Here is a 55,059-nt window from a genome sequence, read left to right on the forward strand (position 1 = left end):
GCGCTGGCCGGCGTCTACGACCATTCCAATTTCCGCCACGACCTGGTCGGGCGGCTGCGCCGCACCACCGCGTTCGTCGCCGGCACCAGCTACGCACCGGCGGCCGCGGCCCAGGCACTGGTCGACCGGGTCCGGCGCATCCATGCAGGCGTCACCGGGACCTTGCCCGATGGCCGCGCGTATGCCGCCGACGATCCGGAACTGCTCACCTGGGTACACGTCACCGAGGCCTATGGTTTCCTCGAAGGCTGCCGCCGCTATTGCCGCGAGGTGCCGGCAGCCATCGCCGACCGCTATTACGCCGAATACCGGCGCGTGGCCGAGGCACTGGGCGCGCGCGCGGTGCCGGCCAGCCAGGCGCAGGTGCGCGCGTACTTCGCCGCGCGGCAGCCGCAGCTGCGCATGGATGCGCGTTCGCGCGAGGTGCTGGCGGTGCTCGAGGGCGTACGCCTGCCGGTGCCGTTGCCGGGGGCCTCGCGCGACCTGTTCCTGTCCGCGGGTGCGGCGCTGTTGCCCGACTGGGCACCGCCCCTGCTCGGGCGCCGCCGCGGCCAGCAGCTGCGCGCGGCGCTGGCCGCGCGCCTGCTGCGCGGGTCGGCGCCGTTGTTCCGCGTCGCGCTGGGCGATGGCATCGCCGCGCGCGCCTGCCGGCGCATGGGCCGCGACCCGCAGCTACTGCTGCACTGGCCGCCGTGACCCGGGAACATCAGGGTCAGGCGCGGATCGCCGCGCGCACGCGCTGGCGCAGGCGCCGTGCCGCGCCCGGCGGGCGGCGCGGCGTCACCAGACCTTGACCCGCTTGTCCGGGGCCAGGTACAGCGCCTGGCCTTGCTCCACCCCGAACGCCGGATACCACGCATCGAGATTGCGCACGGTCAGTGCGCGGAACTGGCCGGGCGCGTGCACGTTGGTCAACAGCGAGTTGCGCAGCGCCTGTTCGCGCATCTTGCTGCGCCAGGCCTGGGCGAAGCCGAGGAAGAAGCGCTGGTCCGGGGTGAAGCCCTCCAGGTCCTGCGCCGGCTTGCCCTGCCGCGCCAGGCGGTAGGCGTCGTACGCGGTCGCCAGCCCGGCCACGTCGGCGATGTTCTCGCCCAGGGTCAGGCGGCCATTGACGTGCACCCCCGGAAACGGCGCGTAACCGCTGAACTGCGCGGCCAGCGCGTCGCCGGCGGCGTTGAACTGCTTCAGGTCTTCGGCCGTCCACCAGTTGTGCAGCCTGCCGGTCTCGTCGAACAGCGCGCCGGCGTTGTCGAAGCCGTGGCTGATCTCATGGCCGATCACCGCGCCGATGGCGCCGTAGTTCACCGCGTCGTCGGCCGCGGGGTCGAAGAACGGCGGCTGCAGGATCGCGGCCGGGAACACCAGCCGGTTTTCCAGCGGCACGTTCATCGCGTTGATGGTCTGCGGCAGCATCGCCCATTCGCCGTGGTCCACCGGCTGGCCGAGCTTGGCGATGTTGCGCCGGTACTCGAACAGCGCCGCGCGCTGCGCGTTGCCCAGCGCGTCGTCGCGCTTCACTTCCAGCGCGCCGTAGTCGCGCCACTTGTCCGGGTAGCCCATGCCCACCTTGAGCCCGGCGACCTTGGCCTTGGCATGCGCCTTGGTTTCCGGCGACATCCACTGCAGCGCGTCGATGCGCCTGGCGAAGGCGGCGATGATGTTCCTGGCCATCTCGTCGGCGCGCGCCTTGGTGGCGGCGTCGAAATGACGCGCGACGTAGAGCTTGCCGACCGCCTCGCCAAGGGCGTTGTTGGTCTCGTCGACGGCGCGCTTCCAGCGCTCGCTCTGTTGCGGGGTGCCGCTCATCGCGGTGCCGTGGAAGGCGAAGTGCGCATCGGCGAATGCCTTGGGCAGGTACGGCGCGGCCTCGTCCAGGGCGCGGAACGCGAGGTATTCCTTCCATGTGTCCAGCGGTTCGCTGGTGACCAGCCTGGACAACCCGGCCACCGCCCGTGGCTGCCAGACGATGAAATCCTGCTGCGCCGACAGGCCGGCCGCGTCCAGGAACGCCGCCCAGTCCAGGCCCGGCGCCTTCGCCGCCAGCTCGGACTGCGTCCAGGCATTGGCGCCCTTTTCGACGTCGTTGGTTTCTTCCTGGGTGGCGTGCACGCGCGCGATCCGCGTTTCCAGCGCGACGATGCGCGCGGCCTTGGCCGCGGCGGCGCGGTCGCCGGACAGTTCCAGCAGCCGCGCGACGTAGCCCTCGTAGGCCTTGCGCAGCTCGGTCATGCGGCCGCCTTGCAGGTAGAAGTCGCGGTCGGGCATGCCCAGCCCGCCCTGCACCAGGTAGGGCACGTTGCGGTCCGGCTGCAGCAGGTCCACCGACACCCACAGGCCGAACAGGTGCGGGGTGTAGAAATGGGTGGCGTTGAGCAGGTCGACATCGGCGCGCAGGCTGGCGCCCAGTGCCCGCGCCAGCGCCTGGCGGTCGCCGATGCCGGCGATGGCCTGCAGCTGCGGCTGCAGCGGTGCCACGCCGCGCGCCTCGATGGTGGCCTCGTCCATGAACGCGGCGTAGTAGTCGCCGATCCTGCGCGCCTCGCCGTCGCTGGCGCGCGTGGCTTCTTCCAGGATCGCGCGGGTGTCGCCCAGGGTCTTCTCGTAGATGATGTTGAAGCTGCCGTAGCTGGAACGGTCGGCCGGGATCGTGGTGCGCTGCACCCACTGGCCATTGGCGAAATCGAAGAAGTTGTCGCCGGCGGCCACGCTGCGGTCCATGCCCGAGACGTCGAAGCCGAAACTGCCCAGTTGCGGCCGGGCGCTGGCAACCGGGGGGGCGGTGGCGGCAGCGTCGCCGGTGGGGGCCTTGCCGCCGCCGCAGCCGCCCAGTGACAGCGCGGCCCCGAGAGCGAGTGCGAGGATCGAACGTTGCAGGGCCATGGCGGTTCCGGAATCTGGGATGGAGTGCGCAGTCTAGTGCCGCACCCGCGCCCGCGCCTTGCCGATTGCGGTACTTCTGGCATGCCGACTCTTCCCGTCCGGGGCGTTTGTACTGCATGCTGTGGAACGGACATCGACAGCGACTTCCGGGGAGGACGGAAGTCGCGTTGCGTGCGTGCGGCGCGGCGCGAACCAGGCGGCCGGCCGCGTGCGGCCGGCGGTTTCCGATGGCGCAGGGGACAACGAGCGAGACCATGCACGCACAGCGAATGCCGACGCAGGGAAGATGCGGGTGCCCCGGGGCATGAGCCAGCCGTTGCGCCAGGTCGTCGTGTTCGGTGCCGTGATCGCGCTGTTGCTGGCGGCGACCCTGGCGATCATGTTGTGGAACGACCGCGGCAGCCGCCTGCAGGCGGCGCAGCGCCAGAGCATGGCCCTGGCGACCGGCAGCGACCGCCTGCTGCGGGCGGAACTGACCACGATGGAACGCGCACTGCGCGGCGCCGCCCGCGACGGCCGCGAATACTACCGGCAGGTGCCCGAGCAGGCGCCGGTGCTGCTCGCCGCCAGCGTGCGCGGCACGCTCGAACGCAATACCGACCTGGCCGCGATCACCGTGGTCGACGATGCCGGCATGCCGCTGGGCGAAGGCCGCGGCGATCCGACGCTCGCGCAATGGGTGGTGCCGGAGAACCGCGTGCTGGCCGGCGAGCTGTATGTCGGCGGGCTGGAGGCGCTGCCCGGCGGTGGCATGGTGCTGTTGACCGCGGTGCCGGTGCAGCCGGGCCAGTGGCTGCTGGCGCGCGTGCGGCTGGCGGTGTTCCAGCGCGTGGTCAGCGGCCTGGATACCGGCCGCAGTGGCGTGGTCTCGATCAGCAGCCGCCAGGGCGCGCTGCTGGCGCACAGCCTGGATCCGTCGGCGGTGGAGCGGCCGCTGCCGCGGCCGCTGCGGCAGCTGCCCGGGTCGGACCAGGTGCAGGCGCTGGGGGTGGCGACCAGTCCGCTGGACGGCGTGCGCCGCGTCGTCGCGGTGAGCGTGCCGCACGATTACCCGCTGATCCTGTTCGCCGGCCTGTCCTACGACGAGGTCATGGCGCCGTGGCGCACATATTTCCTCGTCGCCTGCGGCATCTACCTGCTGTACCTGTGCGGGTTCGCGTACCTGTACGCCAGCATGCGCCGCGGCGCGCTGCGCCAGGCGCGGCTGGCCGACGAGCTGCGTGCCGGCGCGGCGGAGCTGGCGCTGGCGCACCAGGTCGGCAAGGTGGGGACCTGGTCGATCGACCGCAAGGACGGCACCCTGCGCTGGTCGGCGCTGACCCGGCGGATGTTCGCGCTGCCGGTGCGGCAGGCGCGGCTGGAGGAGTTCTACGCGCACGTGCACGAGGAAGACCGGCCGTGGCTGCGCCAGCAGGTCCAGCAGGCGACCGAAGCCGGGCGCGCGGTCAACGCGCTGTTCCGCCTGGTGCTGCGCGACGGCTCGGTGCGCTGGCTGTCCGCGCGCGGCGAGCGCGTGCAGGGGCTGGGGCCGCACCCGCGCATGACCGGCGCGGTCACCGACATCACCGAGCGGGTCCGCAGCGAAGCCCGGGTGCAGCGCGCCGAACACCAGTTCCGGCTGGTGTTCGACCGCAACCCCGCCCCGTTCTGGATCTTCGACCTGGACACCCTGCAGTTCCTCGAGGTGAACCAGGCGGCGATCGACCAGTACGGGTACAGCCGCAGGGAATTCCTCGCCATGACCATCCTCGACATCCGCCCGGAGGAGGCCAGGGAGGAGATCCGGCGCACGCTGGAGGCGTCGCGCGACGGCAGTTCGCCGGCGCCGCGGGTGCGCATGCACCGGCGCCGCGACGGCAGCCTGTTCGAGGTGCTGGCGCATATGGCGCGGCTGGAATTCGACGGGCGCCCGGCGTGCCTGGTGCTCGCCGAGGATGTCAGTCAGCGGTTGGCCTATGAACGCGACCTGGCCTGGCGTGCCAGCCACCACCCCGGCACCGGGCTGCTGACGATCGAGGCGCTGGCCGAGCGCCTGGACGCCAGCGGCGCCGGCTACACCATCGTCCATGCGCAGCTGCGCGGACTGCAGATGGTGACCGATACCCTGGGCCGCGAAGCCGGCGACGAGGTCCTGCAGGCGATGGTGGCCCGGCTGGAAACGCTGGGCACGCGCTATGGCCTGCTGGCCTACCAGCCGGCGGAGGATTTCGTGCTGGCGGTGGCGCAGGAGCACGATCCCGCGCAGGCGCTGGAGGCGCTGCGCGCGGCGGTGTCCGAACCGGTGCGCGGCCGCGATTCCTTTCACCAGCTGGAACCGCGCATCGGCGTGGCCGGCAACCCCGGCGATGGCACCAGCGCCGACCTGGTGCTGGGCCGCGCCGCCCAGGCCGCGCACGCTGCCCGCGAGAACGGGGTGGTCGTACTGCGTTTCGACCATACCCTGGCACAGCGCCATGCCGACCGCCTGCAACTGGCCGGGCGCATCCACCTGGCCATCGAGCGCGACGAGTTCGAGCTGTACTTCCAGCCGATCCGGCATGCCGCCGACGGCTCGCCGGCGGTGCTCGAAGCGCTGCTGCGCTGGCCACAGCCCGACGGCAGTTTCATCCCGCCGTCGGATTTCATCCAGTTGTGCGAGGACACCGGGCAGATCATCGCGCTCGGCCGCTGGGTGATCCGCGCCGCGGCCCGCGCCAGCCGCGTGCTGGCTGACAACGGCTGGGCCGGGCTGCCGGTGGCGGTCAACGTGTCGGCGGTGCAGTTGTTCAACAGCGACCTGGTCGGCGAGTTCACCCAGGCCGCCGCCGAGCACGGGCTGCCGCCGGGTGCGCTGCAGATGGAGCTGACCGAGAGCAGCCTGATGCGCAACCCGGCGCAGGCGATGCAGGTGCTGGAGAGCCTGAGCGCCAATGGCATCGCGGTGGCGCTGGACGATTTTGGCACCGGGTTCTCCAGCATGTCCTACCTGCAGCACCTGGCGCTGGATTCGCTGAAGATCGATCGTGCGTTCGTTGCCGACGTGGAGCGCAACCCGCGCAACGCGGCCATCTGCCGCGCACTGTTGTCGCTGGGGCACAGCATGGGACTGGTGGTGATCGCCGAGGGCGTGGAGACCGAGGGCCAGCTCGACTGGCTGGTGGCGCACGGCTGCGACCAGGTGCAGGGCTACCTGCTGGGCCGGCCGATGCCGCTGCGCGAACTGCTGGCGCTGCTGGCGCTGGCGCCCGACTCAGCGTGAGCCAGGGGGGGCGGCGTCCGCGCCGAGCCGTTCCACCAGGTAGTCGATGAAACTGCGCACCTTCGGTGCTAGGTGGCTGCGGCTGGCATAGACCGCATGGATGCCGACCGGCGGCAGCCGCCAGTCGGCCAGTACCGGCACCAGGCGGCCGTCGGCCAGGGCCTGGCCGACGATGAAATCCGGCTGCGCGATGATGCCCATGCCGGCGATGGCGGCCTCGCGCAGTACCTCGCCGTTGTTGGCGCGCATGCGCGCGGCCACCGGCACGCTTACCTCGCCCTGCGGCCCCTGCAGTTGCCAGCTGTCGCCCCCGGCCCAGTAGCTGTAGGCCAGGCACGCGTGCCGCGACAGGTCGTCCGGGTGTTGCGGGGTGCCATGCCGCGCCAGGTAGGCCGGCGCGGCGCACAGCACGATGGCCGCTTCGGCCAGGCGCCGGGCGATCAGCGAAGGCGCCGGCTGGCGGGTGATGCGGATCGCCAGGTCGAAGCCTTCCTCGACCATGTCCACCTGGCGGTCGGACAGCGACAGGTCCAGTTCCACCTGCGGATGGCGCCCGGCATAGCCGGGCAGCAACGGCGCCAGGCGGGCGATGCCGTAGCTGACCGGCGCGTTGATCCGCAGCCGGCCCGAGGGCTGCAGCGCCTGCGCCCCGACCGAGGCCTCCAGCGCGTCGAACTCGGCCAGCAGCTGCACGCAGCGCTGGTAGTAGGCGGCGCCGGTGCTGGTCGGGCTGACCCGCCGCGTGGTGCGGTTGAGCAGGCGTGCGGACAGGCGCTTTTCCAGCGCGGCGACCTGCCGGGTGACGGCGGCGGTGGACAGGTCCAGGGCCTGCGCGGCGGCGCTGAAACCATTGCGCTCGACCACCGCGACGAACACCCGCATGGCATCGATGGTGTCCATTGTTTCCGCTTTGGCAATAAAACGTTGATGCCGAGGTTATTTGTTGCCGGGCGCGGCGGCAATAACCTGTGTGGCATCGCATCGCCCCCTTGGAGTTCCCCATGCCATCGACATCGCTGCCGTCCCTGTACATCTCGCACGGGTCGCCGATGACCGCGCTGCAGCCCGGTGCGGTGGGGCCGCGCCTGGCCGAGCTGGCTGCCGCGCTGCCGCGCCCGCGCGCCATCGTGATGGCCTCAGCGCACTGGCTGGGCCGCACGCCGACGGTATCGGCGGCGGAGCGGCCGCAGACCATCCACGATTTCGGCGGCTTTCCCGAGGCGCTCTACCAGCTGCAGTACCCGGCGCCCGGCGCGCCGGAGCTGGCGCAGGACGTGGCGACGCGACTGGCCGCGGCCGGGTTGTCGCCGCTGATCGATCCGCAGCGCGGGCTCGACCACGGCGCCTGGGTGCCGTTGCGCTTCCTCTACCCGCAGGCCGACATCCCGGTGCTGCAGCTGTCGATCCAGCCCGCGCTGGGGCCCGCGCACCAATGGGCGATGGGCCGCGCGCTGGCGCCGCTGCGCGCGGACGGGGTGCTGCTGGTCGGCTCGGGCAGCATCACCCACAACCTGCACGACTGGCACCACTACGCGCAGGGCGGGGAGGCGCCGTACGTGCGTCCGTTCATCCAGTGGGTGGAGCAGAAGCTGCACGCCGATGACGTGCCGGCGCTGCTGGACTACCGCCGCCAGGCGCCGTTCGCCGAACAGGCGCACCCCACCGACGAGCACCTGCTGCCGCTGCATTTCGCCATGGGCGCGGCCGGCACGGACCGGCTCGGTGCGCGCCGCATCGACGCCGGCATCGACATGGGCTTCCTGGCGATGGACATCTACCGCTTCGACGGCGCGGCATAGGTCCGGCGCTTCCTGCGCGGATACCCGCCGCCCCCATCGGCGGCGGCGCGTGCCTGTGATAGTTTCTCCGCGTTGTTCCAACCGTCGCTGCCATGGTGGTGACTTCGTGGAGAGGCATGAACACGATCGAAGTCGTTCTGGCGATGCTGGTGGCGGTGGTCGCCAGCGGCTACCTGGTCAGGATCCTGCCGTTCTCGCTGCCGTTGCCGCTGGTGCAGATCGGCCTGGGCGCCTTGATCGCCGGCGTGTTCAAGCGTGGCCATGCGCTCGAGCCGGACATGTTCTTCCTGCTGTTCCTGCCGCCGCTGCTGTTCCTTGACGGCTGGCGCATCCCCAAGCAGGGCCTGTTCCGCGACAAGGGCGCGATTCTGGAGCTGGCGTTCGGGCTGGTGGTGTTCACCGTGGTCGGCGCCGGCCTGCTGATCCACTGGCTGATCCCGGCCATGCCGCTGGCGGTGGCGTTCGCGCTGGCGGCCATCGTCTCGCCCACCGATCCGGTCGCGGTGGGGGCCATCGCCTCGCGGGTGCCGATTCCCAAGCGGCTGATGCACATCCTGGAAGGCGAATCGCTGCTCAACGACGCCTCCGGTCTGGTCTGCTTCCGCTTCGCCGTGGCCGCGGTGATGACCGGCAGCTTCTCGCTGGCGCAGGCCTCGCTGACCTTCCTGTGGGTGGCCTTCGCCGGCCTGGCCATCGGCGTGGCGGTGACCCTGGGCGTGTCCACCTTCCAGCGCTGGCTGTGGCGCAGCTTCGGCGAGGAGCCGGGCGCGGCGCTGCTGGTCAACCTGCTGATCCCGTTCGCCGCTTATCTGTTGGCCGAGGAGTTCAACGCTTCGGGTATCCTCGCCGCGGTCGCCGCCGGCATCACCATGAGCTATGTCGAGCTGACCGGCCGCATCAGCGGCAGCATGCGGGTGCAGCGCGCGGCGGTGTGGAGCACCGTGCAGTTCAGCTTCAACGGCATCATGTTCGTGCTGCTGGGCGAGCAGCTGCCGGGCATCGTGCAGCGCGCGGTGGATACGCTGGCGGTCACCGGGCACAGCGACTGGTGGTGGCTGGCGATCTACGTGGTGGCGATCAACGCGATGCTGGTGGTGCTGCGCCTGGTGTGGGTGTGGCTGTCGCTGCGCTGGAACCTGCTGCGCGCGCGCTGGCGCGGCGAGGCGCGTGCGAACCAGACCTCGTGGCGGGTGGTGCTGGCGATGTCGGTGGCCGGCGTGCGTGGCGCCATCACCCTGGCCGGCGTGCTGACCCTGCCGCTGATGGTCCCCGGCGGCGAGCCATTCCCGGCGCGCGACCTGGTGATCTTCCTGGCCGCGTCGGTGATCCTGGTCTCGCTGCTGGGCGCGAGCCTGCTGCTGCCGCGGCTGCTGCGCGGGCTGGAACTGCCGCGGGACGACGACAGCCGGCGCGTCGAGGACCTGGCCCGCACGCTGTCGTCCAAGGCCGCGCTGGCCGCGGTGGAGAAAGCCCGGCAGCAGCTGGTCGAGGGCCAGACCACCACCAACGTGCAGCTCTACAACGACGCCGCGGCGCGGGTCAGCCTGCTGTACCAGCGCAACCTGGAGAAGGGGCAGGGCCCCGACGAGGACCCGGAGAAGGTGCGGCGCATGGAGCAGGCCTACCGCAGCCTGCGCGCGGCCGGGCTCACCGCCGAGCGCGAGGAACTGTTCCGCCTGACCCGGCACGGGCAGATACCCGACGAGGTCGCGCGCAGGCTGATCCGCAACCTGGACCTGCTGGAGAGCCGGCAGCGGGATTGAGCCCGCGGCCGGCATTGCCGGCGCCCGTGCGGGGCGCCGCCTGGCTTACTTCCTGTTCAATTCCAGGAAATACGGCTCGACCGTGCCGTTGATCTTCAGCGTCATCGGGTTGCCGCGGCGGTCGCGGGCCTTGCCGGCCTGCACCCGGATCCAGCCTTCGCTGACCGAGTACTCCTCCACGTCATCGCGCTCGATGCCGTTGAAGCGCACGCCGACGCCGCGTTCGAGCGCGGCCGGGTCGTGGAACGGGCTGCTGGGGTTCACCGCCAGGCGGTCGGGAGGGGTATCGCTCATGATCTGTGTTCGTTGACGGCCACCGTGGCCCTCTTCATGCGCACAAGGATAACCGTTGCCGCTTCCGCTGCCGTGCGCGTGGCGGCAGAATGCGCGCCATCACGCAGTGGAGCGCCGCCATGCCCGACAACAGTGCCGATTACGAAGATTCCGACGAACTGCTGCCGACCTTCGACGAGGACGACCATCCGGCGCGGGTGTGGAACCTGCTGTGGCTGGTCAACCCGGGCGACGAGGAGGCCGCGCTGCAGCAGTTCGATGCCTGGCGCGAGGCGCGTGCCGGCGCCGAGCACGACAGCGGCGACGAGCAGTGGCTGTGGGACCTGAAGGACGCGATCGACTGGCGCGCCGGCTTCTACGTGGACTGGAAGGACATCGATTCGTTCGTGGCCGCGATCGACGAGCTGGCCGCGCGCTGGAACCTGCGCATCGACTGGGGCGGGGACCTGGACGACGAGGATTTCGCGCAGGACCTCGACGTGCCGGCGCTGATGGCGACCGCGCACGACCGCCTGCGCGAGCATGGCTACACGCTGTGGAACTGGAACACCGGCGGCGACGACTATGCCGGCTGGATCGCGCTCAGCCGCGACGACGAGGCGATGCTGGCGCTGTGCTCGCTGCTGGGCGTGGAAGTGCGGCCGGGCAGCGACCCGTTCTGAATCCCGCCGCGCGTGGCTTGCGGGGCTTGCCCCGCCGGCGCTGGCGGACGTGGCAGGTGCCGCGGCAGGCGTGCGCGGCGAGCCCCGCGCCTACGGCTGGTATTGCGCGCGCGCGTTGGCGATGACCCGCCGCACCAGGTCGCGGTCGGTGTGGCGCGAGATGGCGTGCGCGCCCAGCGCGATGGCGGTATCGCGCAGCGCCGCCGGCACGTCGTAGTGCGCGCCGCTGCGGCGGTTCTGGAATGCCCGCCGCGGAATCCCGAGCTGCTGCGCCATGGCATGCAGCTCGGGCAGGGTGTCGGCCAGCAGATGCGCCCAGCGCTCGCCGCGCCAGGGGTGTACCGCATCGTCGATATAGACCGTCACCGCGGCGCCATCGCTCAGGCCTGCGGCTTGTCGCCGGCCTCGGCCGCTGCTTCGCCTGCGTCGGCGTCCACGGCGTCATTGCCGGCGTCCGCGACCGCGGCGTCCTCGCCTTCGACGCCCTCGAACTCGGCGACCAGGCCGGCCAGGTAGTCGTCGGCGCTCTTGCCTTCGGCCGCGGCGGCGGCGTCGATCAGCTGCTGCAGCTGCTCCGAATACTCCAGCGCGACCTTGCGGCCTTCCTTCTCCTGCACGTTGGCCAGGTGCTTGAGCATGGCCAGCATCGGCACCGGGTTGTCGGCGTTGCCCATGGTCTGGCCGCCGACGGACAGCAGCCACTGCCGCCCCTGCAGGCCGATGGCGGCGACCACCTGGCCTTCTTCGTTCACCAGCACGGCGTGGTTCTGCACCTGCTGCTGCGCGTCCAGGCGCAGGAACGGGCGGCGGGGCTGCTGCTTCTTGCGCTTGTCGCGCTTGGCTTTAGACTGCTTGGACATGAGGGCTGCACAAAAGGAAACGGCCGCCATTGTAGGCGGCCGCTTCGCTGGTTGCCGAACCGGCGCGTCGCGCGGCCGTTCAGTCGACGCCCGGGCCGGGTGCGGCACCGGCCGCGGCGTCGCTGGTGGCAGGCGCGGCAGCCGCGGCAGCGGCGGATCCACCCGGAGCGGGCAGCGCGGCGATCGCCGACAGCGCGGCGGCTTCGGCCTCCTTGGTCATCACCACGATGCTGATGCGGCGGTTGATCGGGTTCTGCGGGTCGGTCTTGTCGAACAGCACCGACGACGACAGCCCGACCACCCGCGCCACCTTGTCCTCGCCCATGCCGCCTTCCAGCAGCGCGCGGCGCGCGGCGTTGGCGCGGTCCGCGCTCAGTTCCCAGTTGCTGTAGCCCAGCTGCGTGGAATAGGCGGTGATGTCGGTGTGGCCGCTGATGCTGATGTGGTTGGGCACCTGGTTGATGAAGTGCGACAGCTCGCGCAGGATCTCGCGCGTGTACGGCATCAGCTTGGCGCTGCCCATGTCGAACATCGGCCGGTTCTGCTTGTCCACGATCTGGATCCGCAGCCCTTCGGAGGTGATGTCCAGCAGCAGCTGGTCCTTGAACGGCTCCAGCGCCTGGCTCTTGCTGATCGCTTCCTCCAGTTCCTGCTTCAGCGCCTCCAGCTGCTGCTTCTCGCGCTCGCGTTCGTCCACCGGCGTGGGGATCGACTCGCGCTGGTTCTGGAACGGGTCGTTGCTGTTGCCGCGGGAGATATCGGTGGCACCGCCGAGCTTGATCATCGAGGTGCTGGCGCCGCCGGGCCCGGCCATGCCCGGCGCCGGGGTGGAGCTGGTGCCGCTCAACGGGCTCGGGTTGCGGAAATACTCGGAAATGGCCGCGCGCTCGGGCTTGCTGGTGGAGGCCAGCAGCCACATCACCAGAAAGAACGCCATCATCGCGGTGACGAAGTCGGCGTAAGCGACCTTCCACGAGCCGCCGTGGTGGCCGCCGCCCTGGATCTTCTTCACGCGCCGCACGATCACCGTGGGCTTGGCATCGTTGCTGGCCATGGCTTATTTGACCGACTTCAGGTGCTGCTCGAACTCGGTGAAGCCCGGGCGCAGTGCCGACGGCACGGTCTTGCGCGCGAACTCCAGGGCGATCTTCGGGTTGTAGCCGCGCAGGCAGGCCAGCAGCGCGGTCTTGACCGATTCGTAGATGCGCGAATCCTGTTCGGCGCGGGCCTCCACCGCGGCCGCGACCGGGCCGATGAAGCCGTAGCCGAGCAGGATGCCGAGGAAGGTGCCCACCAGGGCGCCGGCCACGTGCGCGCCGACTTCCTTGATATCGCCGCCGATCGAGCCCATGGTGATCACGATGCCCAGCACCGCCGCGACGATGCCGAAACCGGGCAGGCCGTCGGCCACCTTGGTCAGCACGTGCGCCGGCTCCATGGCCTCGTGGTGGTGTTTTTCCAGCTCCAGCTCCAGCAGCGGTTCCAGCTCGTGCGGCTCGATGTTGGAGCCGATCATCAGCCGCAGGCAGTCGGTGATGAAGTCGATCAGGTGGTGGTCGGCCTGGATCTTCGGGTAATTGGCGAAGATCGGGCTCTCGGCGGCGTTCTCCACGTGCTCCTCGAGCGACATGAAGCCCTCGCGGCGCGCCTTGTTGAGCAGTTCGTACAGCAGGCTCAGCACGTCCAGGTAGTCCTGCTGCTTGTAGCGCGGGCCCTTGAACACGCCGACCACGGCCTGCAGCGTCTTCTTCACCGTCTTGGCCGGGGTGCCGACCAGGAACGCGCCCAGTGCCGCGCCGCCGATGATCACCAGTTCATAGGGTTGCCACAGCGCGCCGAGCTTTCCGTGCGCGCCGACATAGCCACCGAGCACGCTGAGGATGACGACAAGCAGACCGACGATGATGAGCATGGGCGCGGGACACGGGAGGGGATATCCCGTTGTCGGCCGCGCCGGCCGGAACTGAAGGGGGAAAGTGTGAACTCAGTCGGCGGGCATTGCTTCGGCCCCGCCGCGCCGCAGCGGGTCCGGCCAGCGCTCGCCGCGGCCGACGAAGGACAGCGAAACCGAGTTCAGGCAATGCCTTTCGAAGGTCGGCGGGGGGCCGTCCGGGAACACATGGCCCAGGTGGCTGCCGCAGCGGGCGCAGACGATTTCCGTGCGCACCATCCCGTGGCTGGTGTCGCGGATGCGACCGACATGGGCCGGGTCGAACGGGGCGAAGAAGCTGGGCCAGCCGGTGCCCGAGTCGAACTTGGTGCTGGAGCGGAACAGCGGCAGGCCACACAGCCGGCAGCAGTAGGTGCCTTCGCGCTTGTTGTCCAGGAACACGCCGCAGAACGGCGCTTCGGTGCCGTGATGCAGCAGGACGCGCTTTTCGTCGTCGCCCAGGCCGGCGACCAGGGCGTCGCGCCGGGCGGCATCGGGGGGAGTCAGGTCGAAAGCGGTCATGGCCGCGCCTCCAAGGGGGAGGCCCCATGGTAGGGCGCGGCCGGCGCTGCTCCAACCGTGGCGGTTAACCCGCCTGCAGCGGCGCAGGTGCATCATGGCCAGACATGGACCCGTGGGAGTACCCGATGAAACGGATTGCCCTGCTGTTGACCACGCTGCTGGCGGCCACCCCGGCCCTGGCCCAGCTCAAGCCCACGCCGGCGCCGACCGAGACCCGGCCGGTGAGCCTGCCGCCGCCCTCGAAACCGGCCAGTGACGCCTCCGGCCAGGCGGCCGACAACGCGCGCCTGCGCGAGCGGCTGGAAGATTCGGCGGGCAAGGCGGCCCCGGCGCGGCCCCGGCCGGCGGCCAAGCCGCAAACGGCCCAGGTGCCGGTGTACGACCAGGAAGGGCGACGGCTCAACGGCATGCGCCCGGCCGGTCCGGGGCGGGTGATGGACACCCGTACCGGGCGCTACCACGACACCGTGCCCAGCGGCGACGGCGTACGCATCGTGCGCTGAGCGGCCGCGGGCCTGACCGCCGGCAACGCGCGCCGCGCAGGCATCCCTGCGATGGTCGGAATCACCGTGCCCTGGCGCCTGCTTGACCCTTCCCGGGCGCACTGTGCGCAGGCGCAGTCGGTGCGCGCCATTGCCGTACCGGCGTACCGGGTGTCCCACATGTCCCCCCTCCGAACCCGGAGCATGCCCCGCAGCGCCGGCCAGCCGGCGCCGCAGGAACCGTCGCGGCCGTCGAAGATGGCCAGCGCCAGCCAGGCCGCGGGCAAGGCGGACAGGCAGGCGCACAAGGCGCCGGAGCGGGACCGCCGCCGACAACGCGACGGGCGTTGCGGGGTGAGCCAGCGGCGGGCCTGTCCCGCCGCTTTGCCGTCGCCGGCTCAGTCGGCGATGGGCAGGCTGAGCGTTTCCTTTACTTCCTCCATCACGATGTAGCTCTTGGATTCGCGCACGTGCGGCAGGGTCAGCAGGGTGCTGCCGAGCAGCTTGCGGTAGGAGGCCATTTCGTTGATGCGCGCCTTGATCAGGTAGTCGAAGTCGCCCGAGACCAGGTGGCACTCCAGCACGTTGGGCAGCTTCAGCGCGGCGCGGCGGAACTCCTCGAAGATGTCGCCCGATTTGTAGGCCAGCGAGATCTCCACGAATACCAGCAGCCCCGCCTTGAGGTACTGCGGGTCCAGCCGCGCGTAGTAGCCGGTGATCACCCCCTCGCGCTCCAGCCGGCGCACGCGCTCGGTGCACGGGGTGGTGGACAGGCCCACCCGTTCGCCCAGTTCGGTGAAGGAAATGCGGCCTTCGGCCTGCAGGATGCGCAGGATCCGGCGGTCGATCTTGTCCAGTTCGCGGCTGCGGGCGGCCATGGGCGCTCTGTTTTGCGTGAAGGAAACGGGAAATTACCCTGTTTTATCCGCCAATACGGGGAAAAACACTGGAATGGGCTGAATATACTGCGCCGTTCATGGCCCCTGCGCGATCCGGCGCAGGGAATTGACAGGGTCAGGGCCTGCCGCCATCCCCCGCCGCGCCTGCGCCGGGCGCGCGCAGGTTCCCAGGAGACGACGATGCGGGTTCTGATACTCGGCAGTGGTGTGATCGGCACGACCAGTGCCTGGTACCTGCGACAGGCGGGCCACGAGGTCACGGTGGTGGACCGGCAGCCCGGCCCGGCGCTGGAGACCAGCTTCGCCAACGCCGGCCAGCTCTCCTTCGGCTACACCTCGCCGTGGGCCGCGCCCGGGGTGCCGCTGAAGGCGATCAAGTGGCTGTTCCAGGAGCACGCGCCACTGGCCATCCGCCCGACCGCCGACATCGCCCAGTACCGCTGGTTGTGGCAGATGCTGCGCAACTGCACCGCCGGCCGCTATGCGATCAACAAGGCGCGCATGGTGCGCATGTCCGATTACAGCCGCGACTGCATCAACGAGCTGCGCGCGGCCACCGGCATCGACTACGAAGGCCGCCAGCTGGGCACCACCCAGCTGTTCCGCACCCAGCAGCAGCTGGACGCCGCCGCCCAGGACATCGAGGTGCTGCGCCAGTACGGCGTGCCGTATGAAGTGCTGGACCGCCAGGGCATCGTCCGCGTGGAGCCGGCGCTGGCCGGCACCGCCGACACCCTGGTCGGCGCGCTGCGCCTGCCCGAGGACCAGACCGGCGACTGCCAGCTGTTCACCCACAAACTGGCCGCGCTGGCCGCCGCCGCCGGGGTCGAGTTCCGCTTCGACCAGGACGTGGCGGGACTGCAGCGCGACGGCGACCGCATCACCGGGGTGCGCATCGGCGGCCGGCTGGAAACCGCCGACCGGTACGTGGTCGCGCTGGGCAGCTATTCGCCGCAGTTGCTGGCGCCGCTGGGCATGCGCCTGCCGGTATACCCGCTCAAGGGCTATTCGCTGACCCTGCCGATCACCGACCCGGCGATGGCGCCGACCTCGACCATCCTGGACGAGAGCTACAAGGTGGCGGTCACCCGCTTCCAGGACCGCATCCGCGTCGGCGGCATGGCCGAGGTGGCCGGTTTCGACCTGTCGCTGGACCCGCGCCGCCGCGCCACCCTGGAAAAGGTCGTGGGCGATCTCTACCCGCACGGCGGCGACCTGTCGCGCGCCGAGTTCTGGACCGGCCTGCGCCCGGCCACCCCCGACGGCACCCCGGTGGTGGGCGCCACCCCGTACCGCAACCTGTTCCTCAACACCGGCCATGGCACGCTCGGCTGGACCATGGCCGCCGGTTCCGGGCGCTACCTGGCCGACCTGATGGACGGCCGGACGCCGCAGATCAGCAGCGAAGGCCTGGATATCTTCCGCTACGGCGGACAGGAGCGCGGCTGATGCGCCCGGCACAGGCCCTGATCGACCTGGACGCGCTGCGCGGCAATTACCGGCTGGCGCGCGAGCTGGGCGGCGGCAAGGCGCTGGCGGTGATCAAGGCCGACGCCTACGGCCACGGCGCGGTCGCCTGCGCGCGCGCGCTGGAAGCCGAGGCCGACGGCTTCGGCGTGGCCTGCATCGAGGAGGCGCTGGAGCTGCGCCAGGCCGGCATCCGTAAGCCGGTGCTGCTGCTGGAGGGCTTCTTCGACGCCGCCGAACTGCCGCTGATCGTCGAGCACGACCTGTGGACGGTGGCGGCCTCGCCGTGGCAGGTCGAGGCGCTGGCCGCGTTCAGCACCGACGCCACCGTGCAGGTCTGGCTGAAGCTGGACAGCGGCATGCACCGGCTGGGACTGGGAGTGGACGAGTTCCGCGCCGCGCACGCGCGGCTGTCGGCGCTGCCGCACATCGCGCCGATGGTGCTGATGAGCCACCTGGCGCGCGCCGACGAGCTGGACAGCCCGCGCACGCTGGAACAGCTGGAAACCTTCAACCGCGCCATCGACGGCCTGCCGGGCGAGACCAGCCTGTGCAACTCGCCGGCGCTGCTGGGCTGGCCGCAGGTGCGCAGCGACTGGGTGCGCCCCGGCCTGATGCTGTACGGCGCCGACCCGCTGTACCCGCAGCCGGGCCCGCACGCGGCACGGCTGCGGCCGGTGATGACCCTGCAGTCGCGGGTGATCGCGGTGCGCGAGATCGGCGTCGGCGAGCCGCTGGGCTACGGCGCGCGCTTCGTCGCGCAGCGCCCCACGCGCGTGGGCGTGGTGGCCATGGGCTACGCCGACGGCTATCCGCAGTTCGCGCCCAACGGCACCCCGGTGCAGATCGACGGCTTGCCCGGCCAGCTGATCGGGCGGGTGTCGATGGACATGCTCACCGTCGACCTGACCGATCACCCGCAGGCCGGGCTGGGCAGCATCGTGCAGCTGTGGGGCACGGCACCCACCATTTCCGAACTGGCGCCGCGCTGCAACACCAGCGCCTACCGGCTGCCGTGCAGCCTCAAGCGCACCCCGCGCGTCTATCTGTCGCAATAGGCAACAGAAAAGGGCCGCGAACGCGGCCCTTTTCCTTTCGTTCCCCTGCGCTCGCGCGCGCCGCTGCCGGCATCAGAGCCCGGCGGTGGCGCGGTCCTCGCGCAGTTCGCGGCGCAGCCAGTCGTCGAGCAGGCGCTTCTCGTAGCGCAGCGGATCGGTGTCGGACAGGCGCGTGGTGCCATACAGGTAGGCGTTGTCCACCAGCTTGCGCTCGCCCTGGTCGATCACCCGGCCCTGCGCGTCGGTGACGGTGAACTGCAGGTTGATCCGCGGCGGGTAGATGTTGCGCATGATGCGCACGTCGTCCAGGCGCGGGCCCTGCCACGGCTCGTAGTCGCCGGCGCGCTTGATGTCGGTGATGGTCACGCTCATCTGCTGCCCCTCGGGCAGCTTGCTGGATGCCTGCTTGCGCAGGTACTCGGCCAGGTCCACCACCCAGTTGCCGCGCTCGGCGTCCCAGCGATTGTGGCTCTGGCGCAGTTCGGTGAACCCGGACGGATCGTTCCACTGCACCTGCACCGGGCCTTCCTGGGCCAGGGCGCGCGGCGCCTGCGGGTCGGTGACAGTGGCGGGCCGGGCATCGGCGCTACCCGCCGCGAGCAGGCACGCCAGCGCCAGGGCGGTTACGGTCGGGGTTTTCATGACGAACCTCCGGAATCGGGTGTCCCTGCAGTGTGGGGGCGATCGCCGCGCCGGGCAATCGCCCGCCGCCCGGCGGTTGGAGCCGGGTTGCGGACGGTTCATCATCACATGCCGTGGATAGCTGGACGCCGAGACTTTTCCCCGTTGCGGCATCGCCGCGAGGACCCGATCAACCCCCTTGAGCACGCATCCATCCGAACTGGAGCCGTTCGTTCCGCCGCCGCAGGTCGCGGCGGGGCTGGACAGCGCGTCGCTGTACCAGGAGGTGTTCGAGGCCGCCGGTACCGGCTTCTGCGTGATCGAGGTGCTGTTCGACGAGGCCCGCGCGGTGGACTTCCTGCACTGCAGGGTGAACGCGGCCTTCGAGCGCATCACCGGGCTGGCCGGTGTCGCCGGGCGCCGCGCCACCGAGGTGCTGCCGGGGCTGGACGAGTACTGGTTCCGGGTGTTCGGGCGGGTGGTCGACGAGGGCGTGCCGGCGCAGTTCGAGCGTTACCTGCCACAGCTCGGGCGCTGGTACTCGGTCGAGGCGGTGCGGCTGGGGCCGGCGGCGGCGCGGCGGCTCGCGGTGCTGTTCGTCGACATCTCGCGGCGCAAGCAGATCGAGACCGAACTGGCCGAAAGCGAGGCGCGCTTCAGCGCCCTGGCCGACGGTCTGCCGATGCCGGTCTGGGTACTGGATGACCTGGGCCACGTACGTTTCGTCAACAATGCCTTCGGCAGCTTCTTCGGCCTGCAGGCCGACCACCGCTTCGGGCCGCGCTGGTGGGAGGGGCTGCTGCACCCGGAGGACCTGAAGGTCTTCGAGTACGCATTGGAAGACGCGCTGGGCAACGAGCGCGAACTGCACCTGAGCGCGCGCCTGCGCCGCCATGACGGCCAGTGGCGGTGGCTGGAGATGAACGCCGCGCCGCGCTTCTCGGCCGATGGCCGCTTCATCGGCCTGGCCGGCAACAGCCCGGACATCACCGAGCGCCGCGAGATCGAGATGGCGCGCGAGGAGTTGCTGGGCGCCGAGCGTGCCGCACGCAGCGCCGCCGAGAGCATGGCCCGGGTCAAGGACGAGTTCCTCGCCACCCTGTCGCACGAACTGCGCACCCCGCTGACCACCATCCTGGGCTGGAGCGAACTGCTGCTGCAGCGCATGGAGGCCGACCATCCCATGCGCCGCGGGGTGGAGGTCATCGCCAGCAGCGCGCTGGCGCAGAAGCGGTTGATGTCGGACATGCTCGACCTGAGCAGCATGCTGCTGGGCAAGGTGCAGCTGGAGGTCGAGGTGCTCGACCTTGCCGAGCAGGTGCGCGAGGCCGTGCGCCTGCAGGAGCTGGCGGCGCAGGACAAGGCGCAGGCGCTGGTGGTCGATGTGCCGCGGGCGCCGTGCCCGGTGCTGGGCGATGCCACGCGGCTGCAGCAGGTGCTGTGGAACCTGCTGGCCAACGCCATCAAGTTCACCCCGGTCGAGGGCCGGATCGAGGTCGTGCTGCGGCAGGAGGACGGGCAATACGTGGTGGACGTGCGCGACAACGGCGACGGCATCGCGCCGGAGTTCCTGGCGCAGCTGTTCAGCCGCTTCAGCCAGGCCGACACCACCACCACCCGCCGCCATGGCGGCCTGGGGCTGGGGCTGGCCATCGCCAGGCAGTTGACCGAACTGCATGGCGGTTCGGTGTGCGCGCAGAGCGCGGGTGCTGGCCAGGGGGCCACGTTCAGCGTGCGCCTGCCGGCATACCGGGTGGAGAACGCCGGGCGGCCGCGGCGCACCGTGCAGCGGGTCGCGGCCGGCGAACAGGTGGTGGCCGGCCACGCGCTGGCCGGGACCCGGGTTCTGGCGGTGGAAGACCAGCCGGAGGTACTGGCCTATCTGCGACGGGTGCTGGAAGAGCAGGGCGCGCAGGTGGTGGCGGCGGCGTCGGCCGCAGAAGCGCTGGAGCTGCTGGACCTGCGTGGCCACGCCGCCTTCGATGTGCTGGTCAGCGACGTCGGCATGCCCGGCATGGACGGCTACGGGCTGGCACGCACGCTGCGCGAGACCATGGGCATTTCCGCGGCGGAGCTGCCGGCGGTCGCGGTGACCGCGCTGGCGCGGGGCGATGACCGCCGCCGCGCGCTGGCGGCCGGCTTCCAGGTGCACGTCGCCAAGCCGTACAGCGTGGCGCAGCTGGTAGGCGCGGTCCGCGAAGCCTGTACCGGCCGCTGAATCCACGCCGCGCGTGGCCGGCCCCGGCCCGGACGGGCCGCTAGAATGACCGGCTACGTTCCGCTGGATATCCGCGATGGCCGCCGCCCAAGACGCCCCGCTGCAGACCCTGTTCCTCCCGTTCGCCAGTGGCAGCCTGCCGTGGCCGCAGGGGCCGGTGCTGTTCCTGCGCGCCCGCGAGGGCTGGCCGCTGCGCGAGCATGCCGCGCCCGGGCAACTGGTGTGCGTGCAGAGTTTCCGGCCGTTCGCGCAGGCCCTGGAGCGCGGCGGCTGGGAGGTGCGCGACGAGGCCGCCGTGGAAGACACCGCCGCCACCTACCCGCTGGTGCTGGTGTTGCCGCCGCGCCAGCGCGACGAAGCGCGCGCGCTGCTGGCGCGGGCGCTGGCGCAGCTGGCGCCGGGCGGCGTGCTGGTCGCCTGCCAGGCCAACAGCGAGGGCGCGCGTTCGGGTGAAAGCGACCTGGAGCGCCTGGCCGGCCTCGGCGGCAAGCTCACCAAGAACCACTGCCGGGTGTACTGGAGCGCGCCGCGTGACGGCCACCACGACGAGGCGCTGCGCGCGCGCTGGGCGGCGCTGGATGCGCCGCGGCCGATCATGGACGGGCGCTTCCTCAGCCGCCCCGGGGTGTTCGCCTGGGACCGCATCGACCGCGCCTCGGCGCTGCTGGTCGAACAGCTGCCGCCGGACCTGGCCGGGCGTGGCGCCGACCTCGGCGCCGGCTGGGGCTATCTGTCGGCCGAGCTGCTGGCGCGCTGCCCCGCGGTGACCGCGCTGGACCTGTACGAAGCCGAGTCGCGGGCGCTGGCGCTGGCCCGCCACAACCTGGCCGGCAGCCGCGCGCAGCTGGATTTCCGCTGGCACGACGTCACCGCCGGCATCGACGGCCGCTACGACTTCGTCGTCTCCAATCCGCCGTTCCATACCCCCGCGCGCGAGGACCGGCCGGACATCGGCCAGCGCTTCATCGCCGTGGCCGCGCAGGCGCTGCGCCCGGGCGGGCGCCTGTTCATGGTCGCCAACCGGCACCTGCCGTACGAACAGATCCTCAACGACAGTTTCGGGCAGGTGCGCGTGGCGGCCGAGCGCGACGGCTTCAAGGTCATCGTCGGCACCCGCGGGGGCCGCGCATGAAGCTGGTCAAGCACATCGCCAACCTCGGTTATGGCAGCCGCAAGCAGGTGCAGTGGCTGTTCCGCGAGGGCCGCGTCACCGATGCCGATGGCGACGTGCTGTACGCCGACGACAAGGTCGCGCACGACGCCATCCGCATCGATGGCGAGCCGCTGGATCCGCCGCCGGGCCTGGCCCTGATGCTGCACAAGCCGACCGGCTATACCTGCTCGACCAAGGACCAGGGCCGGCTGGTCTATGACCTGCTGCCCACCCGCTTCCGTGACCGCTCGCCGCTGTTGTCCACGGTCGGCCGGCTGGACCGCGACACCAGCGGGCTGCTGCTGATGACCGACGACGGCGCGCTGCTGCACCGGATCGTGTCGCCGAAGTCGAAGCTGGACAAGGTCTACGAGGCGCGGCTGGCGCAGGACCTGCGCGGCGACGAGGCGGCGACCTTCGCCAGCGGCACGCTGTTGCTGGAATCGGAGGACAAGCCGCTGCTGCCGGCCGAACTCGAGGTGCTGGGCCCGCGGCACGCGCGCCTGACCCTGCACGAGGGCCGCTACCACCAGGTGCGGCGCATGTTCGCCGCGGTCGGCAACCACGTCGAAGCGCTGCACCGCAGCCGCATCGGCGGGCTGGCGCTGGACGGGCTGGCCGAAGGCCAGTGGCGGGTGCTGTCGGCCGCCGATCTGCAGGTCCTGTTCGGGGACGCGCCATGACCCTGCTGGCGTCGCTGGCGGCGCGGCCACAGGCGGTGATCTTCGACATGGACGGGCTGATGCTGGACAGCGAGCGCGCGCTGCTGGGCTGTCTGGCGCAGGCCGCTGCGGACGCCGGCCACCCGCTGCCCGAGGCGTTCCTGCTGTCGCTGATCGGCTCCAGCGACGCGCTCACCCGCCAGCGCATCGCCGGGCAGGTCGGCGCCGGTGCGGTGGATGCCCTGCTGCAGGATTCGTACGCGCGCTATGAACGGCTGGTGGCGGCCGGGGTGCCGCACCGCCCGGGCATCACCGACCTGCTCGACACCTTGGTCGCGCACGGCGTGCCGCGCGCGGTGGCCACCTCCACGCGGCGCCCGCTGGCGCTGCGTAAGCTCGAAAGCGCCGGGCTGCTGCGCTACTTCGAACACGTGGCGACCAGCAGCGACGTCGCCCACCCCAAGCCGGCGCCGGACATCTACCTGCTGGCCGCGGCGCGGCTGGGGGTCGAGCCACGCCACTGCCTGGCGCTGGAGGATTCGCCCACCGGCGTGCGCGCGGCGCTGGCCGCCGGCATGACCGTGATCCAGGTGCCGGACCTGCTGCAGCCGGACGCGGACGTGCGCGCGCTGGGCCATGCCATCGCCGGCTCGCTGCACGATGTGCGCGGGCTGCTGCTGCCGCTGCTGGACGGTCCGCCCGCGGCGCGCACGCGGGCCGGGTAAGGCGCGAACGGAACCCGGCCACGGCGACCGCGCCGGGCCGCCGCCTTCATCGGTTCCTTCGCCGCTGCGCGCCGGCGGCCGGGAGCGGCCGCCTCACTCCCCGTCCAGCAACCGCTTCCAGCCGTCCACGCCGAGCCTGTCCAGGGTGGCGATGTTGCGCTCGACGATCACGTCCGGGTCCGGGAACGCGGCCACCGCGCGTTCCACGCTGTCCTCGCGCAGCAGGTGCAGGGTGGGCCAGGGGGCGCGGTTGGTGTAGTTGCTGGCGTCGTCCGGCGCGGTGCCGGCGAACTGGTACTGCGGGTGGAAGCTGGCCACCTGCAGTACGCCCTGCAGGTCCAGTGCCTCCACCGCCGCGTCGGCGTTGTCCAGGAAGTCGTTGTAGTCGAGGAAATCGCTGAGCACCTGCGGGTGCACGATCAGCGTGGTATCGATCTGCTCGGCCGGCGTGTCGCGCAGCAGCAGCAGTTCCTCGGCCAGCTGCTCCAGCAGCGCCTCGGGCGTGCTGGCGTCGCTGAGCACGAAGCGCACCTGCTCCTTGACGTACACCGCCTTGGCGAACGGGCACAGGTTGAGCCCGATCACGGCCTTCTCCAGCCAGCGGCGGGTGTCGGCGATCGGGTCGTGGGCGGTGTCGTTCATGGCGGACAGGCGGGCAACGGGGCGGCCATTCTAGGCGATGGCGGGCCGTGCCGCGGCGCCGGCGCGCGGGCCGCCGCGGACATCACGCCGCGCCCGCGGGCCTGCCGCGCGCGCTCAGTCGCGGAAGTTGTCGAACTGCAGCGGCTGCTCGAACTCGCTCTTCTTCAGCAGCGCGATCGTTTCCTGCAGGTCGTCGCGCTTCTTGCCGTTCACGCGCAGCTTGTCGCCGTTGATCTGGGTGTCGACCTTGATCTTGGACTCCTTGATCTTCGCCGCGATCTGCTTGGCCAGCTTCTGCTCGATGCCCTGCTTGACCTTGACCTGCTGGCGCGCGCCACCGAGGTTGGTCTCGATGTCGCCGAACTCCATGCAGCGGAAGTCGATGCCGCGCGCGGCCAGGCGCTGCTTGAGGATGTCGGCCATCTGCTTGAGCTGGAAATCGCTGGGCGCGGCCAGTTTGATCAGCGCGTCACCCTCCTGCTCGAACTTCGCGTCCACGCCCTTGAAATCGAAGCGCGTGGACAGCTCGCGGTTGGCCTGGTCGATGGCGTTGGTCAGTTCGTGCTTGTCGACTTCGGACACGACGTCGAAGGAAGGCATGGGAGAGCTCCTGGCGGAAAAACAGCGGCCATTCTAGGCGATCGCCCGGTGGCGCCGTCGTCAGGGCGCGTCCTTCCACTGCGCATGCAGCAGGTTGGATACCGCGAAGCAGGCCGGCGCGTCCTTGTTGGACAGCACGATCACGGTTTCGCCGGTATGCGGGTAGGTGCGCACGTCGGTGCAGATGCCGTCGGCGCTGCCGCCATGCCCCCAGCGGAAGTCGCGTTCGGGCACGCCGGGGCCGTAGCCCGTGGCGAAGAAGCCCAGCCCCATGAACTCGTGCTGCGGCGTGGTCGCCTGCCTGAACAGCGGCAGGGGCAGCAGCCGGCCGTCAACCAGTGCCTGCACGAAGCGCAGCAGGTCGCTGGCCGGCGCCACCTGCCCGCCGGCGGCGAAACCGCGCGCCGGCAGCGTGGCGCAGTTGCGCACGCGCCTGCCCTCGACCTCGACATGGCCCGCCGCCAGGTCCGGCGCCGGGTCGTCGCAGTCGACGAAGCCGGTGCGGGTCATCCCGGCCGGCGCCAGCACATGCGCGCGGACGTAGGACTCGAAGTCCTGCCCGGACAGTACCTCGACCATCCGCCCCAGCACCACGTAGCCATAGTTGCCGTATTTCTGCTGCGTGCCCGGGGCGAACTGCGGTGCGCGCCGGCCGTGCAGGGCGATGATGTCGGCGGCGCTGCGCAGCCGCGCGCGCTCGGCCGCATGTGCGGCGCCGAACAGTTCGTCCACGTCGCCGGCGCCGGCGGTGTGGGTGAGCAGCTGCCGCACCGTCACCGTGTCGGCGAAGGCGCGGTTGGGGTAGTCCTCCAGCACCTCGCCGACGTGGCTGTCCAGGGTGATGCGGCCGGCGGCGACCTGCTGCAGGATCGCCACGCTGGTGAACATCTTGCCGGCGGACGCCAGGTTCAGGCGGTCATCGGCGTGCAGCGGTGCCTCGCCGGTCTCGTCGCGCAGGCCATAGGCCTTCTCGAACACCACCTGGCCATCGTGTGCGACCAGCACCACGCCGGAAAAGCGTCCGGCCGCCTCCAGCCCGAGGGCGAAACCGTCGAGCCGCGCCAGGTCGGTGGTGGCAGGCGCCTGCGCGGCGGCCGTCGCGCAGGCCAGGGACAGGGCCAGTGGGCCCAGGCAGCGAAGCGGGGTGGAAGCGACAGGCATGCATCCGGCTCCGGCGGAAGATGCGGCGAGCATAACGGCAGCGCGGCGGCGGTTGCCGGCGTGGCCTGCGATAATCGCGCCATGTCCGTTTCTTCCCCCCCTGTCTCGCGCTCCCCCGCCGCCGCCGTGGCGTGGATGCTGTCCGCCGTCGCCTTCTTTTCGCTGATGGACGCCGGCATGAAGCTGCTGTCGGCCAGCTACCCGACCCTGCAGGTCACCATGCTGCGCGGCGCCGCTTCGCTGCCGTTCGTCCTGGTGTGGGTGCTGGCCACCGCCGGCCCGCGCTCGCTGATCCCGGTGCGCTGGGGCCTGCACCTGCTGCGCGGCGCGCTGGGCATGGCCATGATCGGCTGCTTCGTCTACGCGTTGCGCAGCCTGCCGCTGTCCACCGCCTATTCGATCTATTTCGTCGCGCCGCTGCTGGTGGCCGCGCTGTCGGTGCCCTTGCTGGGCGAGCGGGTGGGGCCGCGGCGCTGGGTCGCGATCGCCATCGGCCTGGTTGGTGTGCTGGTGGTCCTGCGCCCGGGCGTGGACGGCTTCATCTCGCTGCCGGGGCTGATGGTGCTGCTGGCGGCCACCGCCTATGCCATCGCCGCGGTGACGGTGAGCCTGCTGACCCGCACCGACACCCCGCAGGCGATGGTGGTGTGGTTCCTGCTGATCATGGCGATCGGCGCCGGGCTGCTGGCGTGGCCGCAGTGGCAACCCCTGCAGTGGCGGCACGCCGGGCTGATCGCCGGCATGGGCCTGGCCGGTGCGCTGGGGCAGATCGCGCTGACCCGTGCCTTCCAGCTGGGGCAGGCGTCGATGATCGCGCCGCTGGAATACACCGGGCTGGTCTGGGTGATCGGCTGGGACCTGCTGCTGTGGGGCGTGCTGCCGGATCGCATGACCTGGGTCGGCGCGGCGATCATCGTCGCCAGCGGCCTGTACCTGCTGCACCGCGAGCGGGTCCAGCACGCGCGGCGGGCGGGGCAGGTGGACCACCCCTGACGGCCGTCCGGGCGTGCATAGAACCAAAAGGAATAAGATTCCCGCTGCCCGTGCGGGCGCCGCGGCCGCGGCGCTGCTAGGCTTGCCGCCCTTCCGTCCGCCCGCTGCCTGGCCGTGATCGAGTTCCAGAACCTGCACAAATCCTATGCCGTGGAAGGCCGCGCGATCACCGCGCTGCATCCGCTCGACCTGGCGATCGGCGCCGGCGAGGTGTTCGGCATCATCGGCCATTCGGGGGCCGGCAAGTCGACCCTGATCCGCCTGATCAACCGCCTGGAGGAACCCAGCGGCGGCCGCGTGCTGATCGACGGCCAGGATGCCACCGCGCTCGACGCCGAGGGCCTGCGCGCGCTGCGCCGGCGCATCGGCATGATCTTCCAGCACTTCAACCTGCTGTCGGCGCGCACCGTGGCCGGCAACGTCGCCTTCCCGCTGGAGCTGGCCGGCACGCCGAAGGCGCGGATCGACGCACGCGTGGCCGAGCTGCTGCATACCGTCGGCCTGGAAGCGCACGCGGCCAAGTACCCGGCACAGCTGTCCGGCGGGCAGAAGCAGCGGGTGGGCATTGCCCGCGCGCTGGCCACCGCGCCCAAGATCCTGCTGTGCGACGAGGCCACCAGCGCGCTCGACCCGCAGACCACCGCCTCGGTGCTGGCGCTGCTGGCGAAGATCAACCGCGAACTGGGCCTGACCATCGTGCTGATCACCCACGAGATGGACGTGATCCGCCGGGTCTGCGACCGGGTGGCGGTGCTCGATGCCGGCCGCCTGGTCGAGAGCGGGCCGGTGAGCGAGGTGTTCCTGCATCCGCAGCACCCGACCACGCGCCGCTTCGTGTCCGAATCCGAGCACGTGGACGAGGGTGAACTGCACCGCGATTTCGCCGCCGTGGGCGGGCGCATCGTGCGCCTGACCTTCCTCGGCGACGGTACCTACGAACCGCTGCTGGGCCGCATCGCGCGGCAGACCGGGGTGGACTACAACATCCTGTCCGGCCGCATCGACCGGATCAAGGACACGCCCTACGGGCAGCTGACCGTCGCCCTGGTGGGCGGCGACCAGAACGCCGCCCAGGCCGGTTTCGTCGAGGCCGGCGTGCACGTGGAGGAACTGCGCCGATGATCGCCACCACCACCGACGGCTTCTTCCGCCACCTGGATGCCGGCAAATGGGCCGACATCGGCCAGGCCACCGTCGACACCCTGCTGATGCTGGCCGGCTCGCTGCCGCTGACCCTGGCCATCGGCCTGCCGCTGGGCGTGCTGCTGTTCCTCACCGGCTCGCCGCAGCTGCACCGCCGCCCGTTGCTGTACGGGCTCACCGCGCTCGTGGTGAATGTGCTGCGCTCGGTGCCCTTCATCATCCTGATGATCGTGCTGATCCCGGTGACGCTGGCGCTGATGGGCACCTCGCTGGGCGTGCGCGGCGCGATCCTGCCGCTGGTGGTCGGCGCCGCGCCGTTCTACGCGCGGCTGGTCGAGACGGCGCTGCGCGAGGTCGACCGCGGCGTGATCGAGGCCAGCCAGGCCATGGGCGCCACCACCGCGCAGCTGGTGTTCAAGGTGCTGCTGCCCGAAGCGCGGCCGGGGCTGATCGCCGGCGCCACGGTCACCACCATTGCCCTGATCGGCTTCACCGCCATGGGCGGCGCGATCGGTTCGGGCGGCCTCGGCGACCTGGCGTTCCGCGACGGCTACCAGCGTTCGCACACCGATGTGGCCCTGGTCACGGTGGTGCTGCTGCTGGTGCTGGTGCAGCTGCTGCAGATGCTGGGCGACCGCCTGGTACGCCACTACACTCGCCGTTGAGCAACATTTTCGTAGATGCCGGGCTTGCCCGGCATGGGGCTTTCCCGGCAAAACCCCGTGCGGGGCAAGCCCCGCACCTACGCGCATCCCCTCCCGCCGCACTGGAATACCGATGAAGACTTCCCTGTTCCGTCCGTTGCTCGCCGCTGCCGCCGTGTTGGCGCTGGCGGCCTGCGGCAAGCCCGCCACCGACGAATCCCGGCTGGTGGTGGCCGCCACCGCGGTGCCGCACGCCGAGATCCTGGAAGTGGTCAAGCCGATCCTGCAGAAGCAGGGCGTCACCCTGGACGTGCGCGTGTTCAACGACTACGTGCAGCCCAACGACCAGCTGGTGCAGAAACAGGTGGATGCCAACTATTTCCAGACCGAGCCGTACCTGGATGCCTACAACCGCGACCGCAAGACCCGGCTGGTGACCGTGGTCGGCGTGCACATCGAGCCGTTCGGCGCCTATTCGCGCCGGGTCAAGTCGCTGGCCGAGCTGCCGGCCGGTGCCGACGTGGTCATTCCCAATGACCCGAGCAACAACAGCCGCGCGCTGATCCTGCTGGACAAGGCCGGCGTCATCAAGCTGAAGGATCCATCCAACGCGCTGTCCACCCAGCGCGACATCGTCGACAACCCCAAGCAGCTCAAGTTCCGCGAGCTGGACTCGGCGATGCTGCCGCGCGTGCTCGACCAGGTCGACCTGGCGCTGATCAACACCAACTACGCGCTCGACGCCGGGCTCGACCCGACCCGTGACGCGCTGGCGATCGAAAGCAAGGATTCGCCCTACGTGAATTTCCTGGTCGCGCGCGCGGACAACCGCGACGATGCGCGCGTGCAGAAGCTGGCCAGGGCGCTGACCGGCCCGGAAGTGAAGGCCTTCATCGAGCACAAGTACAAGGGTGCGGTGCTGCCGGCGTTCTGAGCGCGAACCGCGCACTGCCGGCCCGCGCGTGCGGCGGCGCCCTGCGCGCCGCCGGCGCAGGTGTGACGCCGCTGGATTCGGCAAGCACGCGGCCCTGCTCCTGGCGTAGCGCTGGGCAACATGCCGCTGGCGCACGCCGCGCAAGGCGCCGCCGCAAGGCGCCGCTGCCCTGCGCCGAGCGGTTGTGCGGCTGCGGCGGCGGGGGCTAGGCTTCCTCCCACGTTTTCGCGGAGGGCAGGGATGGGATTGCTGCGTTTTGCCGGGCGCCGCATGGCGCATTTCCTGGCACAGCCGCGGCGCCGGCAGGCGCATCCGCCCACCAGTGGCCCGCAGCTGCTGGCGCGCACCCTGCGCCGTGGCGACGTGCTGCTGGTGGAGGGCAACAGCCGCTTCTCCACCGTCATCAAGTACCTCACCCAGTCCACCTGGTCGCACGCGGCGCTGTATATCGGCGAGGAAGCGCTGGAGCCGGGCGGGCCGCGGCGGCCGATGTTGATCGACGTGGACGTGGAAGCGGGTGTGCGGCGGGTGCCGCTGGATGCGTTCAGTGACGTGCATACCCGCATCTGCCGCGCGCACGGACTGCCGCCGCCGGTCATCGACCAGCTGGTCGGCTTCATGCGCGCGCGCATCGGCTACAGCTACGACCTGAAGAACGTGTTCGACCTGGCGCGCTACCTGATCCTGCCGCCGGTGCCCGGGCACATGCGCCGGCGCATGATCGCGCTGGGCAGCGGCGAGCCGACCAAGGCGATCTGCTCGACCCTGCTGGCGCAGGCGTTCGAGTCGATCCGCTACCCGATCCTGCCCGGGATCGAGACCGTGCTTGGCCATGCCGGCGGCCGCCAGCAGCAGCGCGAGATCCTGCATATCCGCAACTACAGCCTGTACACGCCGCGCGATTTCGACGTGTCGCCGTTCTTCGAGATCGTCAAGCCGCGGCTGCAGTCGGGCTTCGATTACCGCGCCCTGCAGTGGGGCGACGACGGTACGCCATGACCTTGCTGGCGCAGCGCCGGGGGCCATGAACGCGACAGGCACGGACCGCGGACGGTCCGTGCCTGCCGTTGGCGCCGTTTGCGGGCTGGATCAGAAGCGGGCGCCGATGCCGAAGCCCACGGTCCACGGGTCCAGCTTGAGCTTCTCGCCGGTGCCGCTGCCGGCAACGCTCAGTTCCGGGCGCGCATGCATGTAGCGCGCGTCGGCACGGGCGAACCAGGTGGAGTTGATGTTCATGTCCACGCCGACCGTGCCGATGGCGCCCTTGGCGGTGCGCAGGCCCACGTGGTCGCCGCCGGCGGCCAGGCCGTCGATCTTCTCGTTGCTGAAGTTCGACTCGTAGTAGCCCGCGCCCACGAACGGACGGAACACGTTGTCGGCCGCGCCGAAGTGGTACTGCGCGCTCAGCGCCAGCGGCTGCTGCTCGACCGTACCGGCCTTGGCGCCGCCGCTGGTGCGCACGCGGTGGTCGAACTTGTCCGCCGCGCCCCACAGTTCGACCGCGACGTTGTCGTTGAAGTAATAGCTGGCGCTGAGCGTCGGCGCCGGGCCGCCGTCGACCTTGTCGATGCCGGTGGCCGGGCCGCTCTTGGGCTGCAGCAGGGTCACGCCGCCGACGACGGCGAAGCGCTTGCCGGAGGCGGTATCGGCCGGCGCGGCGCCGGCGTCCTGCGCGAACGCGGCGGGCGACAGCGCCAGGGCGCCCAGGACGGCGAAACTCATGATCTTGATGGTACGCATGGGGTGACTCCTCGTAGTGCTCTCGGGATTGCGTTGTTATCGAGGCCCTCGTTCGGGGCGCGCCCATCCTCGCCGCGGCAGGATGAATCGATCCGTACGCGCCAATGCCCTCATGCTGCGTCGTTCAGCGAAAATGGCGCCACGCCCGGAATGGCGGGCGCGGGTGCGGCAGGATCATTCATGGAGTTGGGGCGCGCGTGACGAACGAAACGCTGCTGCTGGGGTTGCCTGCGCAGGTGAACGCGCACTGCCGCGTGCTCGTGCTCGGTTCGATGCCGGGCATGGCTTCGCTGCAGGCGGCGCGCTATTACGCGCATCCGCGCAATCGCTTCTGGCCGCTGATGGGGGCGCTGTGCGGTTTCGACCCGGCACTGGACTATCCATTGCGGCTGGCCCGGCTGCAGCAGGCCGGTGTCGGGCTGTGGGACGTGATCGGCCGGTGCCGGCGGCGCGGCAGCCTGGACGCGGCCATCGTCCGTGGCAGCGAAGTCGCCAACCCGCTGCCGGAACTGGTCGGGCGGTTGCCGCATCTGCGCGCGATCGCCTGCAACGGCGCCGCGGCGGCGCAGGCGTTCGAGCGCCATGTGCGCCCCGCGTTGCCGGCCGGACATGGGGTGACCGTGCTGGCGCTGCCGTCCACCAGCCCGGCCAACGCCGCCTGGTCGTCCGCGCGGCTGCTGGATGAATGGCGGCGGCTGGCGCCGTGGTTGCCGGTGGCGGAACAGTCCATTTCCGCGGTGCCTGGCCGTGGAGACAGGCCGGGACAGGCACCTGGCCGGTGATGCCCGCGCGGCGGGCGCGCGCAGCCGCGCCCGGCCTGCCATGGCCCGTCCCTGTCCGCGGACATACGTATGCGAATCCACGGGCGGCGGTTGGCGCTGCGCCGCACTGGCGCCACAATAGGAGTTTCCCTCACTGTTGCTGGAGTAGTTTCATGGCCGAAATCAAGGAAGCAGTTGTCCCCGATATCGGTGACTACAGCGACATCCCGGTGATCGAAGTGCTGGTCGCCGTCGGTGATACGGTCATGAAGGACCAGGGCCTGGTCACGCTGGAATCGGACAAGGCGACCATGGAAGTGCCATCGGCCGTGGCCGGCGTGGTCAGGGAAATCAAGGTCAAGGTCGGCGACACCCTGTCCGAGGGCAAGGTCGTGGCGCTGATCGAAGTGGCCGAGGAGAGCGCAAAGCCGGCCGCCGCCGCACCGGCCGCACCGGCCAAGGTCGAGCCGACCGCCGAGACCGGCGCCAGGGTCGAGCCGGTGGCCGTGGCCCCGGTGGCGGACAAGCTGGCCCAGCGCGAAATCGCGCAGGAAGGCGTGCTGGCCGCCAGCAAGCCGGCCAGCCCGCCGGTGCAGTTCAACGCCGAGGGCGTGCTGCCGTCCAACGTGCCCTACGCCAGCCCGGCGGTGCGCGTGTTCGCCCGCGAGCTGGGCGTGGACCTGGCCCAGGTGGCTGGCACCGAGAAGGGCGGCCGCATCACCAAGGCCGACGTGCAGAAGTTCGTCAAGGGCGCGCTGACCGGCGGCGGTGCTGCCGTGGCCGGCGCCCCGGTGGCCGCTGGCGGTGGCCTGAACCTGCTGCCGTGGCCGAAGGTGGACTTCAGCAAATTCGGCGAGACCGAAGTGCAGCCGCTGTCGCGGATCAAGAAGATCTCCGGCGCCAACCTGGCGCGCAACTGGGCGATGATCCCGCACGTCACCCAGTTCGACCAGGCCGACATCACCGACCTGGAAGCGCTGCGCGTGGCGCTGAACAAGGAGAACGAGAAGGCCGGCATCAAGCTGACCATGCTCGCGTTCCTGATCAAGGCCAGCGCCGCGGCGCTGAAGAGGTTCCCCGAGTTCAACGCCTCGCTGGATGCCAGCGGCGAGAACCTGACCCTGAAGAAGTACTTCCACATCGGCTTTGCCGCCGACACGCCGAACGGCCTGGTCGTGCCGGTCATCCGCGACGTGGACAAGAAGGGCGTGGTGCAGATCGCGCAGGAAACCGGCGAACTGGCGAAGAAGGCGCGCGACGGCAAGCTCGGCCCGGCCGAGATGAGCGGCGGCTGCTTCTCGATCAGCTCGCTGGGCGGCATCGGCGGCACCGCATTCACCCCGATCGTCAATGCGCCGGAAGTGGCCATCCTGGGCGTCTCCAAGTCCTCGATCCAGCCGGTCTGGAACGGCAAGGAGTTCGCGCCGAAGCTGCTGCTGCCGCTGTCGCTGAGCTACGACCACCGCGTCATCGACGGTGCGCTGGCCGCGCGCTTCACCACGTACCTGTCGCAGGTGCTGGCCGACATGCGCCGCGTGCTGCTCTGATCCCGAGGACTTGAAAGATGGCGAACACGATTGAAGTCAAAGTCCCCGATATCGGCGATTACAGCAACGTGCCGGTGATCGAGATCCTGGTGGCCGTGGGCGACACGGTGGCCAAGGACCAGGGCCTGGTGACGCTGGAATCGGACAAGGCGACGCTGGAAGTGCCGTCCACCGCCGCCGGCGTGGTCAAGGAGATCAAGGTCAAGCTCGACGACAAGCTGTCCGAGGGCGATGTGGTGGTGGTGCTGGAAGCCGCCGGCGCGGCCGCCGCACCTGCGCCTGCCGCCCCCGCCGCGACGCCGGCTCCCGCCGCGCAGCCAGCCGCCGCGGCTGCGGCCGCGCCGGCGGCAGTGAGCGCGCCGGCGGCTCCGGCCCCGGCCGCAAGCGGTGGCCCGGTCGAGATCAAGGTGCCGGACATCGGCGACTACAGCGGCGTGCCGGTGATCGAGATCCTGGTGGCCGTGGGCGACACGGTGAAGAAGGACCAGGGGCTGGTGACGCTGGAATCGGACAAGGCCACGCTGGAAGTGCCGTCCACCGCCGCCGGCGTGGTCAGGGAGATCAAGGTCAAGCTCGGCGACAAGTTGTCCGAGGGCGACGTGGTGGTGGTGCTGGACGCGCAGGGCGCCACGCCCGCGGCCGGCGCCGGCAACGTGGCGCCGGGCAGCAAGCCGCCGGTGACCCCGTCGCACCGCGCGCCGGACCCGGCCGTGGCCGCGCGGGCGCTGCCGTCCACCGGCCGCGCCGCCGACATCGAGTGCCGCATGGTGGTGCTGGGCGCCGGCCCGGGCGGCTACACCGCCGCGTTCCGTTCGGCCGACCTGGGCATGGATACGGTGCTGGTCGAGCGCTACGCCAGCCTCGGTGGCGTCTGCCTCAACGTCGGCTGCATTCCGTCCAAGGCGCTGCTGCACGCGGCCGAGATCATCGACCATGCCGCGCATGCCGATGAACTGGGCATCGCCTTCGGCAAGCCGAAGATCACCCTGGACAAGCTGCGCGAGTACAAGGAAAAGGTCGTCGGCCAGCTGACCAAGGGCCTGGCCGGCATGGCCAGGCAGCGCAAGGTGCGCACCGTGCAGGGCGTGGCGAAATTCGTTTCGGCCAACGAACTGGAGATCACCGGCGACGACGGCAAGACCCAGCTGCTGCGCTTCGAGCAGTGCATCATCGCCGCCGGCTCGCAGGCGGTGAAGCTGCCGAACTTCCCGTGGGACGACAAGCGCGTGATGGACTCCACCGACGCGCTGGAACTGGCCGACGTGCCGAAGTCGCTGCTGGTCGTGGGCGGCGGCATCATCGGCCTGGAAATGGCCACCGTGTACAGCGCGCTGGGTGCCCAGGTCACCGTGGTCGAGTTCATGGACCAGCTGATGCCGGGCGCCGACAAGGACCTGGTCAAGCCGCTGGCCGAGCGCCTGAAGAAGCAGGGCATCGAAGTGCACCTGAAGACCAAGGCCTCGGGCGTCACCGCCGACAAGAAGGGCATCACCGTGACCTTCGAGGCCGCCGCCGAGGGCGAGAAGCCGGCGATGCAAAGCGGCACCTTCGACCGCGTGCTGGTGGCCGTGGGCCGCGCGCCGAACGGCAAGAAGATCGATGCCGACAAGGCCGGCGTGGAAGTGACCGACCGCGGCTTCATCCCGGTCGACCGGCAGATGCGCACCAACGTCCCGCACATCTTCGCCATCGGCGACATCGTCGGTAACCCGATGCTGGCGCACAAGGCCACGCACGAGGGCAAGTTGGCCGCGGAAGTGGCCTTCGGCGAGAAGAAGGAGTGGGTGGCGCGGGTGATCCCGTCGGTGGCCTATACCAACCCGGAGATCGCCTGGGTCGGCGTCACCGAGACCGAGGCCAAGGCCAAGGGGCTGAAGGTCGGCGTGGCCAAGTTCCCGTGGGCGGCCAGCGGCCGCGCCATCGGCATCGGCCGCACCGAGGGCTTCACCAAGCTGATCTTCGACGAAGAGACCCATCGTGTGATCGGCGGCGCCATTGTCGGCGTGCATGCCGGTGAGTTGCTGGCCGAAATCGGCCTGGCCATCGAGATGGGTGCCGAGGCCGAGGACATCGGCCACACCATCCATGCCCACCCGACGCTGAGCGAATCGGTGGCGATGGCTTCGGAGATCTACGACGGCACCATCACCGACCTGTACCTCCCGAAGAAGAAGTGATCCACGCGACGCCCCTTCACCGGGGCGTCGTCGTTTCCGGCGTCTGCAGGAACAGGGAAATGTGGCGAGCGATCGTGGCGGCAGTGTGGCTGTCAGGTGCGGGCGGTGCGCTGGCGGAGGAGGCGGACCCGCAGCTGGACGCGGCGCTGCTGCAATGCCCGGGTGCGGCGCCGTTCGTGGAGGCGGACAGGCTGCGCGAACAGGCACTGGCGCGCAGGAGTACCGGCATCGAGCCGTCCGAACCGCGGTTGCGCGGACAACTGCTGGAAATGGCGCGCCTGGACCAGCAGGCGCGCGACGGCGACTGGTCGCAGGCGATGGTCGAGAAGCTGCTTGCGGTGGACGCGGCGAACCTGGCGAAGATCAGGCAGGTGGTCGCCGATCATGGGGGACTGCCGGACGTGCGCGCGGTTGGCGTGGATGGCCTGCGCGCGGCCTGGCTGCTGGTGCAGCACGCCGACGCCGATGCCGGCTTGCAGCGGCAGGTGCTGGACGGGCTGGTGCCGCGGTTGGCCAGCGGCGAGGTCTCATCGCGCGAATTCGCCCTGCTGACCGACCGGGTGCTGGTGAACGCCGGCAAGCCGCAGCGTTACGGCAGCCAGCTCGCCGCCATCGGCGGCAGGTGGCAGCCCAAGGCCATGGAAGCGCCGGAACAGGTGGACCAGCGCCGCGCCAGCATCGGGCAGATGCCGCTGGCCGATTACCTCTGCGTCGCGGCGCAGATGTTCCCGGCGCCGGCCACCGATGCCGAAGGCAGGCTGCTGTAGGCCTGCCATCGGTGCCGGGACGCGGTGCCATGCCGCGCGGTGCCGGGTTGCCTGCACGGCGCCTGGCGGGCATGGCCCGCCGCCACGCATGCCGTGACCGGCCGGGTCAGAACGACAGGCTCACGCCGACCAGCGGGCCCTTGAATTCCTGCTTCAGGCCGATGAGGCCGTCGCTGCCCTTGCGGTCGACGTCGAGCTTGAACCAGTCGTAGCCGGCGAAGATGCCGAAGTTCGGGTTGACGTTGTACTGCACGATGGCGTTGGCGCGGCTCAGGTCGCCTTCGTAGTCATCGAAGTTGCCCCAGCGCGTGTTGAGGTACTGGCCCTGCAGGTTGATCAGCCAGTGTTCGGACGGGGTGAAGGTCAGGCGCGCGCCGACCACCGGGGCGATGCCGTCGGTCTTCTCGTCGAGCACCTGGCCCTGGTACAGCTGGCCGAGGTCCGCATAGGCGTTGGCGTCCACCTTGGCGTACTCGGCGCCGAGCTGCAGGCCAAGGTCGAAACGCTCGCCGTCGACCACCGCGTAGTCATAGACCAGGCTGGCCACCTGGTACTTCAGGTTGCCCTTGACGAAGCTGCCGGCCGGCACCGTGGTGCCGTCGAAGCTGATGCTCTCGCCCAGCGCCTGGCGGCGGTCCTTGTCGTAGCGGAAGTAATCGAAGATCAGCCGCTGCCGCTCGCTGATGCGGAACAGGCCGTCCACGCGCGGCTCCCATTCCTTGCCCCCAAGGTCGAAATCCTCGTCGAACGCCAGTTCCTGGCCGCCGACCGTGCCGCTGCCGCGCAGGGTATTGGACGAATCGATGTTCATCGCGCCCAGGCGCAGGGTGAAGCGCGGATCGCCGTCCGCGGCGTGGGCAGGCGCGGCCTGCAGCAGGGCCAGGGCAAGCGCGCAGGAGGCGCAGGTCGGGAGGTGCGGGGGGAGGCGCATCGTTCGGTTCGCTCCGTGTAGGAAATCAGGGAGCGGCTACCGTGGCCGAAGCGGTGTGGCACCTGCGTGACCGCGGAGTGCACGCGGCGTGCAAAATGCGGCGAGGTGGCCCTGGGCGGGCCACCTCGCCCGGTGCGTCCGTCGCGCACATCGACGAGGTAATGGCGGCGGACGTGCAGGTGTGACCCGCCGCCGCGGCCGAAGTTCCGCATGTTGCAGCGCAAAAACGGGATTCGCCCGCCCTAACCCGGGACGGCTGAAAATTCCAGTAAATGCCGCAACTTGCGATCCGCAGGGGGGCGGCTTGTGGCGGTTGTCTCGCAAAATGTCCCGCTGCTATACTTTCGCGGCTCGACGAGGCGCCCCCGGCGCCGCCAGATCTCCTTGTTCCATGAAGCAGGACATTCCACGTGCTGAACTCCGTTGATGCGGGTCGGCGGCTGATGCTGCGTGCCGCGGTGTACCCGCTGGTCGCAGTGGTTGTCCTCGCGCTGGCCTTCCTGCTGTTGGGGCCGAAGTACGCCCTGGGCGCGCTGGTTTCCGGCGTGGCGGTGGTGGCGGGGACGGTGCTGGCGGCATGGGTGGGACTCGGCGGCGGCGTTCAGGCCGCCGGTTCGGCGATGATCCGCATGTTCCTGGGGTTCGCGCTGAAGATCGTGCTGATTGTCGCCGTGCTGGCAATGGCGTTCGTCTGGTGGCGGCTTCCTCCCTTGGCCCTGCTGGCAGCGATTCCAGTGGCGCTGATGTTCCAGGTTCTGGCTCTGGCCAGGCGTTGATCGAATTCACAAAAGGTATCCGGACTCATGGCGGGCGAGGCTCTAACCCCTACCACCTATATCCAGCATCACCTGCAGAACCTGACCGCCAAGGTCGGGGACGGCGGCAGCTTCTGGACCATCCACGTCGATACCGTCGTCACCGCGGTGCTGATGGGCCTGCTGATGGTGTTCGCCTTCTGGATGGCCACCCGCAAGGCCACCGCCGGCGTGCCGGGCAAGTGGCAGGCGTTCGTTGAAATCTGCCTGGAGTTCGTCGACCGCCAGGCCAAGGACACCTACCACGGCAAGAGCAAGCTGGTGACGCCGATCGCGATCACCATCTTCTTCTGGATCCTGTTGATGAACCTCATCAAGATGATCCCGGCCGACTTCATCGCCAAGCCGCTGGAATGGGCGGGCGTCCACTACTGGAAGCCGGTGCCGACCGCCGACGTCAATGCCACCCTGGGCATGTCGATCAGCGTGTTCTTCCTGATGGTCTTCTTCTCGCTCAGTTCCAAGGGCCTGGTCGGCTTCGTCAAGGAGTTCCTGACCGCCCCGTTCGGCAAGTGGATGATGCCGTTCAACCTGATCCTCAACATCGTCGAGTGGCTGAGCAAGCCGATCTCCCTGGCGATGCGACTGTTCGGCAACATGTTCGGCGGCGAGATCGTCTTCCTGCTGATCTGGGTGCTGGGCGGCGCCGGCTTGTTCGGTGCTGTTGCCGGTGGCGTGTTCGGCCTGGGCTGGATGCTGTTCCACCTGCTGGTGATTCCGCTGCAGGCCTTCATTTTCATGATGCTGTCGATCGTGTACCTGAGCCTGTCGGAAGACAGCCACTAAGCTACAAGCTTCAACCAGTTCCAACCTTCATCCGTTTCATCACCCTTAGCTACCCTTAGTTCTCGGAGAAAACCATGTACTTCGCCGTCCTGACCAATCTCGCCCAAGTTCAGAGCTCCACCGCCCTTGCCGTCGGCATCATGATCGGCCTGGCCGCGCTGGGCGCCGGTCTGGGTCTGGCCATCATGGCTGGTAAGTTCCTGGAATCGGCTGCCCGCCAGCCGGAACTGATCCCGGTCCTGCAGGTCCGCATGTTCATCACCGCCGGCCTGATCGACGCCGCGTTCATCATCTCGGTCGCCGTCGGCCTGCTGCTGGCCTTCGCCAACCCGCTGGCCGCTGCCCTGCTGGCCGAAGCCGCCAAGCTGGCGGGCTGATCCAGCTGAAGTGAGACGGCCGGGTGCCTGCGGGCATCCGGCTTCGGATGAAGGTCCGGTTGCGCCGCCACGGCGGCGCAACCACCCCGACACCAGCGATCGAGCTAACCCATGAATATCAATCTCACCCTCTTTGCACAGGCACTGGCCTTTGCCGCGCTGATCTGGATCATCGCGACCAAGATCTGGCCGCCGCTGATGAAGGCCATCGAAGAGCGCCAGCAGAAGATCGCCGAAGGCCTCGCCGCGGCCGATCGCAGCCAGAAAGACCTGGCCCAGGCGGAAGTGAAGGTCAACGAGGCGCTGAAGGAAGCCCGTGGCAAGGCCAACGAGATCATCGACCAGGCCCATGCCCGCGCCAACCAGATCGTCGAGGCCGCCAAGAACGAAGCCATCGCCGAAGCCAACCGCCAGAAAGAACTGGCCCAGGCTGAAATCGACGCCGCCGCCAACCGCGCCCGCGAAGACCTGCGCAAGCAGGTGTCCGTGCTGGCCGTGACCGGTGCCGAGAAGCTGCTCAAGCGCGAAATCGACGCCAACGCCCACAAGGCGCTGCTCGACGAGCTGGCCGCGGAGATCTGATAGATGAGCCAGGCCCTCACGCTTGCCCGCCCGTATGCCCGCGCCGCGTTCGCGATTGCGCGCGAGGAAGGCAAGTTCGCGCCGTGGTCCGAAGCACTTGCGTTCTCCGCCCGCGTTGCCGCCGATCCGCGCGTGTCGGCCCTGCTGTCCAATCCGGAGCTGGCCCGCGGCGACGCCGTGGCCCTGTTGGCCCCGGAAGCGGCGGGCGAAACCTACGGCCGCTTCCTGAACCTGCTGGCCGAATCGCACCGCCTGCAGCAGCTGCCGGAGATCGCCGGCCTGTTCGACCAGCTGCGCGCCGAAGCCGAGAACGTGGTCAAGGCCACCGTCACCTCGGCGGCCGCGCTGTCGGCCGACGAGCTGGAAAAGATCAAGCTCGCGCTGCGTCGCCGCTTCGGCCGCGACGTCGAGGTGTCGACCGCGGTGGACGCTTCGCTGATCGGCGGCGCCGTGATCGATGCCGGCGACGTGGTCATCGATGGTTCGCTCAAGGGCAAGCTGTCGCGCCTGCAGACCGCGCTCGCAAACTGAATTCACTTATCGTCCGGCTTGATCGCCGGCACTAGGACTTGACGATGGCTACCACGCTCAACCCCTCCGAAATCAGCGAACTGATCAAGAACCGCATCGAGAAGGTCGCGCTGTCCGCGGAATCGCGCAACGAAGGCACCGTGACCTCGGTGTCCGACGGCATCGTGCGCATCTACGGCCTGGCCGACGTGATGCAGGGCGAAATGATCGAGCTGCCGAACAACACCTACGCGCTGGCGCTGAACCTGGAGCGCGACTCGGTCGGCGCCGTGGTGCTGGGCGACTACGAGCACCTGCGCGAAGGCGACGTGGCCAAGACCACCGGCCGCATCCTGGAAGTGCCGGTGGGTCCGGAAATGCTCGGCCGCGTGGTCAACGCGCTGGGCGAGCCGATCGACGGCAAGGGCCCGCTGGGCACCTCGCTGACCGCTCCGGTGGAGCGCGTTGCCCCGGGCGTGATCTGGCGCAAGTCCGTCGACCAGCCGGTGCAGACCGGCTACAAGTCGGTCGACTCGATGATCCCGATCGGCCGTGGCCAGCGCGAGCTGATCATCGGTGACCGCCAGACCGGCAAGACCGCCATGGCGATCGACGCGGTGATCAACCAGAAGGGCACCGGCATCAAGTGCGTGTACGTCGCGATCGGCCAGAAGGCCTCGACCGTGGCCAACATCGTGCGCAAGCTGGAAGAGAACGGCGCGCTGGCCCACACCGTGGTCGTGGCCGCCACCGCTTCCGAGTCGGCCGCGATGCAGTACATCAGCGCCTACGCCGGCTGCACCATGGGCGAGTACTTCATGGATCGCGGCGAAGACGCGCTGATCGTGTACGACGACCTGTCCAAGCAGGCCGTGGCCTACCGCCAGATCTCGCTGCTGCTGAAGCGTCCGCCGGGCCGCGAAGCCTACCCGGGCGACGTGTTCTATCTGCACTCGCGCCTGCTGGAACGCGCCGCCCGCGTGTCCGAGGAGTACGTCGAGAAGTTCACCGAGGGCAAGGTCACCGGCAAGACCGGTTCGCTGACCGCGCTGCCGATCATCGAGACCCAGGCCGGCGACGTGTCCGCGTTCGTCCCGACCAACGTGATCTCGATCACCGACGGCCAGATCTTCCTGGAAACCGACCTGTTCAACGCCGGCATCCGCCCGGCCGTGAACGCCGGTATCTCGGTGTCGCGCGTCGGTGGCTCGGCCCAGACCAAGATCATCAAGAAGCTGTCCGGCGGCATCCGCATCTCGCTGGCCCAGTACCGTGAGCTGGCGGCGTTCGCGCAGTTCGCCTCGGACCTGGACGAAGCCACCCGCAAGCAGCTGGAGCGTGGCCAGCGCGTCACCGAGCTGATGAAGCAGAAGCAGTACGCGCCGATGTCCATCGCCAACCAGGCGCTGTCGATCTACGCCGTCAACGAGGGTTACCTGGACGACGTGCCGGTCAACAAGCTGCTGGCGTTCGAAGAGGGCCTGCACGCCCACTTCGCCAACACCGCCGGCGAGCTGACCGCCAAGATCAACGCCACCGGCGCCTGGAACGACGAGATCGAAGCCGCCTTCAAGAAGGGCATCTCCGAGTTCAAGACCACCGGCAGCTGGTAAGCCGCACGTAGAGCGGGGCCTTGGCCCCGCTTCACTGTGACACAGCGGGGGAAGGCCCCCGCTCCATGGGAATAAGAGATGGCAAGCGGACGCGAAATCAAAACCAAGATCAAGAGCGTGCAGAACACCCGCAAGGTGACGCGCGCGCTCGAGATGGTCTCCGCCTCCAAGATCCGCAAGGCGCAGGATCGGATGAAGACCTCGCGTCCGTACGCGCAGGCGATGAAGCAGGTGATCGGCCACCTGGCCCAGGCCAGCACCGACTTCCAGCATCCGTTCCTGGTCGAGCGCGACAACGTCAAGCGCGTGGGTTACATCGTGATCTCCTCCGATCGCGGCCTGGCCGGCGGCCTGAACAACAACCTGTTCCGCAAGGCCGTGGCCGAAATGCGCGGCTGGCAGGAAAAGGGCGCCGAGATCGACATGGTGACCATCGGCCAGAAGGCCAGCGTGTTCTTCCGCCGGGTCAACGTGAACATGGTCGGCAGCGTCACCCACATCGGCGACCAGCCGAAGCTGGAGACGCTGATCGGCGTGATCAAGGTGATGCTCGACGCCTTCACCGAAGGCAAGGTCGATCGCGTGTACCTGGTCTACAACCGCTTCATCAACACGATGACGCAGAAGGCGTCCTTCGACCAGCTGCTGCCGTTGCCGGCCAGCGACACGCAGGTCGCCTCGCACGACTGGGACTACCTGTACGAACCCGATGCCGCGACCGTGCTCGAGCACGTGATCACGCGCTACATCGAGTCGCTGGTGTACCAGGCCGTGCTGGAGAACGTTGCTTCCGAGCACGCGGCACGCATGGTGGCGATGAAGGCGGCAAGCGACAACGCGAACAAGCTGATCGGAACCCTGCAGCTGGTCTACAACAAGGCCCGCCAGGCAGCGATCACCCAGGAAATCTCCGAAATCGTCGGCGGCGCGGCAGCAGTCTGACGCGCACAGTCAAAGCATTTAATTAGAGGATGCAGCAATGAGTCAGGGCAAGATCGTTCAGATCATCGGCGCCGTCGTCGACGTCGAATTCCCGCGCAGCGACGTGCCGAAGGTGTACGACGCGCTGAAGGTCGAGAACACCGACATCACTTTGGAAGTCCAGCAGCAGCTCGGCGACGGCATCGTCCGCGCCATCGCGCTGGGTTCCACCGATGGCCTGAAGCGTGGCCTGGTCGCCAACAACACCGGCCGCGCCATCTCGGTGCCGGTCGGCGCCGGCACCCTGGGCCGCATCATGGACGTGCTGGGTCGCCCGATCGACGAGGCCGGCCCGGTCGCCGCGTCCGATTCGTGGGAAATCCACCGCGCCGCGCCGTCGTACGAAGACCAGTCGTCCTCGACCGAGCTGCTGGAAACCGGCATCAAGGTCATCGACCTGATGTGCCCGTTCGCCAAGGGCGGCAAGGTCGGCCTGTTCGGCGGCGCCGGCGTCGGCAAGACCGTCAACATGATGGAGCTGATCAACAACATCGCCAAGGCGCACTCGGGTCTGTCCGTGTTCGCCGGCGTGGGCGAGCGTACCCGCGAGGGCAACGACTTCTACCACGAGATGAAGGACTCCAACGTCCTGGACAAGGTGGCGATGGTGTACGGCCAGATGAACGAGCCGCCGGGCAACCGCCTGCGCGTCGCCCTGACCGGCCTGACCATGGCCGAGTACTTCCGCGACGAGAAGGACGCCAACGGCAAGGGCAAGGACGTGCTGCTGTTCGTCGACAACATCTACCGCTACACGCTGGCCGGTACCGAAGTGTCCGCGCTGCTGGGCCGCATGCCGTCGGCGGTGGGTTACCAGCCGACCCTGGCCGAGGAAATGGGCGTCCTGCAGGAGCGCATCACCTCGACCAAGACCGGTTCGATCACCTCGATCCAGGCCGTGTACGTGCCCGCGGACGACCTGACCGACCCGTCGCCGGCCACCACCTTCGCCCACCTGGACTCGACCGTGACCCTGTCGCGCTCGATCGCCTCGCTGGGCATCTACCCGGCGGTGGACCCGCTGGATTCGACCTCGCGCCAGATGGACCCGCAGGTCATCGGCAACGAGCATTACGAAACCGCCCAGCGCGTCCAGCAGACCCTGCAGAAGTACAAGGAGCTGAAGGACATCATCGCCATCCTGGGCATGGACGAGCTGTCCGAGGAAGACAAGCAGGCCGTGTCGCGCGCGCGCAAGATCGAGCGCTTCTTCAGCCAGCCGTTCCACGTGGCCGAAGTGTTCACCGGCTCGCCGGGCAAGTACGTGCCGCTGAAGGAAACCATCCGTGGCTTCAAGGCCATCGTCGATGGCGAGTACGACCACCTGCCGGAGCAGGCGTTCTACATGGTCGGCGGCATCGAAGAAGCGGTCGAGAAGGCCAAGAAGATGGCCGAAAAGGCCTAATTCCGGCGTGAGGCGGAGTCCGCTCCGCCTCTGCGGCATCCTGCGGTGGGCGCAGGCCCACCCAACCAGGCGAAGAGAGTTCCATGAGCACCATCCGTTGCGACATCGTCAGTGCCGAGCAGCAGATCTTCAGCGGCGAAGCGACCCTGGTCGTGGCCACCGGTGAGCTGGGCGAGCTGGGCATCGCGCCCAAGCATGCGCCGCTGATCACCCGCCTGAAGCCGGGCAAGGTCGTGGTCACCACCGCCGCCGGCGAGCACCTGGACTTCGCCATCTCCGGCGGCATCCTGGAAGTGCAGCCGCAGGTCGTGACCGTGCTGGCCGACACCGCCATCCGCGCTACCGACATCGACGAGGCGGCGGTGCGCAAGGCCAAGGAAGAAGCCGAGCGCGTGCTGGCCAACCGTGGCGAAGCCATGGAGCTGGCCGAGGCGCAGCAGCGCCTGGCCGAAGTCACCGCGCAGCTGCAGGCGCTGGAGCGCCTGCGCCGCAACCTCAAGCACTGAGCACGGTGCGGTCAAGGTAACGAAAAACGCCGGGCTTGCCCGGCGTTTTTCGTTGGCTGCCCACCCGCAGGTGCCGGGCTTGCCCGGCACGCACCTCGCCGGAAAGCCCCCCCCTGCGGAGCGAACCCCGCACCCCCATCGAGCAACCAGGCCGGCCCGGCGCCTCGCCGGGCATGTCGCCCCCGTAGGTGCCGGGCTCGCCCGACACGCACCTAGCCGGAAAATCCTCCTGCGGAGCAACCCCGCATCCCCATCGAGCAACCGGGCCTGCACGGCGCCTCGCCGGGCATGTCGCCCCCGCAGGTGCCGGGCTTGCCCGGCACGCGCATCGCTCCGGTCAGCGGTAGACCACGTGGCGCAGCAGGAAGAAGTTCAGTACCGCCAGCCCGCCTTCCACCAGCGGCTTGGCCAGCCATGCCATCTGCAGCCCCAGCGCGTGCGTGGTCCATGCCAGCAGCCCGCTGCTGGCGGCGGTCATCAGCAGCCACAACGCGAGGAAGCGGGCGAAGTGCTTCCAGCCGTGGCGGCGTCCGTCCGCGCGCGGGAAGGTGTAGCGGCCATTGAGCCAGAAGCCGAGCAGGGCACCGCTGCCGCGCCCGAGCAGGTTGCCGGGCACCGGCGGCAGGCCGGCGGCGGTGGCCGCCACGAACACCAGCCAGTCCAGCAGCAACTGCATCAGGCCGGCGGCGATATAGCGACCGCCTTGTCGCAACAGGGTCATCGGGATGAACGCAGGCAGGGAAAGGCGCCCATGCTACCCGCTGGCCGCGGCCGCATGCCCATGGCGCGCGCGGGGCACGTGCGCTGCAGTGGTCGCGCGCCCTGCGCGGGGCATCGTCCAGCTGCGGGATTTCCCGTGGCGATCATGCGCCTGACGCACGGGGCCGGCGGCAGGCGCGCCGCAGGCCTGCCAGGCACATGCCCGGTGGTGGCGCGCCACCGCGCTCGACGGCCTGCCGGTGCCTTCTTAGAATCCCTGCATCGATTACCGGAAGTCCGCCGATGAGCCACCCGCTGCACGTCATCATCCTCGCCGCCGGCGCCGGCAAGCGCATGAAATCGGCCCTGCCCAAAGTGCTGCAACCGGTCGCGGGGCGGCCGATGCTCGCGCACGTGATCGAGACCGCGCGGCAGCTGCAGCCTGCCGGCATCCACGTGGTGCACGGCCACGGTGGCGAGGCCGTGCGCGCCGCCTTCGCCGGCCAGGACGACCTGGCCTGGGCGGAGCAGGTGCAGCAGCTGGGCACCGGCCACGCCGTGCTGCAGGCGATGCCGGCGGTACCGGATACCGCGCAGGTGCTGGTGCTGTACGGCGACGTGCCGCTGATCCGTGCCGATACCCTGCGCGCGCTGCTGCACGACGCGCCGCGGCTCGCGGTGCTGGTGGCCGAACTCGACGACCCGGGTGGTTACGGCCGCGTGGTGCGCGATGCCGAAGGCAAGGTCGCGGCCATCGTCGAACAGAAGGATGCCAACGACGAGCAGAAGCGCATCCGCACCGTGAACACCGGCATCATCACCGCCGAATCGACCGCGTTGCGGCGCTGGCTGTCGGGCCTGTCCAACGCCAACGCACAGGGCGAGTACTACCTGACCGATGTGTTCGCCGCGGCGGCCGCCGAGTACACCCCGGCGCTGCTGGTGCACGTGGCCGACCCGCAGGAAGCCGAGGGCGCCAATGATTCCTGGCAGCTGGCGCAGCTCGAGCGGGCCTGGCAGCTGCGCGCGGCGCGTGCGCTGTGCGAACAGGGCGTGCGCCTGCTCGATCCGTCGCGCTTCGACCAGCGCGGCACGGTCAAGGTCGGCCGCGACGTGCAGATCGACGCCAACGTGGTGCTGGAGGGCGAGGTCGAGCTGGGCGATGGCGTCACCATCGGCGCCTTCGTACGGCTGAAGGACGTCAAGCTCGGTGCCGGCACCCAGGTGCGGCCGCACTGCGACCTGGACGGCGTGGTCAGCGACGGCGCCGCGCTGATCGGCCCGTTCGCCCGGCTGCGCCCGGGCACGGTGCTGGCCGACGGCGTGCACGTGGGCAACTTCGTCGAGACCAAGAACGCGACGCTGGGCAAGGGCAGCAAGGCCAACCACCTCACCTACCTGGGCGATGCGGTGATCGGCAGCGGCAGCAACATCGGCGCCGGCACCATCACCTGCAACTACGATGGCGTGAACAAGTTCCAGACCCGTATCGGCGACCGCGTGTTCGTCGGCTCCAACAGCTCGCTGGTGGCGCCGGTGACGCTGGGCGACGGCGCCACCATCGCCGCCGGCTCGGTGGTCACCCGCGATGCGCCGGAGGACCGGCTGACGGTGGCGCGCAGCCGCCAGCAGACCATCGAAGGCTGGAAGCGCCCGCAGAAGAAGGCCTGACCTGCCGGCCGTGGCGGCGCTGCGGCAATGCGCGGGCGGCACCGGTTGTGCGCGTAGTGCCCACTGTCGGCGGCGTCCATCGCAGTGCCGGCCCGCAGTGCCGGCCGGGTGGCGACGCGCGCCGGGCAGCGCCGCGGGTATACGGGTGCGGCGCGTGGTATCGGTACGCCGGGCAGGTGCCGGCAGCCACCGCGGCAACCGCCATCGCCGGCGACGCACGTCAGCGCGATGCGGCAGGCGCGCCGCCGCGGGTCAGCCGCCTGCCGGCAGCAGCAGCGTTACGCACAGACCGCCGTCGTTGCGGTTCTGCAGGGAGATGCGGCCGTCGTGCGCTTCCACGATTTCGCGGGTCAATGCCAGGCCCAGGCCGGTGCCGTTGCGCTTGGTCGAGTAGAACGGCATCAGCGCGTTCTGCAGCACCGCTTCATTCATGCCGGTGCCGCGGTCCAGCACCTCGATGCGCAGCCAATGCGGCAGCCGCGCCAGCCGTACCTCGACCGTGTCCTCTGTGACGCCGTTGTCGCTGCTGGCCTCGTGCGCGTTCTTGAGCAGGTTGAGCAACGCCTGCGAGAACTGCGCCGGATCGACCCGGCTGCACAGGTCCTCGGGCGGCGGCACCATGCGGAACGGGATCTGCTGCTGCAGCCCGCGCAGGAACGGCCCCCAGGCCACGGTCTGCAGCTGCGGCTGCGGCAGCTTGGCGAAGCGCGCGTAGCCACGGATGAAACCCTCCAGGTGCCGCGCGCGTTCCTCCACCGTGCCGAAGATGTCCTCCAGCCGCTCGATGCGCCCGCGCCGCACCAGCTCGGCGCCCGAATGCGCGAGCGAGGCGATCGGCGCCAGCGAGTTGTTGAGCTCGTGGCTGATGACGCGGATCACCTTTTTCCAGGTCTGCACTTCCTGGCGCCGCAGCTCGGCGGTGAGCAGGCGCAACAGCAGCAGGTCGTGCGGGCGGCCGTTGAGATGGAAGCTGCGCCGCGACAGGTGGTAGATCTGCTCGTCGTCCTCGTCGCCGTCGGCCTCGCGCACCGCGAACAGGCTGTCGCCGCCGCGGGCGATGGCATTGCGCAGCTCCACCGGCATGTTTTCCAGCAGCTCGTGCATGCGCTTGCCTTCCAGCTTCCAGCCGCCGTGCAGCAGCTTGCGCGCGGAGATGTTGGAGAACGCCACGCGCTGCACGCCATCGCCGCCATCGGCCAGCAGCAGCATCGCCACCGGCGTGTTCTGCACCATGGTGTCGAGCAGCAGTTCGCGCTGCACCAGCGCCTGGCGCTGCTCGCGCAGCACGTCGCCGAGCTCGGCATGCGCCTTGACCAGCTGCGCCAGCTCGTCGTCGCCGCGCCAGTGCACGCCGAAGTTGTACTCGCCGTCGCGGTAGCTGCTGGTGATGCCCGCCAGCGAGCGCAGCAGCGACCGGATCGGCGCGGTGGCGCGGCGCAGCGTCCACCACATCAGCGACAGCAGCAGCACCGTGGAAACCACGGTGACCACCCAGCCGCGGTCCATCCAGTAAGCCAGCAGCCACGGCAGCGCCGCGGCCAGGCCCAGCACCGGCAACAGGCGCAGGAACAGGCGGAAGGTGAAGGAGCGGGTTCTCAGCATGGGCATGTCAGTCGCGCGGGATGCCGTGGCGGTCCATGCGCCGGTACAGCGCCTGCCGGCTCAGGCCCAGGTCCGTCGCCGCCTGGGCGATGACCCCGCCGGCGCGCTCCAGCGCGCCGACGATGCGCGCGCGGTCAGGTTCGTCCGCCTGCGCGATGGGCCGCTGCGGCGCACGCGGCAAGTTCAGGTCGGCCACTTCGATCCGCGGCCCCTGCGCGAGCAGGCTGGCGCGCTGGATCACGTTGCGCAGCTCGCGCACGTTGCCGGGCCAGGTATGCCGCTGCAGCGCCTGCGCGGCCTGCGGCGACAGCGGCTTGCCCTCGTCGCCGAGGAAGTGGCGGGCCAGCGGCAGGATGTCCTCGCGGCGCTCGGCCAATGCCGGCAGGGCGAGTTCCACCGTGTTGAGCCGGTAATACAGGTCCTCGCGGAAGCTGCCGTCGCGGATCATCGCCGGCAGGTCGGCGTTGGTGGCGCTGACCACGCGCACCTTCACCTGGCGCTCGCGGTTGGACCCCAGGCGCTCGAAGCGGCCGGTCTCGAGCACGCGCAGCAGCTTCATCTGCCCGGCCAGCGACAGGTTGCCGATCTCGTCCAGGAACAGGGTGCCGCCGTCGGCGGCCTCGAACTTGCCTTCGCGCGCCTTGTTGGCGCCGGTGTAGGCGCCGGCCTCGGCGCCGAACAGTTCGGCCTCGATCAGCTCGGCCGGGATCGCGCCGCAGTTGAGCGCGACGAACGCGCCGCCGCGCTTGCCGGAGTTGGCCTGGATGATCTCGGCGATCTTCTCCTTGCCGGCGCCGTTGGGGCCGGTGATCAGCACCGGCAGGTCCGAGCGCGCGACCTGGCAGGCCAGGCTGATGACCCGCTCGCTGGCCGGGTCGGCGAATACCACCCCGGCCAGGTCGTAGCGTTCGTGCAAGCTCTGGCGCTGCTTGAGCTCGCGCTGGCGGCGGCGGCTCAGTTCGCGGCGGGTCTCGGCCAGCTCCAGCAGGTTGTTGACCGTGGTCAGCAGGCGCCCGTCGTCCCAGGGCTTGGCCAGGTAGTCGGCGGCACCGGCCTTGACCAGTTCCACCGCGCTGTCCAGGTGGGTCCACGCGGTCAGCAGGATCACCGGCAGGTCCGGCCAGCTGTCGCGGATCTGCCGGAACAGCACCTGTCCCTCTTCGCCGGACGTGGTGTCGGCGGTGAAGTTCATGTCCTGGATGACCAGGTCGAACTCCTGTTCGGCGAGCATCGCCAGCCCCTGCGCGGGCGAACACGCATGGCGCGTCTCGATGTCGTGCAGCGAAAACAGCACGTCCAGCGCGGTGGCCACGGCGGCGTTGTCGTCGATGATCAGTATCTGCGGCATTCGGGGCCTTGCAGGAAAGAAGGGGTTGGGGGAGCGCCGGCCTTACACACTGCGGGCCGCGCTGGCAGGCGGCAGCCCCGCTGCGCGGTGCGCCGGGCCGGCAACCGCCAGCTGTCCCAGCGCCAGCAGCAACACCGCCGCCGCCGGCAGGTAGGGTAACGGCAGCCGTGCCAACTCGTAATGCTGCATCAGCCATTGATTGATGCCCAGCGCCAGGAGCAGGCCCAGCGCCAACCCCACACCGACCAGCACCAGGTTCTCGGCCAGGAAGTGACGCAGGATCTGTCCGCGCGTGGCGCCCAGGGCGCGGCGTATGCCAATCTGGCGTGTGCGCTGCTGGATCCAGTAGCCACTGAGGCTGGCGATGCCGATCAGGGTGATCGTGGCGACCACGGCGTTCACCGTGGACAGCAGCCACACCGCTGCGCGCCGGGTGCGCAGTCCGTCGTCCCGCAGGCGTTCATAGTCGGCCACCACCGGCGCGATGCCCGCGACCAGCCGCCCGGAGAAGTGCTGGTCCAGCACCTTCGACACCTGCGCACGCAGCGCTTCGCGGTTGCCGGGGGCGGTGCGCAGCACATAGCTGGCGATGGGCATGCCGTCGAGAATGCCGGGGATGATGATCGAGTATTCCGCCTTTCCGTCGTCAAGTTCCGACAGCTGGTAGCGCATGAGATGGGCGACGACACCCACGACCCTGTAGCTGCCTTTGTCGTCGCTCGACCGCAACGTTGCTCCAACGGGATCGGCATCCCCCAGCAACGCCCGCGCCAGCGCTTCGGTGATGATGATCGGCGTATGCATGTCGTCGGCCATGCGGATGTCGCGGTACTCGGTGTCCAGGAAGTCGCGTCCGCGGGTCAGGCGCAGGCCGAAAGTCTCCAGCAGGCGCTCACCGACATAGCCGGTGGTCGCCAGCATCGTACCGTCGGCTGACTTGAGCTCGAAGGCCAGGGTCAGCGTCTGGCGCATTGGTACGCCGGACGCGGCGCTGGCGGCGCGGACGCCGGCGATCGATGCAAGGGCATCGCGACCTGCACGGACCTGCGCGGGGGTCCATGGCGCACCGCGGCTTACCAGTTGGTCGACGATCACCAGTTCATCGCCTGCCAGGCCATCATCCACCCGCAAGGGGGCGGCTTGCTGGCCCAGCAGGAACAGGGTGTTGCAGAGGATCGCGCTGGCCACCATGACCTGCAGCACGATCAGCCGGGGCATCAATGGGTTGCGGCGCAGCGCGGACAACAGAGGGAACATGCTGGTCTTCCTTAGAGCGTCTTGACCTGCAGCGCCGGCTCCTGCCGGGCCGCGCGCAGCGCAGGCAGCAATCCCACCAGCAGGCCGGTGAGCAGTGCCAGTGCCAGCAAGGCAAGGAACAGTGGGAGGCTGAAGCGCGCCAGTGGTGCATACGCCTCACCCTGTTGGCGCATCAGCCACAGCCCGCCCAGTGTCAACGGCAATGCGAGTACCCCCCCCAGCACTCCGGCCAGTCCGGCTTCCACCAGGCAGGCGGCGATGATCGAGCGCCGTGGCGCACCGAGTACACGGCGTATGCCGTGCTCGCCGGCACGGCGCAGGAAGCGCGCGGCCAACAGGCCGGCGACATTGACCAGGCACAAGGCCAGCAAGCCGGCGGCCAGCCACAGGTTCAGGCGCACGCTGTCGGGCACGACGCGGTTGAAGCGCAGCCATTCGCCCATGGGCCGCAGGGTCGTGTCGGCAGCGCGCTCGAAGGCCCCACTGGCCCGCCGCTGCGCTGCGAACGCCTGCAGACTGCGTGCATACGCTTCATGCTGAACCCCATCCAGCAGCTCGGCCCACAGCACCAGCCACCGGCAGTTGTCGATGTTGATTTCGTCGAAGCGGAAACCATCGAAGCCACCCCCATCGCATTGGCGTGTACTGGTGACCTCCACGCCCGCGTCCACCGCGGCCATCGCCGGCACGAAGATCTCGTCGCCATGGCCCTGCCAACCGGGATCGTTGCCGGGCAGGAAATGTGGGCGTGGGCGTGGTGCCCAGCGCTCGCTGATGCCGATCACCTGGAACGTATGGCGGCCGAGGCGGATCCCCGCACCGGTGCCGTCTTCGCGGCCAAGCAGGCGCTGGCTCAGCGCGCGGCTGATCACCACTACCGGCGCGCGCGTCTGTTCTTCCTCCGGCGTCCAGGCACGGCCATGGCGCAGTGGTACGCCGAACATCGACAGCATGGGCCCTACCGCCAGCACCGCCGATGCGGTGCGCGTGTTGCTGCCGTCGGCATTGCTCACCGACAGCGGCGCGGTCAGCAGCGCCACCTGGCGGACGTCTGCGTGCTGGTGACGCATCGCCTGCACGTCCTGCAGCTTCCAAAGCGGCGGTACGCTGGCGCCAGTGCCATCGATGGTGTCGTTCTCGCCACTGCGTGCCGCCGGGCGCGAATCAGCCCAGGCGATGTAGAGCCTGTGGCTGATGCCGGGCAGCGGATCAGCCGACAGCACCGACAACAGCGTCAGCATGGTCATCACCGATGCGAGCCCCAATGCCAGGGTCAGGACCGCCAGCAGCATTGTCCGCGGATGCCGCAGGCAGCCACGCAGGCCGGTCTCCAGCGTGTAGTTCATGGCTGCGCGGGCGTGGGCGCCGTGCGGTGGCCGTAGCTCAGCACGCGGGTGATCGACCACTGGCCATCGTGCAGGCGCCACAGCATGACGAAGTCGGCCAGTCCCTCGCACTTGCCGCTGGCGGTGTCGCAGAAGCGGTGGCTGCCCTGGGCGATGGCGCCGAAATCCTTGACTGGGAACACCTGCAGGCTGCCGTCGACCAGTTCGCGCGTGTAACGGCCGCAGGCATGGCGGCGGGTGTTGTCGAGCATGGCCTCGCGGGTCCAGGTGACGCCGCCGGTGTCGTGGTAGAACTCCACCGCCGGGTCGAAATAGCCGGCGTGCTTCTCCAGCTGGGCCGGATCCTGGCAATGGTTGAAGCTGTCGAACACGGCGCGGTCGAGCGTGGCGATGGTAGTGGCCAGGTCGTCGGCCGCCAGTGCCGGGACGGCCGGCGCCAGCAGCAGGGGCAACAGGTACAGCGTGGTCTTCATGGGGTTTCTCCTGCGCCGGTCAGGCGCTGCGGGTGGCGACGGCGGGCGGGATCGCCGCGGCGCGGCGCGCCGGGCCGAACACCGCGACCTGGCCCAGCAGCCACAGCACCAGCGCGCTGGCCGGGAGGTAGGCCAGGGGCAGGCGCGGCAGCTCGTACTGGCGCATCAGGGTGAGGTTCAAGGTGTAGGCCAGCAGTACCCCGATCAGGATGCCGGTGCTGGTGAGGATGAAATTCTCGGCCTGGAAGTAGCGCAGGATCTGGGTGCGGGTGGCGCCCAGCGCGCGGCGGATGCCGATCTGGCGGGTGCGCTGCTGCACCCAGAAGCTGGCGAGGCCGACGATGCCGAACGCGGTGACCGCCAGCAGCGCGACGCACACGCTCACCAGCAGCCAGATCACCGCGCGGTCACGGCTGTAGAAGTCGCGGCGCATCTCGCTGACGGTCTTGCGGGTGTCGACGATCCGGTTGGGGTCGGCGCGGGTGAGCGCGGCCACCGCGGCCTTCAGCACCTCGTCGCGGCGGGCCGGATCGGTACGCAGGACATAGCTGCCGTGGGACACCCACAGCGGGAAGATCATGGTGTGGTCGCTGTCCTCGAACATGCGTCCGCGCCCGGGGGCGATCAGCCGGTCAACCACGCCGACCACGCGGGTGGGCTGGTCGCCCCACACGTAGATGTCCCGGCCCAGCGCGCTCCCGCCGGGGAACAGGCGCGCGGCCAGCGCGCGGCTCAGCAGCACGGCGGGCACCTGCGGCGCCTGCCCCGGTGCGTCCAGGGCGTCCTGGTCCTGATACTCGTCCGGGTTGAAGCCGCGGCCCTCCACCACGCGCAGGCCCAGGGTGGGCAGCAGGTGGCCGTCGTCCATGTAGTTGGAGGCGGTGACGACCGCGTCGGCCTGGCCCGGGCGCAGGTTGATGCCAGAGGCCCAGACGTTGTCGCCGTAGGGCAGCTGGTTGACGCTGCTGACCGACCTGACCCCGGGGACGGCGGCCAGGGTGGCGGTGTCCTCGCGCCGCATCGCGTCGCGGTTGCGGTCCGGTTGCAGGCTGCTGACGCTGATATGGACCAGTTCGTCCTCGGCGATGCCGCTTTCGCGGCGCATTTCCGTGGTGCGGTTGCCGATCACGAAGATCGCGTTGCAGATGATCGCGCAGCTCAGGGCGATCTCCAGCACGATCAGCGCCGCGGCGGTCTTGTGCCGCATCAGGATCGAGAGGATCGGACGGATTTCCATGGGAATCTCCGGGAGCGAGGAATGAGTAAAGAGGAGTGAGGAGCGAGAAGAAGCGACGGCAAGCCGTTGCTTCATTTCTCAGCTGCGATCACTGCTCATGAAAAAACGGCAGACTTGATTGCAAGTGCTCTTGATCTGGACTTCTCCCACTTCTCACTCCTCTTCACTCGTTCCTGCTTCACTGGCTCTTGAGCTGCAGCGCCGGCGGCACCTGCATCGCGCGCCAGGCCGGCAGCAGGCCGGCAAGCAGGCTGGCGGCCAGCGCCAGGGTCACGGTCAGCAGCAGGGTGCCGGTATCCATCTGCGCCAGCCGCGCGTAATCGTCCGGCTGCTGGCGGATCAGCCACAGGCCCAGCGCGGCGAAGCCCAGGCCGAGCAGGCCGCCGGCCAGGCCGATGGCGCCGGCTTCCACCAGGCATTGCCGGAAGATATCGCCGCGCGCGGCGCCGAGCGCACGGCGCACGCCGATCTCCCCACTGCGGCGCAGGAACTTGGCCAGCAGCAGGCCGACGGTGTTGAGCAGGCACACCAGCAGGAAGCCGAACGCCAGCCACATCTGCATGCGCACGTCGTTGGGC

Annotated in this window: 54 protein-coding genes (2 of these 54 cut by a window edge); 31 read left to right on the forward strand and 23 right to left on the reverse strand. The window is 69.8% G+C overall.

Annotated elements, in window-relative coordinates:
• Positions 1–696 carry the 3' portion of an oxygenase MpaB family protein gene (locus MKP15_RS12575; protein ID WP_240212922.1) on the forward strand. Its footprint begins 225 nt before the window's first position, so 696 of the gene's 921 nt are visible here — the last part of the coding sequence; the start codon falls outside the window, past its left edge; it ends in the stop codon at positions 694–696.
• A gap of 84 nt (positions 697–780) precedes the next feature.
• On the opposite strand, the gene MKP15_RS12580 is transcribed toward MKP15_RS12575, so the two are convergent.
• Positions 781–2,880 (reverse strand): M13 family metallopeptidase, encoded by a 2,100-nt coding sequence (locus MKP15_RS12580; protein WP_240212923.1) that lies wholly within the window; start codon positions 2,878–2,880, stop codon positions 781–783.
• Positions 2,881–3,184: 304 nt separating this feature from the next.
• Between MKP15_RS12580 and MKP15_RS12585 the strand changes: the two genes are divergently transcribed.
• Positions 3,185–6,118 carry an EAL domain-containing protein gene (locus MKP15_RS12585; RefSeq protein WP_240212924.1) on the forward strand — a complete coding sequence of 978 codons (2,934 nt, stop codon included), beginning with the start codon at positions 3,185–3,187 and terminating at the stop codon, positions 6,116–6,118.
• On the opposite strand, the gene MKP15_RS12590 is transcribed toward MKP15_RS12585, so the two are convergent.
• The gene (locus MKP15_RS12590; RefSeq protein ID WP_240212925.1) at positions 6,110–7,018 is read right to left on the reverse strand and encodes a LysR family transcriptional regulator; all 909 of its coding nucleotides are present in this window, start codon (positions 7,016–7,018) and stop codon (positions 6,110–6,112) included. The genes MKP15_RS12585 and MKP15_RS12590 overlap by 9 nt on opposite strands.
• A 101-nt stretch (positions 7,019–7,119) precedes the next feature.
• Between MKP15_RS12590 and MKP15_RS12595 the strand changes: the two genes are divergently transcribed.
• Both MKP15_RS12595 and MKP15_RS12600 read left to right on the forward strand, forming a co-directional pair.
• Positions 7,120–7,917 (forward strand): class III extradiol ring-cleavage dioxygenase, encoded by a 798-nt coding sequence (locus tag MKP15_RS12595; RefSeq protein ID WP_240212926.1) that lies wholly within the window; start codon positions 7,120–7,122, stop codon positions 7,915–7,917.
• 116 nt (positions 7,918–8,033) lie between these two features.
• Complete coding sequence (locus tag MKP15_RS12600; RefSeq protein WP_240212927.1) at positions 8,034–9,680, forward strand: Na+/H+ antiporter; 1,647 nt, start codon at positions 8,034–8,036, stop codon at positions 9,678–9,680.
• Between the two features lie 45 nt (positions 9,681–9,725).
• Here MKP15_RS12600 and MKP15_RS12605 read toward each other — a convergent pair whose 3' ends face one another.
• A complete protein-coding gene (locus MKP15_RS12605; RefSeq protein WP_240212928.1) occupies positions 9,726–9,974 on the reverse strand; it encodes a DUF3297 family protein in 249 nt (82 codons plus the stop codon).
• A 119-nt stretch (positions 9,975–10,093) separates the two neighbouring features.
• On the opposite strand from MKP15_RS12605, the gene MKP15_RS12610 reads away from it, so the two are divergent.
• Entirely contained in the window at positions 10,094–10,636 is a 543-nt protein-coding gene (locus MKP15_RS12610) for a hypothetical protein (RefSeq protein ID WP_240212929.1), read from the forward strand.
• A gap of 90 nt (positions 10,637–10,726) precedes the next feature.
• Here the strand turns inward: MKP15_RS12610 and MKP15_RS12615 are convergent, their stop codons facing one another.
• The 5 genes from MKP15_RS12615 to msrB form a co-directional block, all read right to left on the reverse strand.
• A complete protein-coding gene (locus MKP15_RS12615; RefSeq protein WP_240212930.1) occupies positions 10,727–11,002 on the reverse strand; it encodes a DUF4031 domain-containing protein in 276 nt (91 codons plus the stop codon).
• Between the two features lie 14 nt (positions 11,003–11,016).
• Positions 11,017–11,496 carry a hypothetical protein gene (locus tag MKP15_RS12620; RefSeq protein WP_240212931.1) on the reverse strand — a complete coding sequence of 160 codons (480 nt, stop codon included), beginning with the start codon at positions 11,494–11,496 and terminating at the stop codon, positions 11,017–11,019.
• A gap of 79 nt (positions 11,497–11,575) precedes the next feature.
• Positions 11,576–12,550 carry a flagellar motor protein MotB gene (motB, locus tag MKP15_RS12625; RefSeq protein WP_240212932.1) on the reverse strand — a complete coding sequence of 325 codons (975 nt, stop codon included), beginning with the start codon at positions 12,548–12,550 and terminating at the stop codon, positions 11,576–11,578.
• Positions 12,551–12,553: 3 nt separating this feature from the next.
• Positions 12,554–13,408 carry a flagellar motor stator protein MotA gene (gene motA, locus MKP15_RS12630; protein WP_182336037.1) on the reverse strand — a complete coding sequence of 285 codons (855 nt, stop codon included), beginning with the start codon at positions 13,406–13,408 and terminating at the stop codon, positions 12,554–12,556.
• Between the two features lie 72 nt (positions 13,409–13,480).
• The gene (gene msrB, locus MKP15_RS12635; protein ID WP_104937903.1) at positions 13,481–13,948 is read right to left on the reverse strand and encodes a peptide-methionine (R)-S-oxide reductase MsrB; all 468 of its coding nucleotides are present in this window, start codon (positions 13,946–13,948) and stop codon (positions 13,481–13,483) included.
• A gap of 125 nt (positions 13,949–14,073) precedes the next feature.
• Between msrB and MKP15_RS12640 the strand changes: the two genes are divergently transcribed.
• Positions 14,074–14,451 (forward strand): classical arabinogalactan protein 4, encoded by a 378-nt coding sequence (locus tag MKP15_RS12640; protein ID WP_240212933.1) that lies wholly within the window; start codon positions 14,074–14,076, stop codon positions 14,449–14,451.
• A gap of 377 nt (positions 14,452–14,828) precedes the next feature.
• Here the strand turns inward: MKP15_RS12640 and MKP15_RS12645 are convergent, their stop codons facing one another.
• Entirely contained in the window at positions 14,829–15,308 is a 480-nt protein-coding gene (locus MKP15_RS12645; RefSeq protein WP_104937905.1) for a winged helix-turn-helix transcriptional regulator, read from the reverse strand.
• Positions 15,309–15,509: 201 nt separating this feature from the next.
• On the opposite strand from MKP15_RS12645, the gene MKP15_RS12650 reads away from it, so the two are divergent.
• The gene (locus tag MKP15_RS12650; protein ID WP_161614299.1) at positions 15,510–16,778 is read left to right on the forward strand and encodes a D-amino acid dehydrogenase; all 1,269 of its coding nucleotides are present in this window, start codon (positions 15,510–15,512) and stop codon (positions 16,776–16,778) included.
• Positions 16,778–17,854: an alanine racemase gene (gene alr, locus MKP15_RS12655; protein WP_240212934.1), complete on the forward strand. Its 1,077-nt coding sequence runs from the start codon at positions 16,778–16,780 to the stop codon at positions 17,852–17,854. Before MKP15_RS12650 ends, alr begins: the two co-directional genes overlap by 1 nt.
• A gap of 72 nt (positions 17,855–17,926) precedes the next feature.
• Here alr and MKP15_RS12660 read toward each other — a convergent pair whose 3' ends face one another.
• Complete coding sequence (locus MKP15_RS12660) at positions 17,927–18,496, reverse strand: DUF3016 domain-containing protein (protein ID WP_161614301.1); 570 nt, start codon at positions 18,494–18,496, stop codon at positions 17,927–17,929.
• 199 nt (positions 18,497–18,695) lie between these two features.
• Between MKP15_RS12660 and MKP15_RS12665 the strand changes: the two genes are divergently transcribed.
• The 4 genes from MKP15_RS12665 to MKP15_RS12680 all read left to right on the forward strand — a co-directional run bounded on the left by MKP15_RS12665 (position 18,696) and on the right by MKP15_RS12680 (position 23,233).
• Entirely contained in the window at positions 18,696–20,693 is a 1,998-nt protein-coding gene (locus MKP15_RS12665) for an ATP-binding protein (RefSeq protein ID WP_240212972.1), read from the forward strand.
• Positions 20,694–20,769: 76 nt separating this feature from the next.
• Positions 20,770–21,825, forward strand: coding sequence for a class I SAM-dependent methyltransferase (locus MKP15_RS12670; RefSeq protein WP_240212935.1), 1,056 nt, complete (start codon positions 20,770–20,772; stop codon positions 21,823–21,825).
• A complete protein-coding gene (locus tag MKP15_RS12675; RefSeq protein WP_240212936.1) occupies positions 21,822–22,529 on the forward strand; it encodes a pseudouridine synthase in 708 nt (235 codons plus the stop codon). The genes MKP15_RS12670 and MKP15_RS12675 overlap by 4 nt, the downstream gene beginning before the upstream one ends.
• Positions 22,526–23,233, forward strand: a complete 708-nt coding sequence (locus tag MKP15_RS12680; protein ID WP_240212937.1) for an HAD family phosphatase — start codon at positions 22,526–22,528, stop codon at positions 23,231–23,233. Before MKP15_RS12675 ends, MKP15_RS12680 begins: the two co-directional genes overlap by 4 nt.
• Before the next feature lie 93 nt (positions 23,234–23,326).
• On the opposite strand, the gene MKP15_RS12685 is transcribed toward MKP15_RS12680, so the two are convergent.
• The 3 genes from MKP15_RS12685 to MKP15_RS12695 all read right to left on the reverse strand — a co-directional run bounded on the left by MKP15_RS12685 (position 23,327) and on the right by MKP15_RS12695 (position 25,636).
• Entirely contained in the window at positions 23,327–23,875 is a 549-nt protein-coding gene (locus tag MKP15_RS12685) for a DUF1415 domain-containing protein (RefSeq protein ID WP_240212938.1), read from the reverse strand.
• A 114-nt stretch (positions 23,876–23,989) separates the two neighbouring features.
• Positions 23,990–24,475, reverse strand: a complete 486-nt coding sequence (locus MKP15_RS12690; protein WP_104937912.1) for a YajQ family cyclic di-GMP-binding protein — start codon at positions 24,473–24,475, stop codon at positions 23,990–23,992.
• A 60-nt stretch (positions 24,476–24,535) separates the two neighbouring features.
• Entirely contained in the window at positions 24,536–25,636 is a 1,101-nt protein-coding gene (locus tag MKP15_RS12695; protein ID WP_240212939.1) for a serine hydrolase domain-containing protein, read from the reverse strand.
• An 81-nt stretch (positions 25,637–25,717) separates the two neighbouring features.
• Here MKP15_RS12695 and MKP15_RS12700 point away from each other — a divergent pair, with 81 nt between their 5' ends.
• The 5 genes from MKP15_RS12700 to MKP15_RS12720 all read left to right on the forward strand — a co-directional run bounded on the left by MKP15_RS12700 (position 25,718) and on the right by MKP15_RS12720 (position 30,349).
• Positions 25,718–26,629: a DMT family transporter gene (locus MKP15_RS12700; RefSeq protein WP_240212940.1), complete on the forward strand. Its 912-nt coding sequence runs from the start codon at positions 25,718–25,720 to the stop codon at positions 26,627–26,629.
• Between the two features lie 114 nt (positions 26,630–26,743).
• Complete coding sequence (locus MKP15_RS12705; protein WP_240212941.1) at positions 26,744–27,751, forward strand: methionine ABC transporter ATP-binding protein; 1,008 nt, start codon at positions 26,744–26,746, stop codon at positions 27,749–27,751.
• Positions 27,748–28,437 (forward strand): methionine ABC transporter permease, encoded by a 690-nt coding sequence (locus MKP15_RS12710; RefSeq protein WP_104937916.1) that lies wholly within the window; start codon positions 27,748–27,750, stop codon positions 28,435–28,437. The genes MKP15_RS12705 and MKP15_RS12710 overlap by 4 nt, the downstream gene beginning before the upstream one ends.
• Positions 28,438–28,549: 112 nt before the next feature.
• Positions 28,550–29,350 (forward strand): MetQ/NlpA family ABC transporter substrate-binding protein, encoded by an 801-nt coding sequence (locus MKP15_RS12715; RefSeq protein WP_240212942.1) that lies wholly within the window; start codon positions 28,550–28,552, stop codon positions 29,348–29,350.
• A 240-nt stretch (positions 29,351–29,590) separates the two neighbouring features.
• Positions 29,591–30,349, forward strand: coding sequence for a YiiX/YebB-like N1pC/P60 family cysteine hydrolase (locus MKP15_RS12720; RefSeq protein WP_161614309.1), 759 nt, complete (start codon positions 29,591–29,593; stop codon positions 30,347–30,349).
• Positions 30,350–30,439: 90 nt separating this feature from the next.
• Here the strand turns inward: MKP15_RS12720 and MKP15_RS12725 are convergent, their stop codons facing one another.
• Entirely contained in the window at positions 30,440–31,090 is a 651-nt protein-coding gene (locus tag MKP15_RS12725) for an OmpW family outer membrane protein (RefSeq protein ID WP_161614310.1), read from the reverse strand.
• Positions 31,091–31,287: 197 nt separating this feature from the next.
• Here MKP15_RS12725 and MKP15_RS12730 point away from each other — a divergent pair, with 197 nt between their 5' ends.
• From MKP15_RS12730 to MKP15_RS12745, 4 genes are all read left to right on the forward strand, one after another.
• Positions 31,288–31,872: a DNA-deoxyinosine glycosylase gene (locus MKP15_RS12730; protein WP_240212943.1), complete on the forward strand. Its 585-nt coding sequence runs from the start codon at positions 31,288–31,290 to the stop codon at positions 31,870–31,872.
• A gap of 152 nt (positions 31,873–32,024) precedes the next feature.
• Complete coding sequence (locus tag MKP15_RS12735; RefSeq protein ID WP_240212944.1) at positions 32,025–33,398, forward strand: dihydrolipoyllysine-residue acetyltransferase; 1,374 nt, start codon at positions 32,025–32,027, stop codon at positions 33,396–33,398.
• Between the two features lie 17 nt (positions 33,399–33,415).
• Positions 33,416–35,575, forward strand: coding sequence for a dihydrolipoyl dehydrogenase (gene lpdA, locus MKP15_RS12740; protein WP_240212945.1), 2,160 nt, complete (start codon positions 33,416–33,418; stop codon positions 35,573–35,575).
• Positions 35,576–35,634: 59 nt separating this feature from the next.
• Entirely contained in the window at positions 35,635–36,342 is a 708-nt protein-coding gene (locus MKP15_RS12745) for a DUF6624 domain-containing protein (RefSeq protein WP_240212946.1), read from the forward strand.
• A 106-nt stretch (positions 36,343–36,448) separates the two neighbouring features.
• On the opposite strand, the gene MKP15_RS12750 is transcribed toward MKP15_RS12745, so the two are convergent.
• A complete protein-coding gene (locus MKP15_RS12750) occupies positions 36,449–37,273 on the reverse strand; it encodes a hypothetical protein (protein WP_240212947.1) in 825 nt (274 codons plus the stop codon).
• A gap of 410 nt (positions 37,274–37,683) precedes the next feature.
• On the opposite strand from MKP15_RS12750, the gene MKP15_RS12755 reads away from it, so the two are divergent.
• The 9 genes from MKP15_RS12755 (at position 37,684) to MKP15_RS12795 (ending at position 44,848) form a co-directional block, all read left to right on the forward strand.
• Positions 37,684–38,049: an ATP synthase subunit I gene (locus MKP15_RS12755; protein ID WP_199776756.1), complete on the forward strand. Its 366-nt coding sequence runs from the start codon at positions 37,684–37,686 to the stop codon at positions 38,047–38,049.
• A 27-nt stretch (positions 38,050–38,076) separates the two neighbouring features.
• Entirely contained in the window at positions 38,077–38,874 is a 798-nt protein-coding gene (atpB, locus tag MKP15_RS12760; protein WP_104937925.1) for a F0F1 ATP synthase subunit A, read from the forward strand.
• Positions 38,875–38,948: 74 nt separating this feature from the next.
• Positions 38,949–39,251, forward strand: a complete 303-nt coding sequence (atpE, locus tag MKP15_RS12765) for a F0F1 ATP synthase subunit C (protein ID WP_054661978.1) — start codon at positions 38,949–38,951, stop codon at positions 39,249–39,251.
• 111 nt (positions 39,252–39,362) lie between these two features.
• Entirely contained in the window at positions 39,363–39,833 is a 471-nt protein-coding gene (locus tag MKP15_RS12770; RefSeq protein WP_104937926.1) for a F0F1 ATP synthase subunit B, read from the forward strand.
• 3 nt (positions 39,834–39,836) lie between these two features.
• The gene (locus tag MKP15_RS12775) at positions 39,837–40,364 is read left to right on the forward strand and encodes a F0F1 ATP synthase subunit delta (RefSeq protein WP_104937927.1); all 528 of its coding nucleotides are present in this window, start codon (positions 39,837–39,839) and stop codon (positions 40,362–40,364) included.
• Between the two features lie 44 nt (positions 40,365–40,408).
• Positions 40,409–41,956, forward strand: a complete 1,548-nt coding sequence (gene atpA, locus MKP15_RS12780; protein ID WP_104937928.1) for a F0F1 ATP synthase subunit alpha — start codon at positions 40,409–40,411, stop codon at positions 41,954–41,956.
• A gap of 78 nt (positions 41,957–42,034) precedes the next feature.
• On the forward strand, positions 42,035–42,898 hold the full coding sequence (gene atpG, locus MKP15_RS12785; RefSeq protein ID WP_104937929.1) for a F0F1 ATP synthase subunit gamma: 864 nt from the start codon (positions 42,035–42,037) through the stop codon (positions 42,896–42,898).
• A 37-nt stretch (positions 42,899–42,935) separates the two neighbouring features.
• A complete protein-coding gene (gene atpD / locus MKP15_RS12790; RefSeq protein WP_104937930.1) occupies positions 42,936–44,342 on the forward strand; it encodes a F0F1 ATP synthase subunit beta in 1,407 nt (468 codons plus the stop codon).
• An 83-nt stretch (positions 44,343–44,425) separates the two neighbouring features.
• Complete coding sequence (locus MKP15_RS12795; protein WP_054661996.1) at positions 44,426–44,848, forward strand: F0F1 ATP synthase subunit epsilon; 423 nt, start codon at positions 44,426–44,428, stop codon at positions 44,846–44,848.
• 337 nt (positions 44,849–45,185) lie between these two features.
• Here the strand turns inward: MKP15_RS12795 and MKP15_RS12800 are convergent, their stop codons facing one another.
• Positions 45,186–45,569, reverse strand: a complete 384-nt coding sequence (locus tag MKP15_RS12800) for a GtrA family protein (protein ID WP_104937931.1) — start codon at positions 45,567–45,569, stop codon at positions 45,186–45,188.
• A 281-nt stretch (positions 45,570–45,850) separates the two neighbouring features.
• Here MKP15_RS12800 and glmU point away from each other — a divergent pair, with 281 nt between their 5' ends.
• Positions 45,851–47,218: a bifunctional UDP-N-acetylglucosamine diphosphorylase/glucosamine-1-phosphate N-acetyltransferase GlmU gene (gene glmU / locus MKP15_RS12805; RefSeq protein WP_104937932.1), complete on the forward strand. Its 1,368-nt coding sequence runs from the start codon at positions 45,851–45,853 to the stop codon at positions 47,216–47,218.
• Positions 47,219–47,470: 252 nt separating this feature from the next.
• On the opposite strand, the gene MKP15_RS12810 is transcribed toward glmU, so the two are convergent.
• The 7 genes from MKP15_RS12810 to MKP15_RS12840 form a co-directional block, all read right to left on the reverse strand.
• Entirely contained in the window at positions 47,471–48,817 is a 1,347-nt protein-coding gene (locus MKP15_RS12810; RefSeq protein WP_104940092.1) for a HAMP domain-containing sensor histidine kinase, read from the reverse strand.
• A gap of 10 nt (positions 48,818–48,827) precedes the next feature.
• Positions 48,828–50,168: a sigma-54 dependent transcriptional regulator gene (locus MKP15_RS12815; protein ID WP_240212948.1), complete on the reverse strand. Its 1,341-nt coding sequence runs from the start codon at positions 50,166–50,168 to the stop codon at positions 48,828–48,830.
• A 42-nt stretch (positions 50,169–50,210) separates the two neighbouring features.
• Positions 50,211–51,413: an FtsX-like permease family protein gene (locus MKP15_RS12820; protein WP_240212949.1), complete on the reverse strand. Its 1,203-nt coding sequence runs from the start codon at positions 51,411–51,413 to the stop codon at positions 50,211–50,213.
• Between the two features lie 23 nt (positions 51,414–51,436).
• Complete coding sequence (locus MKP15_RS12825) at positions 51,437–52,771, reverse strand: ABC transporter permease (protein ID WP_240212950.1); 1,335 nt, start codon at positions 52,769–52,771, stop codon at positions 51,437–51,439.
• Positions 52,768–53,244 (reverse strand): nuclear transport factor 2 family protein, encoded by a 477-nt coding sequence (locus MKP15_RS12830; RefSeq protein WP_240212951.1) that lies wholly within the window; start codon positions 53,242–53,244, stop codon positions 52,768–52,770. The genes MKP15_RS12825 and MKP15_RS12830 overlap by 4 nt, the downstream gene beginning before the upstream one ends.
• Positions 53,245–53,263: 19 nt before the next feature.
• The gene (locus tag MKP15_RS12835; RefSeq protein ID WP_104937937.1) at positions 53,264–54,481 is read right to left on the reverse strand and encodes an ABC transporter permease; all 1,218 of its coding nucleotides are present in this window, start codon (positions 54,479–54,481) and stop codon (positions 53,264–53,266) included.
• Between the two features lie 178 nt (positions 54,482–54,659).
• Positions 54,660–55,059: the final stretch of an ABC transporter permease gene (locus MKP15_RS12840; RefSeq protein ID WP_240212952.1), read on the reverse strand. It continues 914 nt past the right edge of the window; the window shows 400 of its 1,314 coding nt (coding positions 915–1,314); its start codon lies off the right edge, out of view; it ends in the stop codon at positions 54,660–54,662.

The sequence above is a fragment of the Stenotrophomonas sp. Y6 genome (assembly GCF_022436665.1).
GTDB classification, from domain to species: Bacteria; Pseudomonadota; Gammaproteobacteria; order Xanthomonadales; family Xanthomonadaceae; genus Stenotrophomonas; species Stenotrophomonas acidaminiphila_A.

What these genes read in the sequence shown, in the direction of transcription:
- MKP15_RS12580 (WP_240212923.1), bottom strand. Translation starts at nt 2,880, where the DNA reads ATGGCCCTGCAACGTTCGATCCTCGCACTCGCTCTCGGGGCCGCGCTG.
- MKP15_RS12585 (WP_240212924.1), top strand. Translation starts at nt 3,185, where the DNA reads ATGAGCCAGCCGTTGCGCCAGGTCGTCGTGTTCGGTGCCGTGATCGCG.
- MKP15_RS12590 (WP_240212925.1), bottom strand. Translation starts at nt 7,018, where the DNA reads ATGGACACCATCGATGCCATGCGGGTGTTCGTCGCGGTGGTCGAGCGC.
- MKP15_RS12595 (WP_240212926.1), top strand. Translation starts at nt 7,120, where the DNA reads ATGCCATCGACATCGCTGCCGTCCCTGTACATCTCGCACGGGTCGCCG.
- MKP15_RS12600 (WP_240212927.1), top strand. Translation starts at nt 8,034, where the DNA reads ATGAACACGATCGAAGTCGTTCTGGCGATGCTGGTGGCGGTGGTCGCC.
- MKP15_RS12605 (WP_240212928.1), bottom strand. Translation starts at nt 9,974, where the DNA reads ATGAGCGATACCCCTCCCGACCGCCTGGCGGTGAACCCCAGCAGCCCG.
- MKP15_RS12610 (WP_240212929.1), top strand. Translation starts at nt 10,094, where the DNA reads ATGCCCGACAACAGTGCCGATTACGAAGATTCCGACGAACTGCTGCCG.
- MKP15_RS12620 (WP_240212931.1), bottom strand. Translation starts at nt 11,496, where the DNA reads ATGTCCAAGCAGTCTAAAGCCAAGCGCGACAAGCGCAAGAAGCAGCAG.
- motB (WP_240212932.1), bottom strand. Translation starts at nt 12,550, where the DNA reads ATGGCCAGCAACGATGCCAAGCCCACGGTGATCGTGCGGCGCGTGAAG.
- motA (WP_182336037.1), bottom strand. Translation starts at nt 13,408, where the DNA reads ATGCTCATCATCGTCGGTCTGCTTGTCGTCATCCTCAGCGTGCTCGGT.
- msrB (WP_104937903.1), bottom strand. Translation starts at nt 13,948, where the DNA reads ATGACCGCTTTCGACCTGACTCCCCCCGATGCCGCCCGGCGCGACGCC.
- MKP15_RS12640 (WP_240212933.1), top strand. Translation starts at nt 14,074, where the DNA reads ATGAAACGGATTGCCCTGCTGTTGACCACGCTGCTGGCGGCCACCCCG.
- MKP15_RS12645 (WP_104937905.1), bottom strand. Translation starts at nt 15,308, where the DNA reads ATGGCCGCCCGCAGCCGCGAACTGGACAAGATCGACCGCCGGATCCTG.
- MKP15_RS12650 (WP_161614299.1), top strand. Translation starts at nt 15,510, where the DNA reads ATGCGGGTTCTGATACTCGGCAGTGGTGTGATCGGCACGACCAGTGCC.
- alr (WP_240212934.1), top strand. Translation starts at nt 16,778, where the DNA reads ATGCGCCCGGCACAGGCCCTGATCGACCTGGACGCGCTGCGCGGCAAT.
- MKP15_RS12660 (WP_161614301.1), bottom strand. Translation starts at nt 18,496, where the DNA reads ATGAAAACCCCGACCGTAACCGCCCTGGCGCTGGCGTGCCTGCTCGCG.
- MKP15_RS12670 (WP_240212935.1), top strand. Translation starts at nt 20,770, where the DNA reads ATGGCCGCCGCCCAAGACGCCCCGCTGCAGACCCTGTTCCTCCCGTTC.
- MKP15_RS12675 (WP_240212936.1), top strand. Translation starts at nt 21,822, where the DNA reads ATGAAGCTGGTCAAGCACATCGCCAACCTCGGTTATGGCAGCCGCAAG.
- MKP15_RS12680 (WP_240212937.1), top strand. Translation starts at nt 22,526, where the DNA reads ATGACCCTGCTGGCGTCGCTGGCGGCGCGGCCACAGGCGGTGATCTTC.
- MKP15_RS12685 (WP_240212938.1), bottom strand. Translation starts at nt 23,875, where the DNA reads ATGAACGACACCGCCCACGACCCGATCGCCGACACCCGCCGCTGGCTG.
- MKP15_RS12690 (WP_104937912.1), bottom strand. Translation starts at nt 24,475, where the DNA reads ATGCCTTCCTTCGACGTCGTGTCCGAAGTCGACAAGCACGAACTGACC.
- MKP15_RS12695 (WP_240212939.1), bottom strand. Translation starts at nt 25,636, where the DNA reads ATGCCTGTCGCTTCCACCCCGCTTCGCTGCCTGGGCCCACTGGCCCTG.
- MKP15_RS12700 (WP_240212940.1), top strand. Translation starts at nt 25,718, where the DNA reads ATGTCCGTTTCTTCCCCCCCTGTCTCGCGCTCCCCCGCCGCCGCCGTG.
- MKP15_RS12710 (WP_104937916.1), top strand. Translation starts at nt 27,748, where the DNA reads ATGATCGCCACCACCACCGACGGCTTCTTCCGCCACCTGGATGCCGGC.
- MKP15_RS12715 (WP_240212942.1), top strand. Translation starts at nt 28,550, where the DNA reads ATGAAGACTTCCCTGTTCCGTCCGTTGCTCGCCGCTGCCGCCGTGTTG.
- MKP15_RS12720 (WP_161614309.1), top strand. Translation starts at nt 29,591, where the DNA reads ATGGGATTGCTGCGTTTTGCCGGGCGCCGCATGGCGCATTTCCTGGCA.
- MKP15_RS12725 (WP_161614310.1), bottom strand. Translation starts at nt 31,090, where the DNA reads ATGCGTACCATCAAGATCATGAGTTTCGCCGTCCTGGGCGCCCTGGCG.
- MKP15_RS12735 (WP_240212944.1), top strand. Translation starts at nt 32,025, where the DNA reads ATGGCCGAAATCAAGGAAGCAGTTGTCCCCGATATCGGTGACTACAGC.
- lpdA (WP_240212945.1), top strand. Translation starts at nt 33,416, where the DNA reads ATGGCGAACACGATTGAAGTCAAAGTCCCCGATATCGGCGATTACAGC.
- MKP15_RS12745 (WP_240212946.1), top strand. Translation starts at nt 35,635, where the DNA reads ATGTGGCGAGCGATCGTGGCGGCAGTGTGGCTGTCAGGTGCGGGCGGT.
- MKP15_RS12750 (WP_240212947.1), bottom strand. Translation starts at nt 37,273, where the DNA reads ATGCGCCTCCCCCCGCACCTCCCGACCTGCGCCTCCTGCGCGCTTGCC.
- atpB (WP_104937925.1), top strand. Translation starts at nt 38,077, where the DNA reads ATGGCGGGCGAGGCTCTAACCCCTACCACCTATATCCAGCATCACCTG.
- atpE (WP_054661978.1), top strand. Translation starts at nt 38,949, where the DNA reads ATGTACTTCGCCGTCCTGACCAATCTCGCCCAAGTTCAGAGCTCCACC.
- MKP15_RS12770 (WP_104937926.1), top strand. Translation starts at nt 39,363, where the DNA reads ATGAATATCAATCTCACCCTCTTTGCACAGGCACTGGCCTTTGCCGCG.
- MKP15_RS12775 (WP_104937927.1), top strand. Translation starts at nt 39,837, where the DNA reads ATGAGCCAGGCCCTCACGCTTGCCCGCCCGTATGCCCGCGCCGCGTTC.
- atpA (WP_104937928.1), top strand. Translation starts at nt 40,409, where the DNA reads ATGGCTACCACGCTCAACCCCTCCGAAATCAGCGAACTGATCAAGAAC.
- atpG (WP_104937929.1), top strand. Translation starts at nt 42,035, where the DNA reads ATGGCAAGCGGACGCGAAATCAAAACCAAGATCAAGAGCGTGCAGAAC.
- atpD (WP_104937930.1), top strand. Translation starts at nt 42,936, where the DNA reads ATGAGTCAGGGCAAGATCGTTCAGATCATCGGCGCCGTCGTCGACGTC.
- MKP15_RS12795 (WP_054661996.1), top strand. Translation starts at nt 44,426, where the DNA reads ATGAGCACCATCCGTTGCGACATCGTCAGTGCCGAGCAGCAGATCTTC.
- MKP15_RS12800 (WP_104937931.1), bottom strand. Translation starts at nt 45,569, where the DNA reads ATGACCCTGTTGCGACAAGGCGGTCGCTATATCGCCGCCGGCCTGATG.
- glmU (WP_104937932.1), top strand. Translation starts at nt 45,851, where the DNA reads ATGAGCCACCCGCTGCACGTCATCATCCTCGCCGCCGGCGCCGGCAAG.
- MKP15_RS12815 (WP_240212948.1), bottom strand. Translation starts at nt 50,168, where the DNA reads ATGCCGCAGATACTGATCATCGACGACAACGCCGCCGTGGCCACCGCG.
- MKP15_RS12825 (WP_240212950.1), bottom strand. Translation starts at nt 52,771, where the DNA reads ATGAACTACACGCTGGAGACCGGCCTGCGTGGCTGCCTGCGGCATCCG.
- MKP15_RS12830 (WP_240212951.1), bottom strand. Translation starts at nt 53,244, where the DNA reads ATGAAGACCACGCTGTACCTGTTGCCCCTGCTGCTGGCGCCGGCCGTC.
- MKP15_RS12835 (WP_104937937.1), bottom strand. Translation starts at nt 54,481, where the DNA reads ATGGAAATCCGTCCGATCCTCTCGATCCTGATGCGGCACAAGACCGCC.